Origin of the sequence: Sphingomonas sp. (assembly GCF_030145815.1) — a bacterium.
Classification (GTDB): Bacteria; Pseudomonadota; Alphaproteobacteria; order Sphingomonadales; family Sphingomonadaceae; genus Sphingomonas.
Genome location: NZ_JAIXHL010000010.1, coordinates 112,304 through 167,271, shown reverse-complemented (window position 1 = coordinate 167,271; position 54,968 = coordinate 112,304). Strand labels below are relative to the sequence as shown.

At 66.7% G+C, this 54,968-nt stretch carries 57 protein-coding genes and 1 tRNA gene (1 of these 58 cut by a window edge); 24 read left to right on the top strand and 34 right to left on the bottom strand.

Features of this window, described 5'->3' with window-relative positions; translation table 11 throughout:
* Positions 1 to 131: 131 nt before the first annotated feature.
* Positions 132 to 2,084, bottom strand: coding sequence for a S9 family peptidase (locus KYX69_RS11070; protein ID WP_300497138.1), 1,953 nt, complete (start codon positions 2,082 to 2,084; stop codon positions 132 to 134).
* A 133-nt stretch (positions 2,085 to 2,217) separates the two neighbouring features.
* On the opposite strand from KYX69_RS11070, the gene KYX69_RS11065 reads away from it, so the two are divergent.
* From KYX69_RS11065 to aguB, 4 genes are all read left to right on the top strand, one after another.
* Positions 2,218 to 3,876: a M28 family metallopeptidase gene (locus KYX69_RS11065; RefSeq protein ID WP_300497136.1), complete on the top strand. Its 1,659-nt coding sequence runs from the start codon at positions 2,218 to 2,220 to the stop codon at positions 3,874 to 3,876.
* A gap of 4 nt (positions 3,877 to 3,880) precedes the next feature.
* Positions 3,881 to 4,846 carry an agmatine deiminase family protein gene (locus KYX69_RS11060; protein ID WP_300497133.1) on the top strand — a complete coding sequence of 322 codons (966 nt, stop codon included), beginning with the start codon at positions 3,881 to 3,883 and terminating at the stop codon, positions 4,844 to 4,846.
* 78 nt (positions 4,847 to 4,924) lie between these two features.
* Positions 4,925 to 5,212, top strand: a complete 288-nt coding sequence (locus tag KYX69_RS11055; protein ID WP_300497131.1) for a GIY-YIG nuclease family protein — start codon at positions 4,925 to 4,927, stop codon at positions 5,210 to 5,212.
* 162 nt (positions 5,213 to 5,374) lie between these two features.
* On the top strand, positions 5,375 to 6,229 hold the full coding sequence (gene aguB, locus KYX69_RS11050) for an N-carbamoylputrescine amidase (RefSeq protein WP_300497129.1): 855 nt from the start codon (positions 5,375 to 5,377) through the stop codon (positions 6,227 to 6,229).
* A gap of 291 nt (positions 6,230 to 6,520) precedes the next feature.
* Here the strand turns inward: aguB and KYX69_RS11045 are convergent, their stop codons facing one another.
* Positions 6,521 to 7,180, bottom strand: a complete 660-nt coding sequence (locus KYX69_RS11045) for a uracil-DNA glycosylase (RefSeq protein ID WP_300497126.1) — start codon at positions 7,178 to 7,180, stop codon at positions 6,521 to 6,523.
* A gap of 22 nt (positions 7,181 to 7,202) precedes the next feature.
* Between KYX69_RS11045 and folK the strand changes: the two genes are divergently transcribed.
* The 3 genes from folK to KYX69_RS11030 all read left to right on the top strand — a co-directional run bounded on the left by folK (position 7,203) and on the right by KYX69_RS11030 (position 8,172).
* Positions 7,203 to 7,670, top strand: a complete 468-nt coding sequence (gene folK, locus KYX69_RS11040) for a 2-amino-4-hydroxy-6-hydroxymethyldihydropteridine diphosphokinase (RefSeq protein WP_300497124.1) — start codon at positions 7,203 to 7,205, stop codon at positions 7,668 to 7,670.
* Positions 7,671 to 7,715: 45 nt separating this feature from the next.
* Positions 7,716 to 7,791, top strand: a tRNA-Lys gene (locus KYX69_RS11035).
* 12 nt (positions 7,792 to 7,803) lie between these two features.
* Positions 7,804 to 8,172 carry a hypothetical protein gene (locus KYX69_RS11030; RefSeq protein ID WP_300497121.1) on the top strand — a complete coding sequence of 123 codons (369 nt, stop codon included), beginning with the start codon at positions 7,804 to 7,806 and terminating at the stop codon, positions 8,170 to 8,172.
* A 3-nt stretch (positions 8,173 to 8,175) separates the two neighbouring features.
* On the opposite strand, the gene KYX69_RS11025 is transcribed toward KYX69_RS11030, so the two are convergent.
* The 7 genes from KYX69_RS11025 to KYX69_RS10995 form a co-directional block, all read right to left on the bottom strand.
* Complete coding sequence (locus tag KYX69_RS11025) at positions 8,176 to 9,099, bottom strand: hypothetical protein (RefSeq protein ID WP_300497119.1); 924 nt, start codon at positions 9,097 to 9,099, stop codon at positions 8,176 to 8,178.
* A 132-nt stretch (positions 9,100 to 9,231) separates the two neighbouring features.
* Positions 9,232 to 10,128, bottom strand: coding sequence for a hypothetical protein (locus tag KYX69_RS11020; protein ID WP_300497118.1), 897 nt, complete (start codon positions 10,126 to 10,128; stop codon positions 9,232 to 9,234).
* 86 nt (positions 10,129 to 10,214) lie between these two features.
* Positions 10,215 to 11,651 (bottom strand): NAD(P)(+) transhydrogenase (Re/Si-specific) subunit beta, encoded by a 1,437-nt coding sequence (locus tag KYX69_RS11015; RefSeq protein ID WP_300497116.1) that lies wholly within the window; start codon positions 11,649 to 11,651, stop codon positions 10,215 to 10,217.
* 4 nt (positions 11,652 to 11,655) lie between these two features.
* A complete protein-coding gene (locus tag KYX69_RS11010) occupies positions 11,656 to 11,934 on the bottom strand; it encodes an NAD(P) transhydrogenase subunit alpha (RefSeq protein WP_300497114.1) in 279 nt (92 codons plus the stop codon).
* A complete protein-coding gene (locus KYX69_RS11005; RefSeq protein WP_300497112.1) occupies positions 11,935 to 12,324 on the bottom strand; it encodes an endonuclease domain-containing protein in 390 nt (129 codons plus the stop codon).
* Positions 12,325 to 12,382: 58 nt separating this feature from the next.
* A complete protein-coding gene (locus KYX69_RS11000; RefSeq protein WP_300497109.1) occupies positions 12,383 to 13,501 on the bottom strand; it encodes an NAD(P) transhydrogenase subunit alpha in 1,119 nt (372 codons plus the stop codon).
* A gap of 1 nt (position 13,502) precedes the next feature.
* A complete protein-coding gene (locus KYX69_RS10995; protein WP_300497106.1) occupies positions 13,503 to 13,628 on the bottom strand; it encodes an aa3-type cytochrome c oxidase subunit IV in 126 nt (41 codons plus the stop codon).
* Positions 13,629 to 13,803: 175 nt separating this feature from the next.
* Here KYX69_RS10995 and KYX69_RS10990 point away from each other — a divergent pair, with 175 nt between their 5' ends.
* A complete protein-coding gene (locus KYX69_RS10990) occupies positions 13,804 to 15,234 on the top strand; it encodes a sigma-54 dependent transcriptional regulator (protein WP_300497104.1) in 1,431 nt (476 codons plus the stop codon).
* Between the two features lie 3 nt (positions 15,235 to 15,237).
* Here the strand turns inward: KYX69_RS10990 and KYX69_RS10985 are convergent, their stop codons facing one another.
* Complete coding sequence (locus KYX69_RS10985; RefSeq protein ID WP_300497102.1) at positions 15,238 to 15,765, bottom strand: cytochrome b; 528 nt, start codon at positions 15,763 to 15,765, stop codon at positions 15,238 to 15,240.
* A 59-nt stretch (positions 15,766 to 15,824) separates the two neighbouring features.
* Here KYX69_RS10985 and KYX69_RS10980 point away from each other — a divergent pair, with 59 nt between their 5' ends.
* Both KYX69_RS10980 and KYX69_RS10975 read left to right on the top strand, forming a co-directional pair.
* On the top strand, positions 15,825 to 16,574 hold the full coding sequence (locus KYX69_RS10980) for an SDR family oxidoreductase (protein WP_300497100.1): 750 nt from the start codon (positions 15,825 to 15,827) through the stop codon (positions 16,572 to 16,574).
* A 38-nt stretch (positions 16,575 to 16,612) separates the two neighbouring features.
* On the top strand, positions 16,613 to 17,155 hold the full coding sequence (locus tag KYX69_RS10975; protein ID WP_300497097.1) for a hypothetical protein: 543 nt from the start codon (positions 16,613 to 16,615) through the stop codon (positions 17,153 to 17,155).
* On the opposite strand, the gene KYX69_RS10970 is transcribed toward KYX69_RS10975, so the two are convergent.
* On the bottom strand, positions 17,152 to 17,694 hold the full coding sequence (locus tag KYX69_RS10970; protein WP_300497095.1) for a DUF2306 domain-containing protein: 543 nt from the start codon (positions 17,692 to 17,694) through the stop codon (positions 17,152 to 17,154). The two genes, KYX69_RS10975 and KYX69_RS10970, sit on opposite strands and share 4 nt — an antisense overlap.
* A 146-nt stretch (positions 17,695 to 17,840) precedes the next feature.
* Between KYX69_RS10970 and KYX69_RS10965 the strand changes: the two genes are divergently transcribed.
* Positions 17,841 to 18,641 carry a LytTR family DNA-binding domain-containing protein gene (locus KYX69_RS10965; protein WP_300497092.1) on the top strand — a complete coding sequence of 267 codons (801 nt, stop codon included), beginning with the start codon at positions 17,841 to 17,843 and terminating at the stop codon, positions 18,639 to 18,641.
* Positions 18,642 to 18,647: 6 nt separating this feature from the next.
* On the opposite strand, the gene folP is transcribed toward KYX69_RS10965, so the two are convergent.
* Positions 18,648 to 19,763, bottom strand: a complete 1,116-nt coding sequence (folP, locus tag KYX69_RS10960) for a dihydropteroate synthase (RefSeq protein WP_300497089.1) — start codon at positions 19,761 to 19,763, stop codon at positions 18,648 to 18,650.
* Positions 19,764 to 19,782: 19 nt separating this feature from the next.
* Entirely contained in the window at positions 19,783 to 20,928 is a 1,146-nt protein-coding gene (locus KYX69_RS10955; protein WP_300497087.1) for a site-specific DNA-methyltransferase, read from the bottom strand.
* Positions 20,929 to 21,272: 344 nt separating this feature from the next.
* On the opposite strand from KYX69_RS10955, the gene KYX69_RS10950 reads away from it, so the two are divergent.
* The gene (locus tag KYX69_RS10950; protein WP_300497086.1) at positions 21,273 to 22,868 is read left to right on the top strand and encodes an isocitrate lyase; all 1,596 of its coding nucleotides are present in this window, start codon (positions 21,273 to 21,275) and stop codon (positions 22,866 to 22,868) included.
* Positions 22,869 to 22,945: 77 nt separating this feature from the next.
* Here the strand turns inward: KYX69_RS10950 and KYX69_RS10945 are convergent, their stop codons facing one another.
* From KYX69_RS10945 to glmM, 7 genes are all read right to left on the bottom strand, one after another.
* Entirely contained in the window at positions 22,946 to 23,569 is a 624-nt protein-coding gene (locus tag KYX69_RS10945) for a ribonuclease HII (protein ID WP_300497085.1), read from the bottom strand.
* Positions 23,562 to 24,353, bottom strand: coding sequence for a bifunctional hydroxymethylpyrimidine kinase/phosphomethylpyrimidine kinase (gene thiD / locus KYX69_RS10940; RefSeq protein ID WP_300497083.1), 792 nt, complete (start codon positions 24,351 to 24,353; stop codon positions 23,562 to 23,564). The genes KYX69_RS10945 and thiD overlap by 8 nt, the downstream gene beginning before the upstream one ends.
* A 561-nt stretch (positions 24,354 to 24,914) precedes the next feature.
* On the bottom strand, positions 24,915 to 25,790 hold the full coding sequence (locus KYX69_RS10935; protein ID WP_300497081.1) for a 2-dehydropantoate 2-reductase: 876 nt from the start codon (positions 25,788 to 25,790) through the stop codon (positions 24,915 to 24,917).
* A complete protein-coding gene (locus KYX69_RS10930; RefSeq protein ID WP_224921733.1) occupies positions 25,787 to 26,020 on the bottom strand; it encodes a DUF1272 domain-containing protein in 234 nt (77 codons plus the stop codon). Before KYX69_RS10930 ends, KYX69_RS10935 begins: the two co-directional genes overlap by 4 nt.
* Before the next feature lie 269 nt (positions 26,021 to 26,289).
* Positions 26,290 to 26,874 carry a hypothetical protein gene (locus KYX69_RS10925; protein WP_300497078.1) on the bottom strand — a complete coding sequence of 195 codons (585 nt, stop codon included), beginning with the start codon at positions 26,872 to 26,874 and terminating at the stop codon, positions 26,290 to 26,292.
* Between the two features lies 1 nt (position 26,875).
* On the bottom strand, positions 26,876 to 27,187 hold the full coding sequence (locus KYX69_RS10920) for a YdeI/OmpD-associated family protein (RefSeq protein WP_300497075.1): 312 nt from the start codon (positions 27,185 to 27,187) through the stop codon (positions 26,876 to 26,878).
* 5 nt (positions 27,188 to 27,192) lie between these two features.
* Positions 27,193 to 28,533, bottom strand: coding sequence for a phosphoglucosamine mutase (gene glmM, locus KYX69_RS10915; RefSeq protein WP_300497171.1), 1,341 nt, complete (start codon positions 28,531 to 28,533; stop codon positions 27,193 to 27,195).
* Between the two features lie 72 nt (positions 28,534 to 28,605).
* On the opposite strand from glmM, the gene KYX69_RS10910 reads away from it, so the two are divergent.
* Complete coding sequence (locus tag KYX69_RS10910) at positions 28,606 to 29,865, top strand: cation:dicarboxylase symporter family transporter (protein WP_300497072.1); 1,260 nt, start codon at positions 28,606 to 28,608, stop codon at positions 29,863 to 29,865.
* 82 nt (positions 29,866 to 29,947) lie between these two features.
* On the opposite strand, the gene gor is transcribed toward KYX69_RS10910, so the two are convergent.
* The 3 genes from gor to pgi form a co-directional block, all read right to left on the bottom strand.
* Positions 29,948 to 31,294, bottom strand: coding sequence for a glutathione-disulfide reductase (gene gor / locus KYX69_RS10905; protein WP_300497070.1), 1,347 nt, complete (start codon positions 31,292 to 31,294; stop codon positions 29,948 to 29,950).
* Positions 31,295 to 31,956: 662 nt separating this feature from the next.
* Positions 31,957 to 32,253: an alkylphosphonate utilization protein gene (locus KYX69_RS10900; RefSeq protein WP_300497067.1), complete on the bottom strand. Its 297-nt coding sequence runs from the start codon at positions 32,251 to 32,253 to the stop codon at positions 31,957 to 31,959.
* Positions 32,253 to 33,746, bottom strand: coding sequence for a glucose-6-phosphate isomerase (gene pgi, locus KYX69_RS10895; RefSeq protein WP_300497065.1), 1,494 nt, complete (start codon positions 33,744 to 33,746; stop codon positions 32,253 to 32,255). Before pgi ends, KYX69_RS10900 begins: the two co-directional genes overlap by 1 nt.
* 235 nt (positions 33,747 to 33,981) lie before the next feature.
* On the opposite strand from pgi, the gene lepB reads away from it, so the two are divergent.
* From lepB to era, 4 genes are read left to right on the top strand one after another with little or no spacing between them, the layout of a single operon-like run.
* Positions 33,982 to 34,830, top strand: coding sequence for a signal peptidase I (lepB, locus tag KYX69_RS10890; RefSeq protein ID WP_300497062.1), 849 nt, complete (start codon positions 33,982 to 33,984; stop codon positions 34,828 to 34,830).
* Positions 34,785 to 35,495 carry a ribonuclease III gene (gene rnc / locus KYX69_RS10885; RefSeq protein ID WP_300497168.1) on the top strand — a complete coding sequence of 237 codons (711 nt, stop codon included), beginning with the start codon at positions 34,785 to 34,787 and terminating at the stop codon, positions 35,493 to 35,495. The genes lepB and rnc overlap by 46 nt, the downstream gene beginning before the upstream one ends.
* Before the next feature lie 57 nt (positions 35,496 to 35,552).
* Positions 35,553 to 35,864, top strand: coding sequence for a GIY-YIG nuclease family protein (locus KYX69_RS10880; protein WP_300497059.1), 312 nt, complete (start codon positions 35,553 to 35,555; stop codon positions 35,862 to 35,864).
* Positions 35,865 to 35,866: 2 nt separating this feature from the next.
* On the top strand, positions 35,867 to 36,769 hold the full coding sequence (gene era, locus KYX69_RS10875) for a GTPase Era (protein WP_300497057.1): 903 nt from the start codon (positions 35,867 to 35,869) through the stop codon (positions 36,767 to 36,769).
* Here era and KYX69_RS10870 read toward each other — a convergent pair.
* The gene (locus KYX69_RS10870) at positions 36,766 to 37,464 is read right to left on the bottom strand and encodes an NAD-dependent deacylase (RefSeq protein WP_300497054.1); all 699 of its coding nucleotides are present in this window, start codon (positions 37,462 to 37,464) and stop codon (positions 36,766 to 36,768) included. The two genes, era and KYX69_RS10870, sit on opposite strands and share 4 nt — an antisense overlap.
* Positions 37,465 to 37,568: 104 nt before the next feature.
* The gene (locus KYX69_RS10865) at positions 37,569 to 38,564 is read right to left on the bottom strand and encodes a ligase-associated DNA damage response exonuclease (RefSeq protein ID WP_300497165.1); all 996 of its coding nucleotides are present in this window, start codon (positions 38,562 to 38,564) and stop codon (positions 37,569 to 37,571) included.
* Positions 38,565 to 38,653: 89 nt separating this feature from the next.
* Here KYX69_RS10865 and KYX69_RS10860 point away from each other — a divergent pair, with 89 nt between their 5' ends.
* The 4 genes from KYX69_RS10860 to pdeM all read left to right on the top strand — a co-directional run bounded on the left by KYX69_RS10860 (position 38,654) and on the right by pdeM (position 43,117).
* Positions 38,654 to 38,839: a hypothetical protein gene (locus KYX69_RS10860; protein ID WP_300497051.1), complete on the top strand. Its 186-nt coding sequence runs from the start codon at positions 38,654 to 38,656 to the stop codon at positions 38,837 to 38,839.
* A gap of 21 nt (positions 38,840 to 38,860) precedes the next feature.
* The gene (locus KYX69_RS10855) at positions 38,861 to 41,269 is read left to right on the top strand and encodes a ligase-associated DNA damage response DEXH box helicase (RefSeq protein WP_300497050.1); all 2,409 of its coding nucleotides are present in this window, start codon (positions 38,861 to 38,863) and stop codon (positions 41,267 to 41,269) included.
* Positions 41,270 to 41,460: 191 nt separating this feature from the next.
* Positions 41,461 to 42,408: a retroviral-like aspartic protease family protein gene (locus KYX69_RS10850; protein ID WP_300497048.1), complete on the top strand. Its 948-nt coding sequence runs from the start codon at positions 41,461 to 41,463 to the stop codon at positions 42,406 to 42,408.
* A 31-nt stretch (positions 42,409 to 42,439) separates the two neighbouring features.
* Positions 42,440 to 43,117, top strand: a complete 678-nt coding sequence (pdeM, locus tag KYX69_RS10845) for a ligase-associated DNA damage response endonuclease PdeM (RefSeq protein WP_300497046.1) — start codon at positions 42,440 to 42,442, stop codon at positions 43,115 to 43,117.
* Between the two features lie 164 nt (positions 43,118 to 43,281).
* Here pdeM and KYX69_RS10840 read toward each other — a convergent pair whose 3' ends face one another.
* The 3 genes from KYX69_RS10840 to KYX69_RS10830 form a co-directional block, all read right to left on the bottom strand.
* Complete coding sequence (locus tag KYX69_RS10840) at positions 43,282 to 43,995, bottom strand: DUF2807 domain-containing protein (protein WP_300497044.1); 714 nt, start codon at positions 43,993 to 43,995, stop codon at positions 43,282 to 43,284.
* A gap of 46 nt (positions 43,996 to 44,041) precedes the next feature.
* On the bottom strand, positions 44,042 to 44,770 hold the full coding sequence (locus KYX69_RS10835; RefSeq protein WP_300497042.1) for a head GIN domain-containing protein: 729 nt from the start codon (positions 44,768 to 44,770) through the stop codon (positions 44,042 to 44,044).
* Between the two features lie 113 nt (positions 44,771 to 44,883).
* On the bottom strand, positions 44,884 to 45,417 hold the full coding sequence (locus KYX69_RS10830) for a CarD family transcriptional regulator (protein WP_066661542.1): 534 nt from the start codon (positions 45,415 to 45,417) through the stop codon (positions 44,884 to 44,886).
* A gap of 266 nt (positions 45,418 to 45,683) precedes the next feature.
* Here KYX69_RS10830 and KYX69_RS10825 point away from each other — a divergent pair, with 266 nt between their 5' ends.
* Complete coding sequence (locus KYX69_RS10825) at positions 45,684 to 46,562, top strand: tetratricopeptide repeat protein (protein WP_300497039.1); 879 nt, start codon at positions 45,684 to 45,686, stop codon at positions 46,560 to 46,562.
* 3 nt (positions 46,563 to 46,565) lie between these two features.
* On the opposite strand, the gene fdxA is transcribed toward KYX69_RS10825, so the two are convergent.
* From fdxA to KYX69_RS10810, 3 genes are all read right to left on the bottom strand, one after another.
* Positions 46,566 to 46,907, bottom strand: coding sequence for a ferredoxin FdxA (gene fdxA, locus KYX69_RS10820; RefSeq protein WP_066661540.1), 342 nt, complete (start codon positions 46,905 to 46,907; stop codon positions 46,566 to 46,568).
* 106 nt (positions 46,908 to 47,013) lie between these two features.
* On the bottom strand, positions 47,014 to 47,301 hold the full coding sequence (locus tag KYX69_RS10815; RefSeq protein WP_300497036.1) for a S4 domain-containing protein: 288 nt from the start codon (positions 47,299 to 47,301) through the stop codon (positions 47,014 to 47,016).
* Positions 47,294 to 49,768, bottom strand: a complete 2,475-nt coding sequence (locus tag KYX69_RS10810; RefSeq protein WP_300497035.1) for a helicase-related protein — start codon at positions 49,766 to 49,768, stop codon at positions 47,294 to 47,296. Before KYX69_RS10810 ends, KYX69_RS10815 begins: the two co-directional genes overlap by 8 nt.
* Before the next feature lie 231 nt (positions 49,769 to 49,999).
* Between KYX69_RS10810 and KYX69_RS10805 the strand changes: the two genes are divergently transcribed.
* Together KYX69_RS10805 and KYX69_RS10800 are read left to right on the top strand one after the other, a co-directional pair.
* Complete coding sequence (locus tag KYX69_RS10805; RefSeq protein WP_300497033.1) at positions 50,000 to 51,505, top strand: M23 family metallopeptidase; 1,506 nt, start codon at positions 50,000 to 50,002, stop codon at positions 51,503 to 51,505.
* Complete coding sequence (locus tag KYX69_RS10800; RefSeq protein WP_300497032.1) at positions 51,502 to 52,188, top strand: LamG domain-containing protein; 687 nt, start codon at positions 51,502 to 51,504, stop codon at positions 52,186 to 52,188. Before KYX69_RS10805 ends, KYX69_RS10800 begins: the two co-directional genes overlap by 4 nt.
* A 125-nt stretch (positions 52,189 to 52,313) precedes the next feature.
* On the opposite strand, the gene KYX69_RS10795 is transcribed toward KYX69_RS10800, so the two are convergent.
* From KYX69_RS10795 to KYX69_RS10785, 3 genes are all read right to left on the bottom strand, one after another.
* Positions 52,314 to 53,987 (bottom strand): DUF87 domain-containing protein, encoded by a 1,674-nt coding sequence (locus tag KYX69_RS10795; protein ID WP_300497028.1) that lies wholly within the window; start codon positions 53,985 to 53,987, stop codon positions 52,314 to 52,316.
* Positions 53,988 to 54,086: 99 nt separating this feature from the next.
* Positions 54,087 to 54,854, bottom strand: coding sequence for a TIGR02186 family protein (locus KYX69_RS10790; protein ID WP_300497026.1), 768 nt, complete (start codon positions 54,852 to 54,854; stop codon positions 54,087 to 54,089).
* Positions 54,851 to 54,968, bottom strand: partial view of a sulfite exporter TauE/SafE family protein gene (locus tag KYX69_RS10785; RefSeq protein WP_300497024.1) — the 3' portion only. Its footprint extends 797 nt past the window's final position; 118 of the gene's 915 nt are visible here — the last part of the coding sequence; the start codon falls outside the window, past its right edge — the gene reads right to left on this strand; the stop codon is at positions 54,851 to 54,853. Before KYX69_RS10785 ends, KYX69_RS10790 begins: the two co-directional genes overlap by 4 nt.

The window sequence follows — 54,968 nt, the reverse complement described above, 5'->3', positions numbered from 1 at the left end:
CGGCGCTAGAGTCGTTTTCAGCAAAGCTGAATCGGCACCGGCCCGCTCCCGCACCCGGCCACCCAACGCCAGTGTATTCTATGGGTGGCCGGGTGGGGGAGCGGGCCGGTGCCGCCCAACTGAAAACGATTCTAGGGCGCCTTCAGGAATTCGGCGGTTTTGCGCAGCATCTGCGTGCGCGCGTCGCTGTCGTCGAGATAATGGTCGAGTCCCTCGAACACGACCAGCTCGCTCTGCGCACCTGCGGCCTTCAACCGGTTCTGCATCAGCTCGGCGTGAAAGACCGAGACATTGCGGTCCATCGTTCCGTGGAACATCAGCACCGGTGCCTTGATCTTCGCGGCGTGCCGCGCCGGCGATCCCTCCTCGATATGCGGCCCGCTGCCGACGAAGCGCACGACCTCCTGATAGTTGCTGTAATTCTGGTTCTCGCTCTTCAGCCGGTCGAGATCGGTGACCGGCGCGATCGCCACGACGCGCTTGAACAGTCCGGGTTCGGACACCGCCGATTGCAGCGCCGCATAGCCGCCATAGGACCAGCCCAGGATCGACAACTTGGCCGGGTCGGCGATGCCTTCCTTGATTAGCCAGCGCCCGGCATCGTTTACGTCCCCAATGGCGGTCCGCCAGCTCTGGAACCCGTTCTTCTCGAACCAGGCGTCGCCATAGCCCGCCGACCCGCGAAAGTTCGGCTGGAGCACCGCAAAGCCCTGATTGGCGTAGAATTGGGTGAGCCAGTCAAACCCCCAATCGTCGCGCGCGCCCGGGCCGCCATGGGGCAGGACGATGGCGCGGACATTCTTGGTGCTCCCATCGGCCGGGAGCGTCAGATAGGCTGGGATCATCGTGCCGTCGGCGGCGGGATAGGTGATGTGCCGCATCGGCGCGAGCTTGACCTTCTCCAGCTGCGGCCGCGCCAGCGCCAGCTCCTGAAGCGCCTTGGCCTTGCGATCGAACAGGAAGAACCGACCGGGATCGACATCGCTGCCGGCCCAAATCAGCAGGCGGTTCTCGTCCTCGCTCGAATCGATGACCCGCACCAGCGGCAGATGCGGCATTGCCTTCTGCAGCGACTGGATCAGGCGCGCGATACCGGCATCGATATATTCGACCGACGGCACATCGGTGGAGTAGGTGACGCCGACAATGCGCCGGTTGCGTCCGATCCGCGCAAATCCGCTGACATCGACCTCCGGATGCGCAAACACCAGCTTCTCGCCCAGCGTGCCGTCAAGCGCGATCGAAAAGGCGGCGATCTTCCCGTCGACCCGCTTGAGGCCATAGGCAATGTCGAGCGTCGGATCGACGCCATAGGGATCGAATCCGGCGCGATCGGGACCGACGCTGCTGAGCGCCTGCCATGCGGTGCTGCCCGCGCGGCGATAGGAATAGTGGCTGACCCCCGTGGTGTAATAGTCCTTGGACGCACGCCGCCCGATCAGGCGTACAATGCCCTTGCCGTCGGTGATATATTCGCCCGCATCGCGGCTCGGCGGCTCGACCGAACTCACCTTGAGCGTCGACACATCGACCAGATCGACGCCGATCCCCTGGGCGGTCTGGGCCAGCCGCGTCCCGGTGCTCGATTCAGGCACATATTGGCGCATCATCAGCACCTTGCCATCGACTCCGGGGTTCCAGTCGATCACCGATCCGCCGAACGTGTCATAGCCCAGCAGGTCGCCCGTCCCGCGCGTGTGGCTCAGCACCTTCATATTCGCGCCGTCATGATCCATCGCCGCGATCCGCGTCGAAATCGCCAGCGTCCCGTCGATGCTGATCACGCCGTACACGGTGCACAGCAGGCGCGTGTTGCTCGCCCAATTGCACCCGGCGATGCGTTCGGGCTTGCCGTCGGCGGCGGCGATCGCCTTCGGTGGCGCGGACCCGTCAACCGGCAGGACATAGACCGCCGACGCCTGCCCACGGGTCGGTGTGACATAGGCCAGGCGCAGGCCGTCGGGCGACAGGCTCGCCTGCTCGATATATTCGCGCGCGCCAAAGGCGGCGGCGGCATCCAGCTGTTGCGCCGACGCCTGCACACTGTAACAAGTCAGCGCGGTAACCAACGACAATCGCAGCATATCTTCGTCCCCCTGCGCCCGACCCTAACGCGTGTCCGGACCGCCGGGCAACCCCGCAGGACGCGGGCACCGCTTGCCCCCACCGCCACCCCCTGCCAATAGTCGCGGCATCACATCTTTGGAGAGATGCCCCATGCGCCTTGCGCTGCTCGCCCTGCTGGGCCTTGCCGCCTGTTCGACTGCGTCCGACACGACTGCGCTCCCCGATGTCGCGCTCCCCGCGATGCCGATGGACGTGATAAAGGAGGCGACGCAGACGCTGTCGTCCGACGCGTTCGAGGGCCGCGCCCCCGGCACGCCGGGTGAGGCCAAGACGCTCGCCTATCTCGTCGAGCAGTTCCAGAAAGCGGGACTTCAGCCCGGAAACAACGGCAGCTGGTTCCAGGACGTGCCGTTGGTGGCGATCACCGCGCAGAATGTCTCGCCGCTGACCTTTACCGGCGGCACCCAGCCGATGTCCCTGAAATACGGCCCCGAATTCGTCGCCGGCACCTATCGCGTGACCCCGAACATCGCGGTCAAGGACAGCCCGGTCGTGTTCGTCGGCTACGGCATCAACGCGCCTGAAAAGGGCTGGAACGACTATGCCGGGGTCGATGTGAAGGGGAAGACCGTCGTCATCCTGGTCAACGATCCCGACTGGCAAACGGAGGGGCAACAAGGCGAGTTCAACGGCAAGGCGATGACCTATTATGGCCGCTGGACCTACAAATATGAGGAGGCCGCGCGTCAGGGGGCCGCCGCCGCGCTGATTGTCCACGACACGCAACCCGCCGCCTATGGCTGGAACGTCGTCCAGTCGAGCTGGACCGGTGAGCAGCAGGTCGCCGACGCCGCCAACGGCCATGCCGACCAGACCGCCGCCAATGGCTGGATCCAGCTGGACAAGGCCAAGGCGCTGTTCGCCAGCGCGGGTCAGGATTTCGACAAGCTCTCCGCCGCCGCCAAGGTGAAGGGGTTCAAGGCCGTCCCGCTCGGCGACGTCAAGGCATCGGTCAGCTTCGACAATGTCATCCGCAAGCACGCGTCGAAGAATGTCATCGGCATCCTCCCCGGTGCCAAGCGGCCCGACGAGGTCGTCCTCTACACCGCGCATTGGGACCATCTCGGCCGCTGCGAAGCCGCGCCCGATGGCGATGACATCTGCAATGGCGCGATCGACAACGCCACCGGCACCGCCGCGCTGATCGCCATCGCCAAGGCGAACAAGGACGCCGGCGCCCCCGACCGCAGCCTCGTCTTCCTCGCCGTCACGGCCGAGGAATCGGGCCTGCTCGGCTCCAAATATTATGGCGACAACCCCGTCTATCCGCTGGCGAAGACCGTCGGCGGGGTGAACATCGACGCGATGAACCTGACGCCCCCGGCCAGGAATGTCGTCGTGGTCGGCATGGGCAAGTCGGAGCTCGACAGCTACCTCGCCACTGCACTCGCCAAGCAGAGCCGCGTCGCCAGTGCCGAACCGACGCCCGAGAAGGGCTTCTACTACCGCTCCGACCATTTCATGCTGGCGAAGCATGGCGTGCCGATGCTCTATTTCGACGCGGGCGACGATCTGATCGAGGGCGGCAAGGAAGCGGGCAAGGCCGCCGCGGCGGATTATGAGAAGAACCGCTACCACGGCCCGAAGGACGAATTCGACCCCAAGTGGAACTGGGCGGGCGCGGAAAAGGATCTTCAGGTCTATTACGCCGTCGGCCGCATGCTCGCCATGACCGCGCAGTGGCCGAATTGGGTCGAGGGCGACGAATTCCGCGCCGCCCGCGACAAATCCCGCGCAGGAGCCAAGTAATACCGTGACCACGCACCTTCCCCCCGAATGGGCGCAGCACAAGGCAGTCTGGATCGGTTTCCCCAGCCATCCCGATCTGTGGGACTCGCTCGGCGCCGCGCGCGCGGAGGTCGCTGCCTTCGCCCGCGCGGTCCATGCCGGCGGGGCGGGGGAACAGGTGCTGCTGGTCGCTGCGGATGACGAGGCGGCGGGGGCCGCGTCGCTGCTGGTCGGCGATACGGCCAAGGTGGTGGTCGCCCCGTTCGGCGACATCTGGCTCCGCGACACCGGGGTGATCCTCGATAGCGCCGGGGTCGGCCACGCCTTCGGCTTCAACGGCTGGGGCGGGAAATATGAATATGCCGGCGACGAGGATATCGGCCGCCGCCTTGCCGCGAAGAAGCGGATCGACACGGTCGAACATGACTGGATTCTGGAAGGCGGCTCGATCGACTGGGACGGCACCGGCCTGGTCGTCACCACCGAGCAATGTTTGCTCAACCGCAACCGCAATCCCGGCCTGTCGCAGGCTGAGGCCGAACGGCGGCTGCGCGAAGATCTGGGGTTCGACCGCGTGCTGTGGCTCGGCAACGGCCTCGCGCACGACCACACCGACGGCCATGTCGACAACCTCGCCCGCTTCGTTGGCGAAAACCGGCTGGCGATTCCCGTGCCGGAGGAAAACGACCCCAATTGGCTGGTCTATGCCGACGCCAAACGCCGTGCCGAGGCGTTCGGGGTCGAGGTGGTTCCCATCCCCTCACCCGGCCGCGTGATCCAGGGGGGCGAGGTCGTCCCGGCAAGTTACATGAACTTCTACATCGGCAACGCCGCAGTGGTGGTCCCGGTCTACGGCCAGCCCAATGACCGCAAGGCGGTTGAAACGATCGGCGCGCTGTTCCCGGGTCGTGAGGCGGTAGGCCTGCGCGCGGACCATATCCTGACGGGCGGCGGCAGCTTCCACTGCATCTCGCAGCAGATTCCGCGGTGAAAATCTGGGCGTCGCCTCGTTCTTCCCGTCACCCCAGCGGAAGCTGGGGTCTCCCTCGGCAAGTCCAACGCTGACGCCATGCCCGGCGGCTGGACCTACATCATGGCCAGCAAGCAGCGCGGGATGCTCTATGTCGGGGTCACTGCATATCTCGCCGAGCGCATCGACCAGCATCGCCGCGACAAGGGATCGGCCTATTGTAGAAAATACGGCATCAAGACACTGGTGCTGGTCGAATGGCATGACAGCATCGACGACGCGATTCGCCGGGAGAAGGCGCTCAAGGCATGGAAGCGCGGCTGGAAGATCGAATTGATCGAGCGGACCAACCCGGATTGGCAGGACCTGTTTGACCAGATCGCGTGATCCGCCACTCATATCCGTCGCCCCAGCGAAAGCTGGGGCCTCGTGAGGCAATTGCCCGCCTCCGCCACCAGAGACCCCAGCTTTCGCTGGGGTGACGGTTATGATGACGTTCGCCACCTGTCCGGGGTGACGAAGGGAGGCCCACCCCCTAAATACCCCCACATGACCCAGATCACCGTCGCCGCGCTCCAACTCGCCTTCACCACCGACACGGCGCAGAACATCGCCAACGTCACCGACCTCGTGCGTGAGGCGGCGGGGAAGGGTGCGCAGGTCGTCCTGCCCCCCGAACTCTTCGAAGGCGAATATTTCTGCCGGGTCGAAGATGAGGCGCTGTTCGCCACCGCGAAACCGCTCGCCAGCCACCCCGCCGTCACGGCGATGCAGAAGCTCGCGGCGGAGCTTCAGATCCACATCCCCACCAGCTTCTTCGAGGCGGACGGACCGCATTTCTACAACAGCCTCGCGATGATCGGCCCGGACGGCAAGGTCGCGGGCGTCTATCGCAAGAGCCACATCCCCGACGGCCCGGGCTATGAGGAGAAATATTATTTCCGCCCCGGCAACACGGGCTTCAAGGTATGGGACGGCCCGGCGGACGACGCGGCGCTCGGCGTCGGCATCTGCTGGGACCAATGGTATCCCGAAACCGCGCGCACGATGATGCTGATGGGGGCGCAACTGCTCTTCTACCCCACCGCGATCGGGTCGGAACCCTATGACGCCGATCTCGACACCAGCCGCATGTGGCGCCGCGCGATGATCGGCCATGCCGTGTCCAACGTCGTGCCCGTGATCGCGTCGAACCGCATCGGGACCGAGGGCGACCAGCGTTTCTACGGCCACAGCTTCATCTGCGACGAATGGGGCGACATCATCGCCGAATTCGGGGCGGAGGAAACCGGCGTCCTCACCGCGACGCTAGACCTCGACCGCGCGCGCAAGCACCGCGCCGGCATGGGCTTCTTCCGCGACCGAAGGCCAGAGCTGTACCGGCGCATGGTCGAGGACGTGTGATCCAATAATCCTCCCCCGCCAGGGGGAGGTGGCAGGCGCAGCCTGGCGGAGGGGGAGGACGGCGATGTCCTATAGGCTCAAGCCGATACCCATCCTCTCCCTTCGTCAGCGATGCTGACACCTCCCCTCGCGGGGGAGGGTCGATGATCCCGAAAACCGCTTTCCTACAAGCCCCGCTCCGGCATATCTGGATGGTCCCTCTGATTCGGGACGACCGCCATGCCAGTGAAGCGCCCCGCGACCCGCCGCCGACCTGCGCGACAGTGTAAAGTCAGTGTAAACTTCCGGCGCTCACACCGTCCCGCGCAGCTCCAATGCCCGGGCAAAAACCGCCTCGAACATCTCCGCCGTCAGCCGCCCGGTATTCTGGTTGTAGCGCGAGCAGTGATAGCTATCGATCAGCACCCGCCCGTCGGGCATGCGGTGCTCCGCCAGATGCCCGAACCGGCATTTGGGCAGCTTGCCGCCAAGGATCTTGACCGCGCTCTGATGCGCGATCTGGCCCAAGGCGATGAAGATGCGCGCATACGGCAGCGCATCGACCTGCGCCTCCGCAAACGGCCGACAGGTCCGCGCCTCCTCCGGCGTCGGCTTGTTCTCGGGCGGCAGGCACTTGACCGAATTGACGATGATCGCGCCGTTCAGCTGCAACCCGTCATCCGCGCGGCTCTCATAGTTGCCGTCCGTGAACCCGAACTTGGCGAGCGTTGCGAACATGAGGTCGCCCGCGAAATCGCCGGTAAAGGGCCGCCCGGTCCGGTTCGCCCCATGTTTGCCCGGTGCCAGCCCGATAATGCCCAGCCATGCATCGGGGTCCCCGAATGCCGGCACCGGCGCGTTCCACCAGTCGGGATACTCAACCCGCAACTCCTGTCGCAACGCCACCAGCCGGGGACAGCGCGGGCAGTCGTGCGGCGGCTCGGTCTCGGGCAACGGACTTGGCGGGATCATCGCTCCGGGATAGGCGGGGCGGGTGAGCGCCTCAACCCACCATTATGTCATCGCGCTGGGGTCGAACCGGCGCGGCTGCCATGGCTCCCCGCGTCAGGAGCTGGCGGCGGCGATCGCGGCGATCGGCGGGGTGGTCGCGCAGTCGCGGGTTATCGAAACCGCCCCCCTCGGCCCCTCACGCCGCCGTTTCGCCAACGCCGCGATCCTGATCGAGAGCGCCGAAACCCCCGCCGAACTGCTGGCGCGGCTCAAGCAGATCGAGCGCAGCTTCGGTCGCCGCCGCGGTCGCCGCTGGGACGCGCGGGTGATCGATCTCGACCTGATCCTCTGGTCCGGCGGCGCATGGAGCAGCCCCGGCCTCACCGTGCCCCACCCGCTGTTCCGCCAGCGCGACTTCGTCTTGCGCCCATTGGCCAGCATCGTCCCGGACTGGCGCGATCCGCTGACCGGACGCACCATCCGCCAGCTCGCAGCCCGCCTCCCCGGTTGACCCGCCGCCTCTGCGCCCCTAGGTGCAGCGCCTGACCCAGCATGGGGGCCCTTAGCTCAGTCGGTAGAGCAACTGACTTTTAATCAGTAGGTCGATGGTTCGAATCCATCAGGGCTCACCACCGGAGACCATCATGTCCGACCAGCCGTTCGTCCAGCCCAGCGCACCCTCGTCGTTCGGCTACGAACTCTATCCGCGCGAATCGGCGCTGGAAGTTGAGGTGTGGCCGGTGTCCGGCACCTGGTCGCCCTTCGTCGTCGTCGTCCCGGTGGCCGAACGCGGGCTGCTCAATTCGGTCGCGGTGGCGCGGCGCGACGAGCGCTATCTGGATGCGGCGATCGTCCGAAAGGTCGATGTCGATGCCGGCAGCCACGCCGGGTTCGGCCTGCATCAGGACGTGACACCCACCGTCTCGGCGCGGATCTTTCTCAGCAAGACGCCGAGCGAGGTGCAGTTTGGCGAGGTCGGCAAGCCGCTGCACGTGCTGCGCTTCGACCCCTGATCGTCAGATCGGTAGCAGTCCCAGCCGCGCGACGGCGGTGAAATAGCCGCGCATGGCCTCCGCTGCGCGCGTCGACAGCATGATATGCGCCCGCCGCCGGTCGCCGGGATCGGCCTCGCGCTCGAACAGCCCGGCATCGTGCATCGTCCCGATCCAGCGCAGCGCCGTCGTCGGCGGCACCGACGCCGCGATGCACAGGCTCGACACCGACACCCGACTTCCCTCCAGCCGCGCGGCATAGAGGTCGAGCAGCATGTCCCAGGCCGGATCGGCGAAGAGCTCGGGGGTGAAATGCTGGTCGCGCAGCCGCCGGGCGCGGATGGTGGCCCGGACGGTGCGCGGCGTCGGATCGGGCGCGCCGCCGGGTTCGGGGCGATAGCCGCGGCCAGGCTCGCGCAGCTCGCGCCGCATCGGATCGGCGGCAAAGTCGGACAGCACGGCGGCGAGCCGCGCCACTTCTTCGTTGAGCAGACGCAGCCGTTCGGCCTCGCGCTCCTGCGTCGCGTCGTGCAGCCGCGCCCCCGGAGGAGCGCTCGCTCGGACCAGTGCGGCGGCATAGTCGGACGCTGACGGATCGCAGAGCAGGACCGCCCCGGCGTCCATCAGTACCGGCGCGGCAAGGTCCAGTGCGTCGGTGTCGAGCAAAGCCACGATCCGGCAGTCGCCGTCGCGGGTCCAGGCGGCAATCCGCCCGGCGCTCGCCGCCATCCGTTCAGGATCGACGCCGGTGCCGTCGAGCACGATCATCTCGGCGGCGATCAGGCTGGCGAGCGCCGCATCGATTGCGTCCGGAGGAACCGCGCCCAGCACGCGCGCGCCGTTCGCCATAACGGCCGCGCGATGCCGCTCCTGCGCCGCCGCCGGTGCCACGATCAGGACGCGCGCAGCATCGGCGGCAAGCTCGGTACCCGTCATGGCGTCACTCATCGCAATCCCTCCGCTTTGCGCTGCAATGCGGATGTAATCGCGGGGCGGGGCGGCGCGTCAGCACAAGGCGTCTCCGATTTCAACCGGTCTGCCGCCCGTTATCTCCATTATGGATGCACTATGGCAAGCGGCTTAGCCGAATACGTCCTCGGCATCCTCATCCTCGTCCGCGAGCAACAGCTTGGCTGCAGTCGCGACGCTTCCGCCGGTGAGTGCGACACCCAGCCCCGCGACGATTGCCGTGCCCAGCGAGGACAGGATCATGACCGGGCTGAACTGCGCATAGGATTGCGCTTGCGCTTCCGCCGCGAGCGCCACGGCCTCAGGATCGCCGGCCGCGCTCATCAGGTCGTAGAAATAGCTGCCCATCGTGAACATCGAGACCGCGATGTTGAGGATCATCATGATCAACGTAATGCCGAGCGCCGCGCCGAACAGGCTCCAGAACCGACCGCTGCTCAGCGTCCACGCTTCGCCGATCACGATCTTGCCCCGATACAGGGTGAGCGGGAAGGCAAGCGAGAAGCGGACGACGAAAAAGATCATGACCGCGAAGATGCCGATCATGAACAGGAAGCTGAACAGCACCGATCCGACGCCGGGTTCGCCACTGGCGGCGATCCCAACGCCGACCAGGCCAAGCGCCAGCGATATGACGAACATCAGGATCGTGCCGGCAATCGCGAAGATAATGCTCAACCCGATCAGCCGCAGCTCATCCATTCCGAGCCGCAGATAAGCGATTCCACCCGCATCGGGGCGCAGCACGGCGCGCATCGCGGCAGCATAGAGGACGACCGCGACCACAAAGAAAACCGGGATCAGCGCGAACATCGGCAGCATCGCTCCCAACATCGCGCCGGGGTCGGTCGCGGCGGCCGGGTTCATCGTCGCGCCCATCATCGGCATTATCGTGAGCATGAATGCGATGTTGACGGCCAAGTAGAGACCAATCCACACCGCGACCGCCACATACCGTTCGCGGACCAGCCCGAACGCGCCCTCCAGAATCCGCCCGACACTCAGCATTGCCCATCCCCCAAATGTTGCAGGGGGATGCTGTCCCGGTCGTGCCTGGATATCAAGCGATTAAGCGCGACCGGGACCGGACATGTTCAGTCGAGCGACTTAACGATTTCCTCCACCATCTTCTTGGCGTCGGCGAGTAGCATCATGGTGTTGTCCTGGTAGAACACGTCATTGTCGACGCCGGCATAGCCGACACCGCCCATGCTGCGCTTGATGAACAACACCGTCTTGGCCTTGTTCACGTCGAACACTGGCATGCCATAGATTGGCGAGCTCTTGTCGGTTTTTGCCGCCGGATTCACCACGTCGTTCGCGCCGATGATGAAGGCGACGTCGGTCTGGGCGAACTCGCTGTTGATGTCCTCCAGCTCGAACACCTCGTCATAGGGGACGTTCGCTTCGGCGAGCAGCACGTTCATATGGCCGGGCATGCGCCCCGCGACCGGGTGGATCGCATATTTCACGCGGACGCCATGCTCCTTCAGCTTGTCGCCCATCTCGCGCAGCACATGCTGTGCCTGCGCCACTGCCATGCCGTATCCGGGCACGATGATGACCTGCTCGGCCTGGCTCATCAGGAAGGCTGCGTCTTCGGCGCTGCCGCGCTTCCACGGGCGGTCGGTCTTGGCCGCGCCCGCACCTGCGCCGCCGCTGTCGCCGCCGAAGCCGCCCGCGATCACGCTGATGAAGCTGCGGTTCATCGCCTTGCACATGATGTAGGACAGGATCGCGCCCGAGCTGCCGACCAGTGCGCCGGTGATGATCATTGCGGTATTGCCGAGCGTGAAGCCCATCGCGGCGGCTGCCCAGCCCGAATAGCTGTTGAGCATCGACACCACCACCGGCATGTCCGCGCCGCCGATCGGAATGATCAGCAGGAAGCCGATGACGAAGGACAGGACCAGTACGGTCCAGAACACCCATTCGGGCGCGCGCAGCTCAACCGTCATGAACGCGATCAGGCCGAGGATCGCGGCGAGCGTGCCGAGGTTGATGACGTGCCGTCCGGGCAGCATGATCGGCGCGCCGCCCATATTGCCGTTGAGCTTCAGGAACGCGATGACCGATCCGGAGAAGGTGATCGCACCGATCGCGACGCCCAGCCCCAGCTCGATCCGGCTGACCGGCAGGATCAGGCCGGCATTGGACGATCCTTCGGGGAAGACGATGCCGAATGCTTCCGGGTTGAGATAGGCGGCGACGCCGACCAGCACCGCGGCAAGGCCGACGAGCGAGTGGAAGCCCGCCACCAGCTGCGGCATGTCGGTCATCTTGATCTTGCGCGCGACGATCCAGCCGAACCCGCCGCCGATTGCGATCGCGCCGAGGATCTCGGGCAAGGATGCGATCTCGTGGGTGACGAGCGTCGTCACCACCGCGATCAGCATGCCCGCCATGCCGAAACGGTTGCCGCGACGGCTGGTCGCGGGGGAGGACAGGCCGCGCAGCGCGACGATGAAACACACGCCTGCGATCAGATAGGCAAGCGCGACCCAGGGGTTCAGCGGAGCAGCTTCATGCATCGGCTCAGCCCTTCTTCTTGTACATGGCGAGCATCCGCTCGGTCACGGCGAACCCGCCGAAGATGTTGACGCTGGCCAGCGCCACCGCGATCAGGCCGAGCCATTTCGCGGTCTCGCTGCCCGCCGCCGCCGACGCGATCAGCGCGCCGACGATGATGACGCTGGAAATCGCATTGGTGACCGCCATCAGCGGCGTGTGCAGCGCCGGGGTCACCGACCACACGACATAATAGCCGACGAAACACGCCAGCACGAAGATCGACAGGATCGAGATGAAGTCCATTTATTCCTCCCCGGAACGGGGAGGGGGACCATGCGAAGCATGGTGGAGGGGGAGCGCGGCACGGGAAGCGATCGCGGCGATTACAGCCTCGATACTTCCCAAAACATCCACCGCGCGCACCCGCATGACCCCGTACCCGTTATCGTTCAAAAACTTGTCGCGTCGTCGATCGCGTTCCTGGCCCGTTTCCCCACCGTGCGCCTCGCCATCGATCTCAACGATGAGCTTGGCGCTGAGGCAACAGAAATCGGCGACATATGGGCCGATGGGATGCTGCCTGCGGAACTTGAACCCGGTGCGATTTCCTCTCAGTTCCTGCCAAAGGAGGACCTCTGGCAACGTCATGGTCCTTCTCAGCTTTCGTGCGGTGGAAACCTCGGGCCGTTGCATTTGCCTCGCTCCCCCTCCACCGCCTTCGGCGGTCCCCCTCCCCGTTCCGGGGAGGATTTTACAGCAACCTCGCGTTCACCACCTTGCCGCCCTGCGTCAGGCGGATCGCGCCGCCAATCTCGTCGTCCAGCACCGGCTTACCCGCTTCCTTGTCCCAGAAGGCCGAGAGGAAGTTGTAGAGGTTGCGCGCGAACAGCGCCGAGGCGTCGCTCGACAGGCGGGAGGTGGTGTTGCGGTGGCCGACGATCTTGACGCCGTGCTTCTCCACGACCTCACCCGCGACCGCGCCCTCGACATTTCCGCCGGCTTCGACCGCGAGGTCGACGATGACGCTGCCCGGCCGCATCGACGCGATCTGTGCGTCGCTGATCAGGCGGGGCGCGGGGCGGCCCGGGATCAGTGCGGTGGTGATGACGATGTCCTGCTTGGCGATGTGCGACGAGACGAGCTCGGCCTGGGCGGCCTTGTACTCGTCGCTCATCTCGGTGGCGTAGCCGCCCGAGCCTTCACCTTCGATCCCGGCGACATTTTCGACGAAGATCGGCTTGGCGCCGAGCGACTGGATCTGCTCCTTGGTCGCGCTGCGCACGTCGGTCGCCGACACCTGCGCGCCGAGGCGGCGGGCGGTGGCGATCGCCTGAAGCCCGGCGACGCCGACACCCATGACGAAGACCTTGGCAGCGGACACGGTGCCCGCTGCGGTCATCATCATCGGGAAGACGCGGCCATATTCGCTCGCGGCATCGAGCACCGCCTTGTACCCCGCCAGGTTCGACTGGGACGACAGGATGTCCATCGACTGCGCACGCGTGATGCGCGGCATGAACTCCATCGCCAGCGCCTCGATGCCGAGCGCCGCATAGGCATCGACGCGTGCACGCTCCCCGAACGGGTTGAGGCCCGCCGCCAGCCACGCACCCGGCTTGATTCCCGCCAGCGTCGCCGGGTCGGGACCCTGCACGCCCAGCACGATATCGGCATCGGCCAGCACCTCGGCTCGCGAACCCACGGTGGCCCCGGCAGCTTCGAAGGTTGCATCGGACAGGAAACCGGTGTCACCCGCACCGCGTTCGACTGCGACAGCAGCACCCAGCGATACGAATTTCTTGACGGTTTCCGGCGTCGCGGAGACCCGCCGCTCTCCAGCGGCGGTCTCCTTGAGGACCGCGATCTTCACCTCAGGCTGCGATCAGCCAGATGACGAACGCGGTGACGATCACACTGACGACCGTCCCGACCTTCAACAGGCGCATGAACCCGCCATAGGTCGCTTCATGTGCCTTCATGTCGCCGCTTTGGGCCATGCGTCTTCCCCTCGTAACGCTGTTATGGTTCCTGTCTTAGACAGCGGTCGCGCGCCCCTCAACCCCTGTGCGCTTTAGTCAGGCTTAAGCCCGTCTTTACCCGACCGTCTTATGCAGGGTGACCGAATTAGGGACACCAGAGACAAATTTGGCGAGACAGGTTGGGGGTTTTGAGATGACGCGCAACGGACAGCGCCAGCTGATGCTGATCGACGAGGAACCGGCCCAGCGTCGGCTGATCGCCGCCATTGCGGCGCGGCGCGGATGGCGCACGATCTTTGCCAGCGACCATGACACTGCGGTCGCGACGCTCGGCACGCCCGACGGGATGGCGCTCGACGCGATCATCCTTGATCACTGGGCACCCGATTTCGATGCGGCGTCGCTGATCGCCGAGTTGCGCCTCAATCGCCCGATGCTCCCGATCCTGTTGCTGACTGCCAATGGCTCGGTTGCCGCAGCGGTCAGTGCGATGCGCGCGGGGGCGACCGATTTCCTGGTCAAACCGCTCGCCGCCGAACGCCTGCTCGCCGCGCTGGACTGTGCGGTGGGCGCCAAGGTCGCGGGCGAGCTGCGCCCGTTGACCGAGAAGATGTCGGCGCATCTCGCGTTCGACGAGATCGTTGGCTCTGCGCCGCAATTCCGCGCCGCGCTGGCGATCGCGGCCAAAGCGGCGCGGGCGCGTGTCCCGGTGCTGATCGAGGGTGAAAGCGGCGTCGGCAAGGAAGTGGTGGCCGAGGCGATCCACGCCGCGTCCCCGCGCCACACCAAGCCGATCGTGCGCGTCAATTGCGGCGCGATTCCCGCCAATCTCGTCGAATCCGAATTGTTCGGGCATGAAAAAGGCGCGTTCACTGGCGCGTTCGAACGCAAGATCGGCCGGTTCCAGGAGGCCGATGGCGGCACCATCTTCCTGGACGAAATCGGCGAGATGCCGCTGGAGGCGCAGGTCAAATTGCTCCGCGTGGTCCAGTCGGGCGAGGTGCAGCCGATCGGCGCCCGCCACGCGTCGCAGGTCGATGTGCGCGTGATCGCCGCAACCAACAAGACGCTGTTGACTGAGGTTGAGGAGGGCCGGTTCCGTGAGGATCTCTATTACCGGCTCAACGTCGTCCAGGTGACGATCCCGCCGCTGCGCGACCGGGCCGGCGACATCGCGCCGCTCGCCCGCCATCTGCTCGCCAGGATCGCGGAACAGCCGGGGTTGCGGCCGCTCGGTATTACCGACGACGCGCTGGCGCTGCTCGGCGGCTATGACTGGCCGGGCAATGTCCGCCAGCTCCAGAACGCGCTGTTCCGCGCGGCGGTGCTGTGCGACGGCGACGCGCTGACTCGCGCCGACTTCCCGCAAATCGCCCAGCTCGCGGGCGGTCGCCCGGCAGGTGGCGCTCAATCGCATGGCGGCGCGGCGCAGGGGGCGGGGGTGACCCTGTTCAAGCCCGACGGAAACTTGCGCGCGCTCGAAGAGATCGAGGCAGACGTGATCCGCCTCGCCATCGGCCATTATCGTGGGCGCATGACCGAGGTTGCCCGCCGCCTCGGCATCGGGCGCTCGACGCTCTACCGCAAGCTGGGCGAACTCGGGATCGACCAGAACGCGGCCTGAGTTTCAGCGGCCGGGCAGCATCCTGGACAGCATGGCGTTGCGATCGATCAGCTGGTGCTTGAGCGCGCCCGCGACGTGCAGCGCAATCAGCGCGATCGTCAGATAGGCGGCGAGTTCATGCGCTTCGCCCATCGCCTCATGCAGGTCGTGCGACTTGCCGATCGGCAGGTCGAACCATGGGATTACTCCGAACAGCGCGCCGGTGCCCCATTTGCCGGATGATGCCGACGCCCAGCCCAGCAGCGGCATGACCAGCAACAACAGGTAAAAGGCGCCATGCGTGACGCGCGCAACAAGCCGCTCCCATGACGGCAGCGTCGCGGGCAGCGGCGGGGCGGCATGGGTCAGCCGCCATCCGATCCGCACCAGCGTCAGCAACAGCACAGTGATGCCGATCGATTTGTGCAGCGGCATCAGGCCCCGCGCATCCTCCATCGTGAAGGCGATGACGACATTGGCGAGCAGCAACGCGGCGATCAGCCAGTGGAGCAGGATCGCTCCGCCCGAATAGCGTGTTGCAGAGGGGTTCATGCTGGTCTCCACGGGCAAGGGCGCTTCGTCAAACCGCCGGTTGCCGCTATGCTAGCGCGATGACGACACGATTTGAAGGACGTTGCGCCCTCGTAACGGGTGCCGCTTCGGGGATTGGGCTGGCCGTGGCGAAATTGTTGGCCGCGGAGGGTGCGGCGCGGCTCATCCTGGTGGACCGCGACGCCACCGCGCTGGCGGCGGTGCAGGTGGATGCGATCTGTGACCGCGTCGTCGGCGATGTCGCGGATGCGGCGTTTTGGGACGGCCTTGACCTCACCGGGGTCGATCACGCCGTGGTCAATGCCGGAGTGGCGGGAGCGGGTGCGATCACCGCGCTCGACTTTGCCGAGTGGCGGCGCATCCTGTCAGTCAATCTCGACGGCGCGTTCCTGACGCTGCGCGCGGCGATGCGCGCCATGGGCGGGCGCGGGGGCAGCATCGTGCTGACCGCGTCGGCAGCGGGGATCAAGGCCGAACCGGGGGTCGCCGCCTATGGCTGCTCCAAGGCGGCGCTGCTTCACCTCGCCAAGGTCGCGGCAAAGGAGGGCGCGGCGGATGGCATCCGCGTCAACGCCATCGCGCCCGCCGGGGTCGAAACGCCCGTGTGGGACGCAGTGCCGATGTTCGCGGATCGGGTGGCGGAGATCGGTCGCGATGCCGCCTTCGCAGAGCTGGCGGCGATGGGCACGCCGCTAGGCCGCTATGCCAAGGCGGAGGAGGTGGCGGAGCAGATCGCATTTCTGCTGAACGATCAAGCTGCCTTGATCACCGGCACGACGTTGCTGGCGGACGGCGGCTATACGCTGTGACACTGGCGAAGCGCGCGGGCGATCCCATATAATCGGGTATGCTGCGTTTCCTTGTCTTCGTCGCCGCCTTTCTCGCGCTTGCGGCGATCGCCGTAGTGCTGGTGACTGCGGGTGCCGCGGCATTCGGGGCGTGGTTCGGCATCCGGCGGTTGCGCGCAAAGCTCGATCGCTATCGGCTGCGCCGTGGGCAGGCCGAAGATCCGGACGATCCGCTGGAGGCGGCGTGGACGTTGACGGCGACCGAAGCCGATTGGGCGGTCAGCCGTGTTGCAGCGGCACGGACCAGTTGCGCGCGCTTGCTCGCCATCGCCGATAGCGATCCGCTTGCGACGGACGCGGTCGATTGGGCGAATGTGATTCGCCGCCGCGTGCCTGATCTGGTCGCTGCCTGCATGGACGAGTGCCGCGACGCCACCGCGAGCGAGAAGCGGCGCAACCTCGACGATCTGGTCGAAAGCCTCGAAAAGATCGCCGCCGAGGCCGAACGTCGCCGCGACCGGTTTCGTGACGCGCGGTCCAGCGCCTTCAACGTCCAGCGCACCTACGTCGATCAGCGCACCCGCCCCGGTCCCCTCAACTAACCGAACAGCCACGCGCCCATCAGGCGGTTGCCGGCGAAGGCAAAGGTGCCGGGGATGATCAGCGCGCCCAGATAGAGGCCGAGCAGGTGGTTGCGGTGTTTGCGCAGCTGGCCTCGGCGCGCGCTGGCTACAGTCTGCCATGCCCCGATCAGCGTCAGCGGCACGAACAGGTGAATGAAGCTGAACTGCCCGTCATTGATGTGGCGAATGAAGATCGCGGCGAGCGCGGTCGTTACCATCAGGGCGATCCAGATGCGCCCGAGCAGCTTGTGCCGCGCGCCGCCCTTGCGGGTCAGCATCAGATACAGGCCCAGCGGAACCGCCGGGATCACCGTCGCGACATGGATGATCACCGCAAGGTGGTGGGTCGAGCCATGGTCGATCGTCAGGCCCAGCGCCCATTTTGCCAGGGCAATCGCAATCGCCAGCGTCATCGCGCCGCCGCTGACCGCGATCAGCGCGCGCCAGGTCGGCGACAGGTCGAACCCGCCAACATGCGGGGGGCGGCGATGGAGGGGGGCGGTGGTTGCGGCGTGCATGAAAGGCTCCATCTGGGTTGTCGGGACAGGGCCTCGCTCGACCACGCCGACGTCGCAATCGCGGTTGCGTGAGCGGCGCGCGCCATTCGTGGACGGTGACGTAAATGCCTGTTCACGCATCGCGAACGGGCGATAAGAGGCGTGGGGTGAACCAAGGGGAAGAAATGTCGGCGGTGCGCCAGATCCTGATCGAACTTGCGGTGATGGTCGCGATCGGCGTCGTGCTGGCGCTGATCGGACCGTTCGGCAGCTTCGCGGCGAGTTTCGGGTGGCGGCTGCTCTATTGGGTCCCGCTGATCGTCGCCGGCTATCTGATCTATCGCCCGATCGGCGCAGCGGCGGGCTGGCTCGGACACCGGCTACAGCTTCCGATCGGGCCGATGTGGGTGGTGGCGACGCTGGTCGCGACGGTGCCGATGACGGTGCTGGTCTGGTCCGCCAGTTGCTCCGGCGCATGCCGGGTCCCCGATAGTATCGACCGCGCGCTGATCTGGTACGGTCAGGTGCTGGTGATCGGCGGAGCGGTCACGTTGCTCCTCTACCTGCGCAGCCCGCGCGGTGTGGTCGCGCCGTCGCCGGGGCAGGGGGGCGCATCGGACCCTGCTGGCGAGCCAGCGGCAGATATCGTGGTGCCACGTTCGCCGTTCCTGGATCGGCTGCCGGCCCATCTCGGAACGACGCTGGTCGCGTTGGAGATGGAGGATCATTATGTTCGCGCGCATACCGCTTTGGGCAGCGACCTGATCCTGATGCGGATGCGCGATGCGATTGCAGAGCTTGCCGGGGTGCCGGGGATGCAGGTGCATCGCAGCTGGTGGGTCGCGCAGTCGGCGGTCGCCGCGGTCGAGCGCGACGGGCGCAATGTCAGGCTGGAGCTGACCAACGGCCTGCGCGCGCCGGTCTCGCGTGAGCGGGTGGCAGCACTGCGGGAGGCAGGTTGGATCTAATCCCGTTCAGCGCGGCTGGCCGACCAGCCCGTGATCCTTCATCCCCCGCCAGACCCGCACCGCCTGCACCGTCTCGGACACATCATGCACGCGCAGCAGCTGACACCCCGCTTCGGCGCCCTTGATTGCGAGAGCGACCGAGCCACCGAGCCGGCGTTCGACCGGCGCCTCATGATCCAGCGCGCCGATCATGCGCTTGCGGCTCGCGCCCAGCATGATCGGCAGGCCCAGGCCGTGGAACAGCGTCAGCCCGTTCATCAGCGCGAGATTGTCGGCGAGCGACTTGCCAAAGCCGATGCCCGGATCGACAAGCAAGTTGCTGCGCTGGACGCCGCCTGCGACCACCGCATCGACCCGCACCTCCAGCCAGTCGAAGACTTCGATCAGTGGATCGCGATAGCCGGCGCCGCCATGCGGTGACTGAGCCGGGTCGGGCGAGTGCATCAGGATCACCGGGCATCCAGCACTCGCCACGACTTCGACTGCGCGCGGATCATAGGCAAGCGCGGCGACGTCGTTGACGATGTGCGCGCCCGCCGCGAGTGCCGCTTCCATCACCGCTGCCTTGCGCGTGTCGATCGACACGGGGACGCCGGATTTTGCCAGCCGTTCGATCACGGGGACGACGCGCTGAATCTCGTCGCCTTCCCACACGGCTTCGGCGCCCGGTCGGGTCGATTCGCCGCCGACATCGATCAGCGACGCACCCGCGACGCCCATGTCGAACCCGGCCTGCGCCACTGCCTCTGCGTCGCCGCCATGTTTGCCGCCGTCGGAGAAACTGTCCGGGGTGACGTTAAGGATGCCCGCAACCAGCGGCTGATCGAGCCGCAGCGTCCGCTCACCCGCGCGGATGACCGGGCGCGGGGCAGAGATGGCAGCGGCGAGGGTGCGGAGGCGCTCGGCCTGCGCGTCGGGCAGCTGGGTGAGCAGCCCGGGCAGGCGTTCGACCGGGACCAGCTGCTGCGCGACGCGACGGCCGTCCTCGACTGCGATCAGCTCATAGGCCGCGAACCAGCTCAGTCCCCCGGCAAGCCGCGCGACCTGACCGTCATAGCCGATCGGGCTGTCGACCGGCGCGACGGGGCGGAGATAGAGGCGGGCTGAGGGGGAGAAGGTCATACACCCCCTCTAGCGCGGATCAGGGCTGTGTCGCGAGCAGATAGGTCTGGCGCAGCGTGTCGATCGGCTCCAGCCGTTCGGCGCCCTGATGGTGCCAGAAGGTCCAGCCATTGCACGACGGCGCGCCCTGCAGCGTCGCACCGACCTTGTGGATCGATCCCGCCACGCCGCAATCGGTAAGCAGCGATCCATCGGCCTTCACCACCGCACGCCAGCGGCGCTTGGCATCGCTCAGCACGGTGCCGGGCTTGAGATAGCCGGTTTCGATCAGCGTGCCGAAGGCGACGCGCGGTGCCTGGCGCGGGGCCATCATCGTGGTGACGGCGCTCTCGTCGAGCGGCAGCGCGGCTGCGATACGCTCCTGCGCCGCCTCGACATAATTGCCTTCGCGCTCGATCCCGATCCAGTGACGGCGCAGGCGCTTGGCCACCGCGCCGGTGGTGCCGGTGCCGAAAAACGGGTCGAGGATGATGTCGCCCGGTTTGGTGCAGGCGAGCATGACGCGGTAGAGCAACGCTTCGGGCTTCTGGGTCGGGTGGACCTTGGTGCCGTTCTTCTTCAGCCGCTCCTGCCCGCCGCAAATCGGGAATTCCCAGTCGCTGCGCATCTGAAGCTCGTCGTTGAGCGTCTTCATGCTGCGATAATTGAAGGTGTATTTCGACTTCTCGCCCATCGACGCCCAGATCAGCGTTTCATGCGCGTTGGTGAAGCGCGTGCCCTTGAAATTGGGCATCGGGTTTGCCTTGCGCCAGATGATGTCGTTGAGGATCCAGAAGCCCAGATCCTGGATCGCCGAGCCGACCTTGAAGATATTATGATAGCTGCCGATCACCCAGATCGTGCCGTTCGGCTTGAGCACGCGGCGCGCCTCGGCCAGCCAGGCGCGGGTGAACGCGTCATAGGCAGACAGCGAATCGAACTTATCCCATTCGTCGGTGACGGCGTCGACATGGCTGCCGTCGGGGCGGTTGAGGTCGCCACCGAGCTGAAGGTTGTAGGGCGGATCGGCGAAGATCATGTCGACCGACGCGGCGGGCAGGGCGCGCATCGCTTCGATACAATCCTGCTGGATGATCGAATCGAGCGGGAGCACGTCGACCCAGCTGCGGGTACGCACCTCGACCGCTGCCTGCGTCGCCTTAGCGACCTTTTCGATGACCCCCATTAACCACTCCAAACCCCGTTGAACCGGTGAAACGCCACGAACGCTGGACTCCGTCAAGCGAACATTGGTTAACGAAAAGGCTTGGGATTCCGTTAACTTGCCGGAACATTTCGGGACTTATCCACATGTTGAGTCCGAAAGTTATCCACAGGCACTAGGTTTGGGGTGTGGCGAAAAAGACTCGCCGAGGACGATTCTGGCCGGGCTCCAAATGTCATAAATTTACAAAACAACGCACATTGCCGCGCGGTGGCACGACTTGGCGACCAGTTCGGCGCGCGAATTCGTCGGTAATCCACCGAACAAGTGAATAGTCACACTCGCAATTCAAGCGAGGTGCCGCAATGACCTATCAAGACGAGATCGCCCGGGCCGCCAAGCCCATCGACGCCCAGCAGGGCCGCTGGGACGGCATCGATGCCGAATCGGTGGCGCGGATGCGGTTGCAGAACCGGTTCCGCACGGGGCTCGACATTGCGAAGTACACCGCCGGGATCATGCGCCGCGACATGGCGGCCTATGACGCCGATCCGGCGGCTTACACCCAGTCGCTCGGCTGCTGGCACGGCTTCATCGCGCAGCAGAAGATGATCGCGATCAAGAAGCATTTCGGCAGCACCAAGCGGCGCTACCTCTATCTCTCCGGCTGGATGGTCGCGGCGCTGCGCAGCGATTTCGGCCCGCTTCCCGATCAATCGATGCATGAAAAGACCAGCGTTCCGGCGCTGATCGAGGAACTCTACACCTTCCTGAAGCAGGCCGATGCCCGGGAGCTGGGGATGATGTTCCGCGATCTCGATGCGGCGCGGGATGCCGGCAACGCGGTGGAAGCGGCGCGGATCCAGAATGCGATCGACAATTACGAGACGCATGTCGTGCCGATCATCGCCGATATCGATGCGGGCTTCGGCAATGCCGAGGCGACGTATCTGCTCGCCAAGAAGATGATCGAGGCCGGGGCCTGTGCGCTCCAGATCGAGAATCAGGTGAGCGACGAGAAGCAGTGCGGGCATCAGGACGGCAAGGTCACGGTGCCGCATGAGGACTTCCTCGCGAAGGTCCGTGCCTGTCGCTACGCCTTCATGGAGCTGGGGGTCGATGACGGGATCATCGTCACGCGGACCGATTCGCTCGGCGCCGGGCTGACCAAGCAGATCGCTTACTCGAAGGAGCCGGGCGATCTCGGCGACCAGTATAACGCCTTTCTCGATTGCGAGGAGGTCACCGACCTGTCGGGCGTCAATGGCGATGTCGTCATCAACCGCGGCGGCAAGCTGATGAAGCCCAAGCGGCTGCCATCGAACCTGTTCCAGTTCCGTGAGGGGACCGGGGCCGATCGCTGCGTGCTCGATTGCATCACCAGCCTGCAGCACGGCGCCGACCTGCTGTGGATTGAGACCGAAAAGCCCCATATCGAGCAGATCGCGTCGATGGTGGACCGGATCCGCGAAGTCGTTCCCAACGCCAAGCTGGTCTACAACAATTCGCCGAGCTTCAACTGGACGCTCAATTTCCGGCAGCAGGTGTTCGATGCCTGGAGCGAAGCGGGGCGGGATGTCTCGGCCTATGACCGGGCGAAGCTGATGAGCGTCGACTATGACGGCACGCCGCTGGCGGAAGAGGCCGATGAGAAGATCCGCACCTTCCAGAAGGATGCGGCGGCGCGGGCTGGCATCTTCCACCACCTGATCACCCTGCCGACTTACCACACTGCGGCGCTGTCCACCGACAATCTTGCCCGGGAATATTTCGGCGAGATGGGGATGCTCGGCTACGTCAAGGGCGTGCAGCGGCAGGAGATCCGGCAGGGCATTGCCTGTGTGAAGCACCAGAACATGTCCGGGTCGGACATTGGCGATGATCACAAGGAGTATTTCGCAGGTGAGGCCGCGCTGAAGGCCGGCGGCGTTCACAACACGATGAACCAGTTCGCGGCGTAAACGCCGTCACCATTTCCTGGGGAGGAAAGGAGGCCCGTCGTTGCACTCAGGTGCGGCGGCGGGCCTTTTCCTTCATGTCAAAGAGCGGGGACCATTGGTCCGAAATTGAGCTCCGCCTGTGCCACCGGGGCGAAGCTGCGGCGGTGGTGGGGGGTGGGGCCTAGGGTACGCAGCGCTTCCTGATGGGTGCGCGCGGCGTAGCCCTTGTTGCTGGCCCAGCCATAGCCGGGGTGGAGTGCATCCAGTTCGGCCATGATGCAGTCGCGGCGGTGCTTCGCGACGATCGATGCGGCGGCGATCGACAGGCAGAGCGCGTCGCCGCCGATCACCGGCTCGCTGGCGTGGGGCCAGTCGGGGCAGCGATTGCCGTCGACCAGCACATAGGCGGGGGACAGGTCGAGCGCGGCAACGGCGCGGGTCATTGCGAGCATCGTTGCCCACAGGATGTTGAGCCGGTCGATCTCCTCGACGCTGGCGATGCCGATGCCGACGCGGGCACAGCCGAGGATCGCCTCGCACAAAGCGGCGCGCTTGGCTGCGGTCAGTGCTTTCGAGTCGTCGATACCGTCGGGGATGCAGGCGGGGTCGAGGATCACGGCGGCGGCGACCACCGGGCCGGCGAGCGGGCCGCGGCCGGCTTCGTCCACGCCCGCCACCGGGCCGCGGACGGCGTGGCGCAGCTCGAAGGTCAGGTCAGGCATCGTCTTCGTCCGCGCCATCGACCACGTCGAACGGTACCATGCCGAGCGCATGACCGACCGGGCCATGGCCTTCGCCCAATCCCGGCGCGTTGAGGATGGCGAGGCGAACGAAGCGTACCGCCTGAATGAACGCGTCGCCGATCGACAGGCCCGAGCCGAGGCCGGTGGCGAGCGCGGCGGCGAAGGTGCAGCCGGTGCCATGCGTGTCGGGGGTGTCGATCCGCTCCGCCTCGATCTCCATCACCAGCCGGTCTTTCGGCGCATAGAGCTGGTCGAGGATCGTCGGCCCCTCCTTGTGTCCACCCTTTTCGGCGAGGTGACAGCCATAGGCCAGCACTGCCTGACGTCCGCCGAGTGCGGTGAGTTCGGGGAGATTCGGGGTCATGACGGACGCGATCGTCATCAGCCGTTCGAATGCGGCGATCGTCTCCGGGTCGGCGAGCACCGATCCGCTGGTGGCGATCATCACCGGATCGAACACGATCGGGCAGTCGAGTGCCTCCAGCCGGTCGGCGACGGCATGGGCGATCTCGGCCGAGCCGATCATGCCGATCTTCACCGCGTCGCAACCGATGTCGGAGGTGACGGCGTCGATCTGTGCCAGCACGATCTCGACCGGCACCGGGTGGATGGCGGTGACGCCGAGCGTGTTCTGCGCGGTGATCGCGGTGATTGCGGTCGTCGCATGGCCGCCGAGCATGGTGACGGTGCGGATATCGGCCTGAATTCCGGCCCCGCCGCCGGAGTCGGAACCGGCGATGATGAGGATGCGGGGGATGCTCATGGCGCGACTGTCCGGACGATGCTGACAAAAATGGGGGTGTGTCGGTGTGAGGCGACCGTGAGCGGGCGGGTTTGCGCCTGCGACGCGACACCGACGCGACAGGGGCGCGACATCCGGGCGACGGGTGCGCGACGGCGACGCGACAGGCGGACACCGGGTAGGCGACCGGTTCGCGCCGGGGAAGCGACAGGTGCTGGGCAGTCGCGCGACCGGAGCGCGACGCGGGCGTCAAGCCGATGGGAGCGAGGGTGGGTGGTCGCGGACATGGTGGTCAAGCCATGACACAGGCCGGGGGCTGTAGGAAAGGGTGGGGTGGCTATATCCTCCCCCGCAAGGGGGAGGTGGCGCCGAAGGCGACGGAGGGGGAGGAAGCACGCCGGTCGGAGGATTGGGGCAAGAGGCTCAAGGGCATCGCCGTCCTCCCCCTCCGTCAGGCTGCGCCTGCCACCTCCCCCTTGCGGGCGAGGATTGGACCGCGCGATCGGCGCTGCGCGCCGATCTAACCCTCTCCCAACCTTCGCTAGGCAGCGAGCTGCCAAGCTGCGGTATCCCTCTCCCCTATCAAGGGGAGAGGGCAGATAGACGCAGCACCACATCGGCCATGCGGTTGAGTGGGGCGGCGATGCCGTGTGTCTCCCCCAGCCGCGCGATCACGCCGTTGCGGGCGTCGGCCTCGGTCGGGCGACCTGCGAGGCGGTCGGCGTGGATCGAGTTGATCGAATCCGCCGGGCCATTGCGATAGCCGTTCACCACCTGGTCGGGCAGGTCGTCGGGGAGGTTCGCGCCCTCGGCCCGCCCGACGGCGACACATTCGCGGATCAGCGCGCGCATCAGATCGGCGGCTTCGTCGTCCTGCGCGATGCTGGCGGGCTGGAGCGTGAGGGCGTTGACCGCGCCGGCACAATTGACCGCGAGCTTGCGCCAGGCCGCGGTCAGCCAGTCGTCGGTCAGGATCGTGTCGATCGGGCTGTGCGCGAACAGCGCGGCGAAGCCGCGGCCGGCGGCGTCGTCGGGGACGGTGAGGCTGCCGTTGCGGCGCTGCACGACATCGCCCGGCGCACGGCGTTCGGCGGGGATGTCGACGATGACGGGTGCGATGCGCGCCGGGTCGAGCGTGGGGAAGCGGCTGTAATGTTCGACCCCGTTTTGCAGGATCGCGATTCGGGTGTCGGGGCCGACCAGCCGGTCGAGCCAGAGCTGTGCGCCGGGGGCGTCATAGGTCTTGGTCACCACCAGCACCCAGTCGACGGGTTGGGCGGTCGTTGGGGCGGTCAACAGGCGCGGGGTGCTTTCGAGCACGCCATCGGGCGTTTCGACCCGCAGCCGTTCGAACGGGGTTCGTGCGCACAGGGTGACGTCATGGCCCGGCGCGGCGATCAGCCAGGCGGCGATGCTCGCACCGACCGCGCCGGTGCCGATGACCGCGATGCGGGTCAATTGTCGTTCCCGCTGAAGCGCCGCGCGGTGCTGGCCGGGTATTTCTTGAGCGCGTCGCCGACGCGGGCCGGGCGGTCGAGCAGTTCGCCGCCGCAATTGGGGCAGGTTTCGTCCAGCTGATCGGCGCAGTCTGCGCAGAAGCTGCATTCGAACGAACAGATGAACGCTCCGCCCTGATCGGCGGGAAGATCGGTGCCGCAGCGTTCGCAGTCGGGGCGCATTTCGAGCATTTGACGTCCTTGGGTTGTATCGAAACTCCACGATCCTCCCCCGCAAGGGGGAGGTGGCGCCGAAGGCGACGGAAGGGGGAGGACGGCTGTGTCCTGTCACCTCTTGCCTCTGTGCTTCTCCCCCTCCGTCACGCTGCGCGTGCCACCTCCCCTTGGCGGGGGAGGATTGTGCCGGTCAGGTGCGCCGTGGACAACGACATGCCCTCCCCCAGTCCCTCCCGCAAGCGGGAGGGGAGTTATTGGCGGTCCTCCCGCAAGCGGCAGGGCGACTAAAGCGTGTAAACGTCCCGTCCGAACGCGGGCGGCTGGTCGGTGGGGCTGGCGTGGTAGACCATCGCGATGGCGAGGCGCTCGCCGCCTTCGGGCAGGGGATCGACGCGATGCTCGATCGCGCCGGGGAAACAGGTGAACAGGCCGGGGCGGGGGGCGAGGGTGGCGGTGCGCTCGTCGCCGTCGCGGAAGGACAGCGTGCCTGCGCCCTCCGGCACGACCGCGTAGAACACCCCGGTGACGATATTGGCGTCGCGATGCCAGTCATTGGTCGCGCCGCCGCCGCGCAGGATGTTGAGCGTGGTCGCCGAGCTCAGCCGGTTGCTGGCGAACACCGGCTGACCAAGGCTGGCGCTGGCGAAATCGCGCAGCACGCCGTGATACAGGTGCCAGAACCATGGGAGGCGCGCGCGGATCACATCGCCCTCGACAATCGCGAAGCTCCAGCCGGGCGCATCGATGATCGCGATCCGTTCGGGTGCATCGGCGAGCGCCGCGACCTGCGCTGCCCAGCCATCGGGCAAATGGCCCTGTGCGGCGAGGTCGAGCGTGTGGAAGGGCTGCCAGTCCGAGTCCACGATCATGCTACCGCTTTGCCGCCGTGCCGTCGATCAGGACGGCCTGTTGCCACGGGCCCGGTGCCTTGTCGGTGCGATGGATGCAGCCGGCCCAGCAGCAGGGGCGGCGCTTGCCCGCGCGCAGCTCGTCGCCCATCCGTTCGATCCGGCGGGTGCGGGTCGCGGCCTGCTTCGCATCCTCGATCCAGCAGAGAAATTCGTTGCGCCCGAGCGGGGTCAGGCTTTCCCAGCGCACCAGCAGATCGGCATCCGCGCGCAGTGCCGCCGCGACATCGTCCGAGACCGGATGCACCGTGCCGGGGGCGATGGCGGCGGCCATCGCGCTCAGGCCGCCGCCGCGCGCACCGCGTCGCAGATGCGGTCCACCACCGCCTCGACCTGTGCCATATCCTCACCCTCGGCCATCACGCGGATCACCGGTTCGGTGCCCGAGGGGCGGATGACGAGGCGGCCGGTGCCTTCCAGTTCAGCCTCCGCTGCGGCGATCGCCTCCTGCACCGCGCCATGTTCGAGCGGCTTGCCGCCGGAGAAGCGGACATTCTTCAACAGCTGGGGCAGCGGGTCGAAGCGGTGGAGCACTTCGCTCGCCGGGGCGCCGGCACGGACGATCTCGGCAAGGATCTGCAGCGCGGCGATCAGGCCGTCGCCGGTGGTGGCATAGTCGGACAGGATGATGTGCCCGGACTGTTCGCCGCCGACATTATAGCCCGAGGCGCGCATCTTTTCGAGGACGTGGCGGTCGCCGACCTTGGTGCGGACGAGGCCGAGGCCCTGCGCGGCGAGATGGCGTTCGAGGCCGAGGTTGGACATGACCGTGGCGACCAGCCCGCCGCCCGCGAGCCGACCCTGGCGCGCCCAGCCACCGGCGATCGCCGCCATCAGCTGATCGCCATCGACGACCTGGCCATGCTCATCCGCGACGATCAGCCGATCGGCGTCGCCGTCGAGCGCGATGCCGATATGCGCGCCCGATGCGACGACCGTCTCGCACAGGGTGAGCGGCGCGGTGGAGCCGACCTGGTCGTTGATATTCTTGCCATTGGGCGAGACGCCGATCGCGACGACTTCGGCGCCCAGCTCCCACAGCGCGGAGGGTGCGACCTGATAGGCGGCGCCATTGGCGCAATCGACCACGACCTTGAGCCCGTCGAGGCTGAGGTCGGCGGGGAAGGTCGCCTTGGCGAAGTGGATGTAGCGGCCCTTCACGTCATCGACCCGGCGGACGCGGCCGATCTCGGACGAGGGGGCGAGCTCGACCTCGGCGTCGATCAGCGCCTCGATCGCCGCTTCATCCTCGTCCGACAATTTATAGCCATCGGGGCCGAACAGCTTGATGCCGTTGTCGGCATAGGGGTTATGGCTGGCCGAGATCATCACGCCGAGGTCGGCGCGCATCGAATGGGTGAGCATCGCCACCGCGGGCGTCGGCATCGGGCCGACCAAGGTCACGTCCATGCCGACGCTGGTGAAGCCCGCGACGAGTGCGTTTTCGATCATGTAGCCGGACAGACGAGTGTCCTTGCCGATCACCACACGATGGCGGTGATCGCCGCGCACGAAATGCTTGCCGGCCGCCATGCCGACCTTCATCGCCATCGCCGCCGTCATGTGGCCCGCATTGGTCGCGCCGCGGATTCCGTCCGTTCCGAAATATTTTCTTGCCATATCCGCCTGCTTTGCGACGTTGCCCAACTTCACGTGGCGCGGTCATAGCGCCGCTTTTTCGCAAGGGCGAGCATGTCGCAAGCAACCCGTATCTTCGTTGCACTGATTCTGGCGCTGGCCATCGGGGTGATCGCCGCCGCGCTGGCGCCGGAGCGCGCGCTGGTCGCCGCCGATTGGGTCCAGCCGATCGGCACGATGTGGCTGCACGCGCTGCAGATGACGATCGTGCCGTTGGTCGTGTCGCTGCTGATCACCGGCATTGCGGCGACGGCGGAGGCGGCGCGGGCGAGCACGCTGGCGACGCGGGCGTTCATTACCTTCATCATATTGTTGTGGATTTCCTCGGCGCTGGGTGGAGCGATTGCGCTGGGGCTGTTGTCGGCGTTTCCGCTGGGCGCGGATCTTGGCACGGCGTTGAGCGAGGCACTGGGCACGGCGCCGCCGACCGGCGAGATTCCACCCTTCTCCGCCTTCCTCGTCGCCTTGGTGCCGTCGAACCCGATCGCGTCGGCGGTCAATGATGCGTTTCTGCCGATGATCCTGTTCACCACCGTGTTCGCCTTTGCGATCACGCGGTTGCCGGTCGAGGAGCGCGAGCGGCTGACCGGGTTTTTCCAGGCGATCGGCAATGCGATGCTGGTCGTGATCAACTGGGTGCTGTGGCTGGGCCCGATCGGGGTCGGGGCGCTCGCCTATGTCGTCGGCGCGCGGGCGGGGACGTCGGCGTTCGGGGCGCTGCTGCATTATGTCGCGATCCTGTGCACGGTCGGCGTGGTGCTGTGGCTGCTCGCGGTGCCGTTCGCCTGGGGCGTGGCGAAGGTGGCGCCGGGGCGGTTCATCCGCGCGATCGTGCCGAGTCAGGTGGTGGCGGCATCGACGCAAAGCTCGCTCGCCAGCCTGCCCGCGATGCTGCGCTCGACCGAATCGCTGGGCGTACCGGTGGCGCGCGCGGGCGTGGTGCTGCCGCTGGCGGTGGCGCTGTTCCGCTGGACCGGGCCGGCGATGAACTTTGCCGTCGCGATCTATGTCGCGCACTGGTTCGGGATCGAGCTGACCGCGGGACAGATCGCCGCGGGCTGGGCAGCGGCGGCGATCACGACGATGGGCGCGGTGGGGCTGCCGGGGACGATCAGCTTCGTCTCGTCGATCGCGCCGATCGCCATCGCGATGGGCGTGCCGATCGCGCCACTGGGGCTGCTGGTTGCGGTCGAGACGATTCCGGACATCTTCCGCACGCTTGGCAATGTCGCGATGGATGTGGGCGCGACGCGGGCGATTGCCGGTGAGGGCGAGGCGGACAGCGAGGCGGATGCGTTGTTGCGCGCCGAGTAATAACCGTCACCCCAGCGCAAGCTGGGGTCTCGCGAGGGATTCGCCTGCCGCCTGAGACCCCAGCTTGCGCTGGGGTGACGGGCTATTTCATCAGCACAAGTTCTTCGGCCATCGACGGGTGCAGCGCGACGGTCTGGTCGAAATCGTCCTTGGTCAGGCCCGCCTTGACCGCGACTGCAGCTGCCTGAAGGATTTCGGGCGCGTCGGGGCCGATCATGTGGAGGCCCAATACCTTGCCCGAATTGGGCTCGCAGATCATCTTGTACAGCGCGCGTTCGTTGCGGTTCGCCAGGACATTCTTCATTGCGCGGAAGTCCGACGTGTAGACCTTTACCGCGCCGAATTTCTGCTTCGCCTCGCTCTCGGTCATGCCCACGCCGGCGATCGGCGGGTGGCTGAACACGGCGGAGGGGATGCAGCCATAGTCGACGGTGGTCGGCTTGTTGCCGAACACGGTGTCGGCGAACGCCTGCCCCTCACGGATTGCGACGGGGGTGAGCTGGACGCGGTTGGTGACGTCGCCGACGGCATAGATCGATTCGACGCTCGACTTGTTGTCCGCGCCGACCACGATCGCGCCCTTCGCATCCAGCTCGACCCCGGCCTCGGCGAGGCCCAGGCCATCGGTATTGGGGACACGCCCGGTGGCGAAGAGGACGCAGTCGACCTCCATATCGTCATGGTTGGTCATGCTGACCTTGAGGCTGCCGTCGGCGTTCTTCTCGATCCCGCGGAATTCGGCGTGGAAGCGGAAATCGATGCCCTTGGTCATCGAAATCTGCAGCAGCCGGTCGCGGATCTGCTCGTCATAGCCGCGCAGGATGACATCCGAGCGGTTGATCAGCGTCACCTTGCTGCCGAATTCGTTGAAGATGCCGGCGAATTCGTTGGCGATATAGCCCGCGCCCGCGATCAGCACCCGCTTGGGCAGCGCGTCGAGGTGGAACACCTCGTTCGAGGTGATGCCATGTTCGTGGCCGGGGCAGGCAGGGACCAGCGGACGCGCGCCGACCGCGATCAGGATCTTGCCTGCGGTGATCGTGCGGCCGCTCGCCAGCGTGACTTGGTTCGGGCCGGAGACGGTGGCGCGTTCGTGGACGATCTCGACCCCGTGGCTGTCGAGCGTGTTGGTGTAAGCCCCGTTGAGCCGGTCGACCTCCGACAGGACATTGTCGCGCAGGACGGTCCAGTCGAAGTCGCATTCGGGCACGTTCCAGCCAAAGCGGCGCGCGTCGTGCAGATCCTCGGCGAAATGCGCGCCATAGACGAGCAGCTTCTTGGGCACGCAGCCGCGGATGACACAGGTGCCGCCGACACGATATTCCTCGGCAATCGCGACCTTCGCGCCGTGGGCGGCGGCAACGCGGCTCGCGCGGACGCCGCCGGAGCCTGCACCGATGACGAAGAGGTCGTAGTCGTAATCGGGCATTGGGGGCTCCTGTTGGGTCGTCGGAGCGGGAGATAGGGGGCTGGGGTGGGATTGCCAACGGAGGGGGTGGGTCCCCTTGCTTATCGCCTCAGCCTGTGCCGGGGTCGCCGTGCGGTAGACAACACACTTTCCAAGTGCGAAAAATAATGAATGCAGTTGCGAATTCTCGTGGGTGTCGTGCTGACCTTGGCGGTTAATGGCGTGCCGCGCGCCGCCGAAGCACAGACGCAGTGTCGCGCTTCGATGAAGAACGAGTGGCTGCGAAAGCCTGCGGCGTGGCAGGATGGGGCCGAAGTTAACGGCTCTCTCGTGCAGCCTGTGAGTCGGAGCGTCTCCACGGCAGAGGCTATGCTCGAAAAGCGCGATGCTGTGGCTCTAAGTCCAAGTAGCGTCGTCAAATTTTTAGGGCGTGCGAATGTACCGCCGTCAACCGGTCGCCGCCTTCGCCCCTACTTAGTGCGAGCCGTGTTTCCGACACCTGCCCCGACATTGAAGGTGAGGTGGAGCGGGAACGATCTCCACGTTTTTGCAGGGGGACTCGGCTGCTTCGCATTTACGAAGCAGCCTATCGTGCTCTTCTTGGATCGGGAGCCGACAAGCATTTATGTGATGGCTTCTGCCGCGCTCTAATTGCGCGTTTACGTCTGCTATCGCTGCTTATCTCACCGCTTCCGCACAAACTCCGCCCTCAGCACCAGTCCCTTGATGCCGTCGAACTTGCAGTCGATCTCCTGCGGGTCGCCGGTCAGGCGGATCGATTTGATCAGGGTGCCGCGCTTGAGGGTTTGCCCTGCGCCTTTGACGGTCAGGTCCTTGATCAGCGTCACCTGATCGCCGTCGGCGAGGAGGTTGCCGACCGAGTCGCGGACTTCGACCACTTCCTCAGCAGACGCTGCGAGTTGCGACGCGGGGACCCATTCGCCGCTCGCCTCGTCATAGACATAGTCTTCGTCGGACATCAGCCGAACGCCCGCCGGATGAGGTCGTCGGTGGAGGGGTCGAACTCCTGTCCGCCGCGCTCCGCCGCCTTGGCCATTTCCTTGCCGAGCTCGACGCCGAACTGGTCGAACGGGTTGATCCCGAGCAGCGCCGCGCTGACGAAGGTGCGGTGTTCGTAGAAGGCGATCAGCGCGCCAAGCGTGCGGGGATCGAGTTCGTCGAGCAGGAGCGTCATCGACGGGCGGTCGCCGGCATAGGCGCGGGCGGGATCGGCATTGGCGCGACCGGCCATCAGTGCCGCACCCTGCGCGAAGCAGTTGAGCAGCAGCGCACGGTGATGATCCTCGGCCAGCGTGTCGCCGCCCTCGATGACGGCGAGGAATTCGAGCGGGATCAGGTGGGTGCCCTGGTGCAGCAGTTGGAACACCGCGTGCTGCGCATCGGTGCCGACGCCGCCCCAGGTGATTGGTGCCGTAGCGCGGCCGACCGGCTGGCCGTCGGCGGTGACCGACTTGCCGTTCGATTCCATCTCGAGCTGCTGGAGATAGCTGGGGAGGAGGCGCAGGCGCTCGTCATAGGCGAACACGCCGCGCGTCTGGGCGCCGCGATTCTGGGTGTAATAAAGGTCGGCGAAGGCGGCGAGCACGGGGGCGTTGCTGCGCAGATCGGTCAGGCGGAAATGGCGGTCCATTTCGGCCGCGCCATCGAGCATCGCTTCGAACGCGTCCCAGCCAAGCGCGATCGCGGCGGGGAAGCCGATCGACGACCACAAGGAATAGCGCCCGCCGACCGATTCGGCGAACGGCAGGATGCGGGTTTCGTCGACGCCCCATTCGACCGCCTTGTCCGGCGCAGCGGTGAGCGCGATCACGCGGCCATAGGGATCCTCGACCCCATGTTCGCGCATCCAGTCGAGCGCGCTGGTGGCGTTGAGCAGGGTTTCGGTGGTGGTGAAGGTTTTCGACGCGATCGCGATCAGCGTGGCGTGAGGATCGAACGCGTCGATCGCCTCTTCCAGCGCGCAGCCGTCGATGTTGGAAACGATGGCGACGTCATAGCGGTCCATGTCGCGGCCGAGCGCGTCGATCAGCAGCTCCGGCCCGAGCGCGGAGCCGCCGATGCCGATGTGCAGGATGTGGCGGACCGGACCGAGCGCCTCCGCCTCGATTGCGTCGATCAGGCCGCGCATGCGGGCGTGATAGGCGGCGGCGCGGGCGACGCTGTCCTCGGCGCCCTCCCCGCGTTCGGCGGTGTGTTCGGCGGCGCGGCCCTCGGTGACGTTGACCGCTTCGCCCGCGAACAGCGCGTCGCGCTTGGCGGTGAGGTCGGTCGCCTTGGCCAGCGCGGTAAAGGCGTCGAGCGCGGCGGCGTCGAGATGCGTCTTGGAAAAGTCGAAATGGATGCCCGCGACATCGGCGCTGAGCGATGCCAGCCGATTGGGATCGGCGGCGAACAGGTCCTTGAGCGGGGTGCGCGGCAGCGATTCGATCGCGCTCCAGTCGGGGGTCGCCATGTGCCTGTCTCCTTTTGGGTCGCGGCGCGTGTAGCGTGATGGGTGGGGGAGTGAAAGCGGGGGGCGTTTGTTTTGGGCTTCGGCGTTGCCGAAGCGCGGCACCGGCCCGCTCCCCCACCCGGCCACCCATTTCAGAATATCCTGCCGATGGGTGGCCGGGTGGGGGAGCGGGCTGGTGCCGCAAACCAAACAAAGGTGCCTTGACGATGCCACACACCCAAAGCACAGCAGAACCATGGACGATTCCGCCACGGCGCAGCCCGCCGCCCCCGCCGAGACCCTGAAGCCGCGCTCCGAGCTGCGGGATACGATCAGCTTCCTGGTGAAGCTGGTGATCCTGGTGTTCATCGTGCGCAGTTTCGTGTTCGCGCCGTTCAGCATCCCGTCGGGGTCGATGCTGCCGCGCCTGCTGGTCGGCGACTATCTGTTCATCACCAAGTGGAATTACGGCTATTCGAAGCATTCGCTGCCGTGGAGCCTGCCGCTGATCCCGGGGCGCATCTTTGCCAAGGATCCGGCGCGCGGCGATGTGGTGGTGTTCAAGGCGCCGCCGGATGCGAAGACCGACTGGATCAAGCGCGTGATCGGCGTGCCGGGGGACACGGTCCAGATGCGCGGCGGTCAGCTGATCCTGAACGGGCAGGCGATTCCCAAGCAGCGCGTGGCGGATTTTGTGCTGCCGATGACGCCGAACGCCGAGTGCGATGCGGACACGCTTGAGACGGCGGCGGATGGCACGGCGGTGTGCCGCATCCCGCGCTATCGCGAGACGCTGCCGGGCGGGAAGAGCTATGACGTGCTCGATTCCGGGCCGACCACCGGCGACGATACCCAGGTCTTCACCGTGCCGGCGGGCCATGTCTTCCTGATGGGCGACAATCGCGACAACAGCGCCGACAGCCGGTTCGAGCCGGTGATGGATTCGACCGGCACCAATCGCGGCGGCATCCGCTTTGTCCCGATGGAGAATATTCAGGGCAAGGCGGTGGTCAATTTCTGGTCGACCGATGGCAGCGCGCAATGGGTGCTGCCCTGGACCTGGTTCAGCGCGGCGCGGTTCGAGCGGATCGGGGAAGGCTTTTGAGTGACGACCTGCCCGGCTGGCTGGCCGGGGTGCTGGGCCATGCGCCGGAGGACTTGGCGGTCTATCGTCGTGCGCTGACGCATGGCAGCCAGGGCGCGGACAATTACGAGCGGCTGGAGTTTCTGGGCGACCGCGTGCTCGGGCTGACGCTGGCCGAATGGCTGTATGCGCGGTTTCCGGGCGAGCCGGAGGGGAAATTGTCGCGGCGCTTCAACGCGCTGGTCACCGGACAGATGTGCGCCGAGGTGGCGCGCGAGATCGGCGTGCCGGCGCATTTGCGGCTGGGCAAGCAGGCGCGCGACGATGGCGCGTCGGACAGCGACAATGTGCTAGGCGATGTGATGGAGGCGCTGATCGGCGCGACCTTCCTCGATCAGGGGTTCGACGCGGCGCGTGCGCTGGTGCGGCGGCTGTGGGACAGCCGGATCGATAGCCAGTCGGCGGCGCCCAAGCATCCCAAGTCCGCGCTGCAGGAATGGGCGGCGGCGAACAACCGCCGCGCGCCGGACTATGTGCTGGTCGAGCGTTCGGGACCGGGCCACGCGCCGCGCTTTCGGGTAAAGGCGGAGATCGCCAAGCTGGCCGAAGCCGAGGGCCAGGGGTCGAGCAAGCAGGAAGCCGAGACCGCGGCGGCGGCGGCGTTGCTCGATAGGCTGACCCGCTGACATCTTCCCGCTCGCCCTGAGCTTGTCGAAGGGCCGTTCTTCGTTCTTACTGTGCAGATGCCATTCTGGACCTATATGCTGCATTGTCGTGGCGGTGCCTTCTATACCGGGCATACCGACAATCTGGAGGTCCGCCTGGCGCAGCATGAGCGCGGATGGTTCGAAGGTTTCACCTCGAAGCTGTTGCCGGTGAAGCTGGTATGGTGCGAGGAGTTTCCCACCCGGCATGAGGCGTTCGTGATGGAACGTCGCATCAAGGGATGGAGCCGGGCCAAGAAGATGGCGCTGATCCGCGGCGATTGGAATTTGATTTCGGCGTTGGCGAAGGGGAAGAACGGCCCTTCGACAAGCTCAGGGCGAACGGAGTAAATTTGACTGTAGATAATCAACGCTGCGGCCTGATCGCCGTGGTTGGCGCGCCCAATGCGGGCAAGTCGACTTTGGTGAACGCATTGGTCGGGCAGAAGGTGGCGATCGTCAGCCCCAAGGCGCAGACAACGCGCGCGCGGCTGATGGGGATTGCGATTCAAGACGATACGCAGCTGTTGCTGGTCGACACGCCGGGGATTTTCGATCCGGCGCGGCGGCTGGACCGTGCGATGGTCGCCGCCGCGTGGGAAGGGTCGCAGGGCGCGGACCTGATCGCGCTGGTGGTCGATGGCAAGGGCGGGATCGGGCCAAAGGTGCGCAGCGTCGTCGCAGGGCTGAAGGACCGGCGCGAACGCAAGATCCTGATCCTCAACAAGGTCGATATCGCCGACAAGCCGCGCCTGCTGGGCCATGCAGCGAGCCTGAATGAGCTGGCCGAGTTCGAGGATACGTTCTTCGTGTCGGCGACGACCGGGGACGGCGTGGCGGAGCTGAAGGCGGAGCTCGCCAAGCGCATGCCGGAGGGGCCGTGGCATTTCCCGGCGGATCAGGTGTCGGACGCGACCGACCGGATGCTGGCGTCGGAAATCACGCGCGAGCAGCTCTATCACCTGCTCCACGCCGAGCTGCCCTATGCGACGGCGATCGAGACCGAACGCTACACCGAAAAGCCCGATGGGTCGGTCGAAATCTACCAGCAGATCCTGGTCGAACGGCCGACGCAGCGCGCGATCGTGCTGGGGCAGGGGGGATCGAAGATCAAGGAAATCGGGTCGCGCGCGCGGGCCGAACTGGCGAACCTGCTGGGGGTCAAGGTCCAGCTGTTCCTGCACGTGAAGGTGCGGCCGGGCTGGGAAGAGGACCGCAGCCTGTATCGCGAGATCGGGCTGGATTGGGTCGACTAGACGAGCAGCGAGTTCACCCATTCAGGCACTAGCGTCCCGGCGGGGCCGAGGCGGCTTTCCGCGAACCACGCGCTGCCTTCCGACCGGTCGAGGTTGAGTTCCAGCGTGTCGGCGCCGTGGTAGCGCGCGGTGCGCACGAAGCCGGCGGCGGGATAGACCGCGCCCGACGTGCCGATCGACACGAACAGGTCGGCGCGGGCCAGCGCGGCGTCGATCACCTCCATGTGATAGGGCATCTCGCCGAAAAACACGATGTCGGGGCGCAGCGCGGGGGCGTCGCAGGATGGACATGGCGTGCCGGGCGGGAGCGGGTCGGGCCATTCGCTCTGCACGCCGCACAGCGCGCACAGGGCGGACTTCAGCTCGCCATGCATGTGGAGCATGCGTTTCGATCCGGCGCGATCGTGCAGGTCATCGACATTCTGCGTGACCAGCAGCAGCTCGCCTTGCCACTCCGCGTCGAGCCGGGCGAGCGCGTGGTGCGCGGCGTTGGGTTCGACCGTGGCCAGATTGGCGCGGCGCTCGTCGTAGAAGCGGTGGACCAGCTCGGGGTCGTGCGCGAGTGCCTGGGGGGTGCAGACATCCTCGACGCGATGCCCCTCCCACAGCCCGCCGGGGCCGCGAAAGGTGGCGACGCCGGATTCGGCGGAGATGCCTGCGCCGGTGAGGATGACGATGTTGCGGGGGTGGGTCATGCGAATCGCTCTACATCATTCGTCGCCCCGGCGCAGGCCGGGGCCGCCATGTGGTGAGGGAATAGCGCAAAACCTGGCGGCCCCGGCCTGCGCCGGGGCGACGGTTAGTCATCCTCGTCCTCATAGCCCGCCAGCTCCAGCGCGCGCGCCTTGATCTGGTGGTTGCGGCACCAGTGGACCAGCGCGTCTTCGCGGCCGTGGGTGACCCAGACTTCCTTTGGCGCGATTTCGCGCAGCGTCGTGGTCAGTTCGTCCCAATCGGCATGGTCGGACAGGATCAGCGGGAGTTCGACGTTGCGCTGGCGCGCGCGCTGGCGGACGGTCATCCAGCCGCTCGCCATCGCGGTGACGGGATCGGGCAGGCGGCGCGACCAGCGGTCGTTGAGCGCGCCGGGCGGGGCGAGGATGATGCGGCCCTGAAGCTCTTTTTTGGCGACGCCGGTGGCGGGGCGCAGTTCGCCGAGCGCGACGCCATGGTCGATGTACAGGTCGCATAGCCGCTGAAGCGCGCCGTGGATGTAGATCGGGTCGTCGAAGCCCATGCCGCGCAGCTCGGCGATCACCCGCTGCGCCTTGCCCAGCGCATAGGCGCCGACGAGCACGCAGCGTTCGGGTTCGGCGCGCAGTGCGGCGAGCAATTTGTCGATCTCGTCGGTGGTTTCGGGATGGCGGAAGACGGGAAGGCCGAAGGTCGCTTCGGTCACAAACACGTCGCATTTGACCGGGCGAAAGGGTTCGCAGGTGGGATCGGGGCGGCGCTTATAGTCGCCCGAGACGACGATGCGCTCGCCGCGATGATCCAGCACGATCTGGGCGCTGCCCAGCACATGGCCCGCGGGGACGAAGCCGATCTCGACGTCACCCATGCGAACGGTCTCGCCATAGGCGACCGGGTGCGCGGTCTGGGGGCCGTAGCGTGCGTCCATGATCGCCAGCGTTTCGGGGGTCGCCCAGACTTCGCCATGGCCGCCGCGCGCATGGTCGGCATGGCCATGGGTGACAAAGGCGCGCGGCTTGGGCTGCGACGGGTCGATCCAGATGTCCGCGGCGGGGACATGGATGCCTTCCGGATGGGGGGTGATCCAGTCGCCCAATGCCATGGATGCGATATGCGCGAGCGCCCCGCTCGGTTCCAGTCGGATCAATCGCGGATCGCTTTCGTTGGAGCGGAAGCGAAGGAGATGATGACATGGTGGACAGCGGCGGCGGCCTTTGGGGCGTGATCACGATCCTGGGTCCGATCATCCTGGCAGCGGTGATCCTGTGGGCGATCCTGCACAATCGGACGAGCGCGCGCGAGAAGCAGCGCACCGAGGAAGCGACGCGCCAGATGTACGACGCGCAGAATGAAGAGGATACGCGACGCGAGCCGTAGGCCTGCGCTAAGACCCGCGATGTGAGCGACCTTCCCGCGCCTTTGACCGACTGGTTCGCCGCGCGCGGATGGGCGCCGCGGCGGCATCAGTTGGACATGCTGGCGGCCGGTCGGGCGGGGAAGCACGCGCTGCTGGTTGCAGCGACGGGGGCGGGGAAGACGCTGGCGGGTTTCCTGCCCACCCTTACCGAACTCATCGAAGCGCCCACTGAAGGTCTGCACACGCTGTATATCTCGCCGCTGAAAGCGCTGGCGGTCGATGTGCAGCGCAATCTGTTGACCCCGATCGCGGAGATGGGGCTGGATACCCGGGTCGAGACGCGCACCGGCGATACGTCGCATGAGAAGAAAATGCGCCAACGCGCGCGGCCGCCGCAGATCCTGCTGACTACCCCCGAATCGCTGAGCCTGTTGCTGTCGTACGAGGACAGCTTCCTGATGTTCGGGGGGCTGAAGACGGTCGTGGTGGACGAGGTGCATGCCTTTGCCACGGGCAAGCGCGGCGACCTGCTGGCGCTGGCGCTGGCGCGGTTGCAGGTGATTGCGCCGGGCATGCGGCGGGTGGCGCTGTCAGCGACGGTGGCGGACCCCGATGGCTATCGCGCCTGGCTCGCGCCGCATGGCGACATCGACAGTGTCGAGCTGGTGGTGGGGGAGAAGGGGGCGGACCCCGATATCGCGATCCTGCTGCCCGAAGGGCGCGTGCCATGGTCCGGGCATAGCGGCGTCTATGCGATCCCGCAGGTGATGGCGGAGATCGAAACGCACAACACGACGATCGTGTTCTGCAATACGCGCGGGCTGTGCGAGCTGGTGTTCCAGAATCTGTGGAAGGCCAACGACCTGCAGCTGCCGATCGGAGTGCATCATGGCAGTTTGAGCCTGGAGGCGCGGCGCAAGGCCGAACAGGCGATGGCCGACGGCAAGCTGCGCGCGCTGGTCGCGACTGCCAGCCTCGATCTCGGCGTCGATTGGGGCGATGTCGATTGCGTGATCCAGATGGGGGCGCCCAAGGGCAGCTCGCGGCTGTTGCAGCGGATCGGGCGCGCCAATCACCGGCTGGACGAATCGAGCGAGGCGGTGCTCGTGCCGGGCAATCGCTTCGAATATCTCGAGGCGCGTGCGGCGCTCGACGCGGTCGAGGCGGGCGAGCTGGATCCGGATATCTTCCGCCCCGGCGCGCTCGACGTGCTGGCGCAGCATGTGATGGGGGTCGCGTGCGCCGCGCCGTTCGAGGCCGGGGCGTTGCTGCGCGAGGTGCAGGGCGCGCTGCCCTATTCGGCGCTGGATGCCGAGACGTTCGACCGCGTGCTGAACTTCATCGCCGATGGCGGTTATGCGCTGCGGGCGTATGATAAGTTCAAGCGGCTGACGCGCACGCCGGACGGGCTGTGGCGGGTGACCAAGCCGGCCTTTGTTGCGCAGCATCGCTTGAACGCCGGGATCATCGTCGAATCGCCGATGCTCGACGTGCGGTTCAAGAATGGGCGGCGGCTGGGCAAGGTCGAGGAGAATTTCGGGTCGCAGCTGTCGCCCGGCGACAGCTTCTTCTTTGCCGGAATGGTGGTGGAGGTCGAGCGGGTCGAGCTGACCGATGTGATCGTGCGCGCGACCGCGAAACCGGCGCGGATCGTGTCGTACACGGGCCTGCGGCTGTCGATCAGCTCGACACTGGCGGAGCGGGTGCGGCGATTCCTGGCCGATCCGGCCGAGTGGGCGCGCTTTCCCGACGATGTGCGCGAATGGCTGGAGGTGCAGCAATATCGCTCGCAATTGCCCGCGCCGGGGCGGCTGCTGGTCGAAACCTTCCCGCACGAGGGGCGGCACCATATGGTGGTGTACAGTTTCGAAGGGTGGAACGCGCATCAGTCGCTCGGCATGCTGGTGACGCGGCGGATGGAGGCGCTGGGGCTGAAACCGATCGGGTTCGTTGCGAACGATTATGCGCTGGCGGTGTATGGCTTGGAGCCGATCACCGATCCGGTGGCGCTGTTTTCGCCCGATATCCTGGAGGATGAGTTCGTCGACTGGGTGCAGGGGTCGGCGCTGCTCAAGCGGGCGTTCCGCGAGGTCGCGATCATCGGCGGGCTGGTGGAGCGGCAGCAGCCGGGGAAGAAAAAGACCGGGCGGCAGGTCACGTTTTCGACCGACCTGATCTATGACGTGCTGCGCAAATATGAGCCCGATCACCTGCTGCTCAAGGCGGCCTGGGCCGATGCGCGGGCGCGGATGACCGATGTCGGGCGGCTCGCGCATCTGCTCGACACCGCGGCGGAGCAGATGGTGCATGTCGACCTTGATCGCGTCAGCCCGATGGCGGTGCCGGTGCTGATCATGATCGGGCGCGAGACGGTGGCGCAGGGCGCAGCGGAGGACGCGATGCTGATCGAGGCCGAGGCGCTGGCGGTCGAGGCGATGCGGGTGGATTGAGTTTGCTGCGCCTTTCGGCGCAGTTCGGCGCCGGCCCGCTCCCCCACCCGGCTACCCATAGAATACACTGTCGTTGGGTGGCCGGGTGGGGGAGCGGGCCGGTGCCGCAACCGTTTGAGCATCGCTCAACCGCAAAATCCCTTCGACCAACGGCAATTGCTGCGCAGCATGGCGCGGTGTAGGATCGTGCGATGCGGTCGTTCTTCATCCTGCCGCTCGTTGCAGCGTTCGGCGCGCAACCCGCGCCGGAAGAATCGTCGCCGCCGTCCCCGGTCGCAGAGGCAGAAGGCAAGACCGTCGCGCTGGGGTCGATCGCGACGCGGATGACCGTTCCGGTGTCGATCGGTGGCGCCCCGCCGCGACCCTTCATCATCGATACCGGTGCCGAACGCTCGGTCGTGTCGCGCCAGCTGGCGGGGCAGCTCGGCCTTGCCGCCGGGCCGCAGGTGCGGCTGACGACGATGACCGGCACCGCCCGGGTCGAGACGGTGGTCGTCCCCTCGCTCAGCGTCGGGCCGGTGCGCGACCGGCGCGCGTTCAACGCGCCGGCGCTGGAAGAGGTGCATCTCGGCGGGCACGGGCTGCTGGGTATCGAGCAATTGCGCGATCACATGGTCTCGATCGACTTTGCCAAGCGCGAGATGGCGGTGCGGCCGTCGCGCAAATTGCAGTATGGCGCGGCACGCGACCGTGATCCCGACGAGATCGTGATCGTCGCGCGCAGCCGGCTCGGCCAGCTGATCGTGACCGAGGCGGAGTTCGAGGGGCATCGGGTGACGGTGGTGCTCGATACCGGATCGCAGATCAGCATGGGCAATCTGGCGCTGCAGCGGCGGTTGCGGCGTATTCCCCTGAAAGGTCCGATCGAGCTGACCAGCGTGACCGGTCAGAAGTTGTCGCTGAACTACCATGTCGCGGGTCGGGTGCGGATGGGCGGGGTGGTGATGAGCGGGCTGCCGGTCGCCTTTGCCGATATCCCGCCCTTTGCGCATTTCGGACTGGAGGATCGCCCCGCGCTGATGCTGGGGATGGACGCGTTGCGTGCGTTCCGCCGGGTCGAGATCGACTTTCCCGCGCGCCGGGTGCGGTTCGTGATGGATCGCAATCCCACACCGGCCACCGGATCGCGCATCGGTTGACGGCGCGCGTCGGCGCGGCGATAGCGGGACCATGGTTCCCTTTTCGTTCGCCGGTCATGATCTGTGCGCGTTGCCGGAGGCGGCGCTATACTGGCCGGCGCGGCGCGCGCTGATCGTCGCCGACCTGCATTTCGAGAAGGCGAGCTGGTTCGCGCGCTGGGGGCAGCTGCTGCCGCCTTATGACAGCCTGGCGACGTTGGATGCGCTCGCGGCGCTGGTCGCACGCACCGACGCGCGCGAGCTGTGGTGCCTGGGCGACAGCTTCCACGATTCGGCCGGGTGCGAGCGGTTGCCGGAGGCGGCGCGGGTGAAGTTGCGTGCGCTGACCGGGGCGCTGGAGTGGACCTGGATCACCGGCAATCACGATGCGGCGCTGGCCGAGCAGGCGGCGATCGACCATTGCGGCGGGCGCGTGCTGATCGAGGCGGAGGTCGACGGCCTGTTGCTGCGGCACGAGGCCGAGCCGGGCGAGCTGCGGCCCGAATTGTCCGGGCATTTCCATCCCAAATTGCGCATCCGGGCGCGCGGACGGGCGGTGGCGCGGCGGTGCTTCGTGGCGAGCGGGACCAAGCTGATCTTGCCTGCGTTCGGCGCGCTGACCGGGGGACTCGACGTCGATCATCCGGAGATCGTCCGTGCAGTCGGGCGCGGCGCGCAGGCGCTGGTCGCGCTCGAGGACCGGTTGCTGCGCTTTCCGATTGCGGCGTGAACCCCGGCGGTTCCCCTCCCTGAAAGGGAGGGGCTAGGGGTGGGTTTAGCGGCAAGCGAGGCTCGATGCCTCGATTGCCGCTGTTTTGCCGCACGGTCTGTTTGAGCCTACTCGGCGCGCAGACGCGCGCACCCACCCCCGACCCCTCCCTTTCAGGGAGGGGTTTACTTCCGCCGCTCAGTTTTGCCGGTGCAGCTCGCCGGGCCGGGGCCACTGATCAGGCAGGCGGCGTTGCCGGTAACGCGGACCGCGCCGGTGCCCAGCGTCGCGATCTGCGCGGTGTAGCGGGCGGTGAAGTGGCTGTCCCCGGCGCTTTGCGATTGGACGATGAGGTCGTTGACGGTCATCCCTGTCGCGTCGATCGATCCCGCGCCATAGCTGCCGAACCGGGCAGAGCGGGTCAGGCCGCCCTTGATCCGCACCGCGCCGGTGCCGGTCAGCGTGACCGCAAGCTGATCCGCGTCGAGCTGTGCGATATTGAGCGAGCCCGCGCCATTGACGCCCAGATCGACGCGCTGGCCGCCGATCCGGTCGACCTCGACCGATCCGCCGCCATTGATGTTGATCCCGCGCAGCCCGCGCGCGCCGACGGTGATGGTCAGCGGTCCGCTCGCCTCGCTCCACCCCTCGAACGTCTGGTTGCGTGGGCCGATCACCAACTGGCCACCCATGTTGCGGACGCTGACCCGGTCGAGCGCGCGGCGGTCGCCGGTGATCACGGCCTTGGGCGGCTGGCCATCGATCAGCTTGACCAGAAACGGCCCATCGACGCGCAGCCGTCCGAAGCCGGTGAGCATGACGGTGTTGCTCTCCGACGCCTGCGGAACGGGTGCCGCCGCCGAGGCGAGCAACAGGATGGGGAGAGCAAGCAAGCGCATCAGGCGGGCATCGCACCGATTGCCCGCCCCGCGCAAGTGACGTGACTCAGCTACAGCGCGCGTCGCCCGAGCCCATCTTGCTGACCGAGCACTTTGCGCCGCCGGTCAGTTCGACATCGCCCGATCCGATCAGCGAGATATCCGCCGGCCCGCTCACCTGCGCGCGGACATTGCCCGAGCCGGCGATCGAGATATCGGCCTTGGCCGATTTGAGGCCGGTCGCGGTGACGTTGCCCGACCCGGCGATCGAGATGTCGAGCGCGGAGCTGGTCCCGCCGGAGATCGTCACGTCACCCGATCCGGCAATCGCCAGATCGGCCTTGCCCCCCGCCAGCGCGGCGATGGTCATGTTGCCGGAGCCGGCAATGGCGCCATCGAAATCGCGCTTGGCCTGGTCGATCGTCATGTCGCCCGACCCGGCAATGTCAGCGCTGGCGAGCGCGGGGAGGGTGACGATGATCTTTGCGCCCTTGTCGCCGCCCCAGTTCCACTCGCCATCCTTGCGCCCGATGCGCAGCGTGTCGCCATCTTTGCGGATTTCGAGCCGGTCGAGCAGTGCGCTGTCGCCCTCGGCGGTGACAGCGAAGGCGCCGGTGCGTACTTCGACATCGTCGGCGCCGCGCAGCGACACGCCGGTGAAGTCGGCGACCTGGAAAGTGCGCGTCGCGCCCTGGCCGCTCGGCTGGACGACGTCGCCGCTCATGCCGTTGGCGAAGTTGCACGCCGACAGCGACAATGCGGCGGTGGCGACAAGTGCGATGCGGAAGCGGTTCATCGGCTCTCTCCAATGTGTGTTGTTTCAATAATACACGCTGCGCACAGACGGTGCAAACAAAAAGGGCGGCCCCGCAGGACCGCCCTTGTCGTCAACGGATCGGCATCACCCAATCAGGCGGTCGCCTTGTCCTTGTTGTAGATCGCGGCCGAGGCGCGGAGGATGTCGAGCAGCTTTTCGAGCGCGGCCTTTTCGTCGATCTGCTCCATCGCGGCGAGCTCACGCGCGAGGCGCGAGGCGGCGGCTTCGAAGATCTGGCGTTCGGAATAGCTCTGCTCGGGCTGGTCGTCGGCGCGGAACAGGTCGCGGACCACTTCGGCGATCGACACCAGGTCGCCCGAGTTGATCTTCGCTTCATATTCCTGCGCGCGGCGCGACCACATGGTGCGCTTGACCTTGGGCTTGCCCTTGAGCGTGTCGAGCGCCTCACGCAGCGTCTTGTCGCTCGACAGCTTGCGCATGCCGACGCTTTCCGCCTTGTTGGTCGGAACGCGGAGGGTCATCTTCTCTTTTTCGAAGCGGAGCACGTACAGCTCAAGCTGCATGCCCGCGATTTCCTGCTTCTGGAGTTCGATCACACGGCCAACGCCGTGCTTGGGGTATACGACATAATCGCCGACATCGAAGGACAGCGCCTTGGCAGCCATGTGCGGGAAGCCTTTCTTTTGAACTCACGCCCCTGAAGGGATTGCGCCACAGGCCCGGTGCGGTTACCGGGCGGGTGAAGCCGGTTCGGGGCAAATCAACAACGGTCTCCAGTACCGAAACGCGATTCCTCACGTTCGGCGCGCTGTTTAACACAGATGCAATAAAATTACCACACCGGAATTGGTGGGGATTGGACTCCATTGTCTGCGCTCAGTCCGGGGTGAGGCTGATTGCGCGCCATGTTCGATCCGACCATAGTTCGTGCATGTTGTCACTGCTCCTCCTCCTTGCGATCCCGTCGCCCGATGCTTCCGCCGAGGCCACGATGACGCCTGCGGTTCGCGCGTTGGTCGATCGACGCGGATCGATGTCGGCGAGCGCGTTTGCCCGGGAGCTTGAGGCGCTCGCCGCCACCGATGCCGTCGCTGCGGAGTTGCTAGGCGAAGCGCTGATGTTCGGCCTACTTGGGCTTCCCGTCGATGTGCCGCGAGCCTGTGGTTGGTTCGAGCGCGGCGCGGGCAAGCGCGGCGACGCAACCCACAATCTGGCGCTGTGTCATGAGCGCGGCGAGGGGCGCCCCAAGGATCTGGCGCGCAGTCGGGTGCTGTACGCACAGGCGGCGGAGCTTGGCTGGGTTCAGGCCAAGTGCGCGCTCGGCAATTTGCTGATTGCCGGGCAAGGCGGCCCCGTCGATGCGCCGCGCGGCGTGGCGCTGTGTCGCGAAGCGGCGGAGGCGGGAAACGCGCATGCTCAGGCGGATTATGGCATCTTCCTGCTTGAAGGTAAGATCGTGCCCAAGGATGTGGTCGCGGCGCGACGCTGGCTGACCGCTGCGGCTGAACAGAAACAGGCGAATGCGGCGTTTCTGGTGGCGCAAATTCACTGGTATGGCGACGGGACGCCGTTCGACCGGGCTGCGGCAGAACGCTGGTGGCGCGTTGCCTATGACGGCGGGCGCAAAGACGCGGCGATCCACGTCGCCCAGGCGATCTACAAGGAGATTTCGCCGGACGGCAAAGTCGTGAACCGCGCACGCGTGCCGGAATGGGTTGGATGGCTCAGGATCGCTGCCGCCGAGGACCCCGATCCCGCGCGGCGCGCGAAATGGCAGGAAATCGTGAAGTCGCTCGAAAAGGGCGATTGAAGATCAGTCGCCCGCGCCGGGTTCGGGCGAGAAATACTTCTCGTACTTCCCCTCTTCACCCTTGTGCTCGTCGGCGTCGGCCGGGGTCTGGTCGGCCTTGCGCGTGACGTTGGGCCATTGCGCGGAGAAGGTGTTGTTGAGTTCCAGCCACTGTTCCAGACCGCTCTCGGTGTCGGGCAGGATCGCTTCGGCGGGGCATTCGGGCTCGCACACGCCGCAATCGATGCACTCGCTCGGGTTGATGACGAGCATATTCTCGCCCTCATAGAAGCAGTCGACCGGGCACACCTCGACGCAGTCCATATATTTGCAGCGGATGCAGGCGTCGGTGACGACATAGGTCATGGCAGGTTCGGCCCCTCAAACGCCCCGTCCGGGCGGTGTTCTATCGCCTTTTGCTATGCAAGCCGCTGCGTCAGGTCAATCAAGACACGCTTTCTGCGATACGTTCTCAATCTTGTGCGACGGGCGCGCCCGCGGTGAGTTCGGTGTAGCAGTCGCGCGCTTCGGCGGGTGGACCGCGCCGGTGCGGCAGTGTTTCGATCCGCACCACGCGCACCTTTCCGCCATGCGTGACGAAGGCGAGGATGTTGCCGGGCCGCACGGGAAGGTGGCCCCGCTCGACCCGCCGTCCGTCGATGCGCAAATGGCCGGATTCGGCGAGCGCGCGGGCAAAATTGCGCGAGGCGGAAATGCGCGACCACCACAAGAAGCGGTCGAGCCGCATCGCGTCAGCCATCGATCAGGTCCGCAAGCGCAGCAAAGGCGTTGTCGCGCGGGGCCGGTTTGGGCTTGGCGAGCGGGGTCAGCCCCTTCCACACCCAGCGCTGCGGCTGGCCTTCGCGTCCGCGTAGCGCCTGAAAGCCGAGCTGCGCCATCAGCCGCGCCAGCGTGTCGGAGGTCAGGCCCATCGATGTGGCCAGCGCAGGGTCTGGCGCGAAGGGCGCGCGGCCCTTTCTGGAGTCATGCGCCGCGCGGGCGATCCGTTCGGCCAGGTCGATGCGCACCGCCTGTTGCCCCAGCGGGCGATAGCCATGGTCGAGCGCTGCGCCGGGTGCGGTGCGGGCGAGGACGCTGGCGCCATCTGTCGGTCCATCGCCAAGGTTCAGCAGCGCACGGCGCGCGGCTGCGGCGCGGGGTTTGAGCAGGCCGGGCATGAACAGGTCGAGCGTACCGATCACCAGCCCCGCCTTGCGCAGCCGCTTGCGATCATCGGCATCGAGCGCCTCGACCAATGCCCCGGCAGCACGGCGCGGCATCAGCCCGCCGGCCTGGACGAGCAATCCGGCGAGCGCGCGCACCCGGCTGCCCGCAGCAGCATCGCGGCTGAGCGCGTCGAGCTTGGCGAGATCAGGCAGGTCGGCGGCGATCCGCGCGTCGAGCCAGGCGGCAGCCCGTGCCTGCGCGGCAGCCTTTTCACGCACATCCAGCACGTCGAGCGTGCGGCACAGCCGGATCGCGGGACGCAGCGGATTGGCGGTGGAGTCGAGATGGGCGACGCGGACGCCCTGCCAGTGGAGTTCGTCGCCGACCCGCGAGAGTGCGTCGTCCGGCGCATCGGCGAGCGCGGCGGCGCGGCGGCGCAGTTCGGGGGCGAGGCCCTTTTCGGCGGCGGCGAGCAGCATCCGCTTGTCCGCGGCGCGCGCATCGGGCGATACCGCGAAGTGAAAACCGTTGAGCTGGCCAAGCACATGATCCTCGACCGTCACCTCGCCTTCGGCCCCGATCACCACGGGAAGGTGCGAGGCGTCCGCACCGATCTGGCGCAGCAGCACCGTGGTGCGCTTGTCGACGAAGCGCTGGGTGAGGCTGGCGTGGAGCGCGTCGGACAATTTCTCCTCCAGCGCGCGGGTGCGGTCGGCCCAATGCGCCGGGTCCTCCAGCCAGTCGGCGCGGTGCGCGATATAGGCCCAGCTGCGCGCGGCGGCGATGCGCCCGGCGATGCTTTCGACATCACCATCGACGCGGTCGAGCCGGGCGATTTCGTCCGCGAACCAGATATGCGGGATATGGCCGCGCCCCTCGCTCAGATGGCGGAACACGCGCGACGCGAAGCGTGCATGCGGGTCGAGGCCCAGCTTGCGGAAATCGGGCAGGCCGCACGCTGCCCACAGCCGCGCAACGGCACGCGGCGTGCGGACGCGGTCGCGCACCCAATCCTCGTCGGCGAGGCGCTTGAGCACCATCAGGTCGGTTGCCTCGGGCGCGGCGCGCAGCATGGGCAGGTCGGGCTTGGCCTCCAGGCTCGCGATCAGCGCGGCGATGCTGCTGAGGTCCGGCTCGCCCTCGCGCCAGTAGAGATGGTCGAGCGGGGGGACGCGATGCCCCTCGATCGCGGCGATTTCCTCGGGCGTGAACGCGCCGGGGCCTTCTTCGACCAGCGCGCCGAAGGTGCCGTCACGCTGGTGGCGGCCCGCGCGCCCGGCGATCTGCGCCATTTCGGCAATGGTCAGGCGGCGCTGACGGCGGCCGTCGAACTTGTTGAGGCTGGCAAAGGCGACGTGATGGACGTCGAGGTTGAGGCCCATGCCGATCGCGTCGGTGGCGACGAGATAATCGACCTCACCCGCCTGGAACATCGCGACCTGCGCGTTGCGGGTGCGGGGGCTGAGCGCGCCCATCACCACCGCCGCGCCCCCGCGCAACCGCCGCAGCGTTTCGGCGACGGCATAGACTTCCTCCGCGCTGAACGCGACGATGGCGGAGCGTTTGGGCAGGCGCGAGAGCTTCTTGGCGCCGGCATAGGACAGCGTCGAGAAGCGCGGGCGGGTGATGATCTCCGCGTCCGGAACCAGCTTGCGCAGCACCGGGCGCAGGCTGTCCGACCCCAGGATCATCGTTTCGTCGCGACCGCGCGCGCGCAGGATGCGGTCGGTGAAGACATGGCCGCGCTCCGGGTCCGCGCCCAATTGCCCCTCGTCGAGCGCGACGAAGGAGACTTCGCGGTCGAGCGGCATCGATTCGGCGGTGCACAGGAACCAGCGCGCGCCGGGCGGGACGATGCGTTCCTCACCGGTGACCAGCGCCACTTCCTTCGGCCCCTTGAGCGCGACCATGCGGTCATAGACTTCGCGCGCCAGCAGGCGCAGCGGGAAGCCGATGATGCCGCTGGAATGCGCCGCCATCCGCTCGATCGCGAGATGCGTCTTGCCGGTATTGGTCGGGCCGAGCACCGCAGTGACCGGGCTGTTCGGGGAACGCGCCATCACCGGACAAGATTGCCCCGAGTCGAGCGCGGCGCAAGGCACCGCGCGGGGGTTTCCCTAGCAATTTCGGTTAACAACACGCCCCATCCCCGCACCGGCACGACTCGCCGCAAGAAGCGGGCGACCCGCGCCTGCTTAATTTGACATTAGCATATACTATCCACAACCGTTCGGGCCGACGCCGGGGGAACGGCACTTCGTTCAAACGATTGTGAGTGGGGGCAGCGCGCCTTGTTTCTGCGCAGCGATCAGGGTTCGGATCAATCGGGTGGTGCTGCTGCGCTGTCGTTCGGGCGCGGCGTCGATGTGCGCAAGCCCGGCATGATCGAGCGGTTTCGCGAACGCTATCCCGATTTCGAACTGGTCCCCGACCTCGGCTCCCGTATCGGCAGCCCGGAATGGTTTCGCGGCGCCGCGACCTGCGCCGGGCTGTGCGCCTTCGTCTATCTGCTGTCGCCCGGCTTCGAACGTCCGATCTTTGGCAGCGTCCCTTCGGCCCATGCCGCCAGCGCCGATCTGATGCGCGCGCAGTCGATCGCGCCGCTGGACAAGGGTGGCGTGACCGGGACGAAGCTGGCCGCCAACCGGCTGGTCACGCCGCTGACCGATACGCCGGAGCGGCCGATCATCCAGCATAGCGTGACATTGGGATCGGGCGGCGGATTGCAGGCAGCACTGGCGCGGGCCGGAGTCGCCACGAGCGAAGCCGCCACTGCCGCCAATCTGGTCGGCGGCGCGATGGCGCTGGGCGACCTCAAATCGGGGACGCAGCTCGACCTGACGCTCGGCCGCCGGGTCGACAAGTCCGCGCCGCGCCCGCTGGAGAAGTTGGCGTTCCGGGCGCGCTTCGACCTCAGCCTCGAACTGGTGCGCACGCCCACCGGCCTGGCGCTCAACGAAATTCCGATCGCGGTCGATCACACCCCGCTGCGCATCCGTGGCCGGGTGGGGGAGAGCCTGTACCGCTCGGCGCGCGCCGCCGGTGCGCCGTCGCGCGCGGTGGAAGCCTATATCCGGTCGATCGCCACCCGCACGCCGATTGGCCGGGTCGGGGCCGACGCGGAATTCGACATCATCGTCGAACAGGCGCGCGCCGCGACTGGCGAGGTGCAGCTCGGCAACCTGCTCTACGCAGGGCTGAACGGCGGCGGCGCGGGCAAGGTCCAGCTGGTCCGCTGGGAAGACGGCGGCAAGGTCAGCTGGTTCGACGGGCGCGGCACGGGCGAACGCAAGGGCACAATGGCGATGCCCACGTCGGGGCGGATCAGCTCGGGCTTTGGCTTGCGGCGTCACCCGGTGCTGGGCTTCAGCCGGATGCACAAGGGCATGGACATCGCTGCCCCCTATGGCGCGCCGATCCGCGCGGCCAATGACGGCGTGGTCGCCTTTGCCGGGCGCAATGGTGGCTATGGCAATTTCGTGCGACTCAATCACAGCGGCGGCATGGGCACCGGCTATGGCCATATGAGCCGGATCGCGGTGCGCGGTGGACAGCGGGTCAGCCGGGGTCAGGTGATCGGCTATGTTGGTTCGACCGGCATCTCGACCGGGCCGCATCTGCACTACGAACTCTATCGCAACGGCGTGGCGATCAACCCGCGCTCGGTCAGCTTCTCGGTGGTCCAGCAGCTGGGCGGGAACGATCTGCGCGCGTTCAAGTCGAAGCTGGCGCAGCTGCTCGCGGTGCCGGTCGGCGGCACGCGGAACAAGCCTGCCCAGACCGACGCCGCCGAGTGATCGGTCGTCGCACGCTGATCGCCGGAGCGGCGTTTGCGTGTGCTGCGCCTGCAGTCGCCAAGCGTCGCGCGGAACTCTGGAAATTCGATTCGCTCAAGCGCATCGGCGGGCTGACCCCGCGGGTGATCGGCGCGCCGCAGCTGATCGACAGTCCGCTGGGCAAGGCCATGCTGTTCGACGGGGTGCGCGATCAGCTGCTGATCCCGCGCCATCCGCTCGCCGGCACGCCGCGTTTCACGTTCGAGGCACTGTTCCGTCCCGATGGCGGCACGTTCGAGCAGCGCTGGTTCCATCTGGAGAGCGGCGATGGGTCGGCCGCGACCGCGAAGGATGGGCAGCGGATGCTGTTCGAAATCCGGACCGAGGGCAGCGAATGGTGGCTCGACACCTTCCTGCTCGGCCCCGGCTATCGCGCGCCGCTGATCGATGCGGCCAAGCGCTGGCCGGTCGGGCGCTGGCACCATGTCGCGCAAAGCTATGACGGGCGGGTCTATCGCGCCTTCGTCAACGGAGTGGAGCAGGCGCGGGCCGAGCTGGCCTTTGTGCCGCAGGCGCCGGGTGTGGCGTCGGTGGGGATGCGGATGAACGCGGTAAGCCCGTTCAAGGGTGCGGTGCGCGCAGCGGCGTTTACGCGCGGTGAGGCGCTGGCGCCGGAGCGTTATGTGCTGAAAATTCCGCGCTGATCCCAGACTGTCACCCCCGCGAAAGCGGGGGCCCATCTCCTGCACGATCGGCAAACGCGCCGGCGCAAATCCTGGACAGTCCGGGAGATGGGCCCCCGCTTTCGCGGGGGTGACGATGGGGGCTTTTACCGCCCCTGCGCGCGCCAGCGGCGGATCGTGCGGTCGAGGATCTGGTCTTCCCCACCCATATGCCGCCACAGTTCGGAGAAGAGCGGGTCGCCCGATGCCGGGCGCTTGTTTTCCTCCAGCGCGTCGAACGCGACGCGGACCGGGGTGGCGACGCCTTCGCCGACCATGATGCACTCGCGGTTGCGCAGCGCGGGGATGGCGTCGAGGAAGCCGCGCGCGCCTTCGGGCATCGCGGCGCGCACGAACGCCTGGTCGCGGTCGTTGTTGAGGCGCATCGAGATGATCGTGCCGCACTGCGACAGCACGCCTTCGGCCAGATCCGAGGGGCGCTGGGTGATCAGGCCGAGCGAGACGCCGTACTTACGCCCTTCCTTGGCGATGCGGCTGAGGATGCGGCCGACCGATGATCCGTCGGCGTTGCGCTCGTTCGGCACGTAGCGGTGCGCCTCTTCGCACACGAGCAGGATCGGGCGCTGTGCCTCGCCGCGCGACCAGATGGCATAGTCGAACACCATCCGGCTGAGCACTGCGACGACGACGCTGGTGATCTCGCTCGGCACGCCCGACACGTCGATGATCGAGATCGGCTTGCCGTCGCCGGGCAGGCGGAAGATGCGGGCAATGAAGCTCGCCATCGTGTCCGACACGAGCATGCCGCTGAACATGAAGGTATAGCGCGGGTCGGCCTTGATCTCGTCGATCTTGCCCTTGAGCCGCAGATAGGGGGCGGTGTCGGTCGCCTTGTCCATCTTGCCCATTTCGAGCTGGATGATCTGGGTGAGGTCCGACAGCAGATACGGGATCGGCGCGTCGACGGTCAGCTTGCCGAACTCGGCGGCGAGCCGGTTCTTCTGCTTGGCCATCAGGATGCAGCGCGCGAGGATGTCGGCGTCGACCTGACGGTCCGACCCGTCGGTGGTCAGGAACACTTCGCAATGTTCCTCGAAGTTCATCAGCCAGTACGGCATGGCGAGGTTCGACACATCGAACAGCGCGCCGTTGGTCTTGAACGCCGCTGAATATTCGCCGTGGGGATCGATCATCACGACATGGCCCTGCGGCGCGAGCTCGCAGATGCGGTGGAGGATCAGCGCGGCGGCGGTCGATTTGCCGGTACCGGTCGAACCCAGCAGCGCGAAATGCTTGCCCAGCATCGAATCGATATAGAGCGCGGCACGGATATCCTTGGTCGGATAGACATTGCCGACCTCGATATGCGCGCGGTCGTCGGCGGCGTAGATCTGCTTCAAGTCGGCGGTCGAGACCGGGAAGACCGGCGTGCCGGGAACCGGGTAGCGGGTGACGCCGCGCCGGAAGCTGTAGAGCTTGCCGGTCAGCTTTTCCTCGTCGCCCTCGCCCAGGAAATCGACCTGCGCAACGACTGCGCCGCTGCGTTCGTCGAGTCGCAGTGCGCGGATATTGGCGATCAGCCAGCTGCTGCCCGCGCGCAATTTGATCTGGCTGCCGACGGTACCGGCCCCGGCGACCGCCGGATCGGCGCTGGTGGCAAGCGGTTCGAGTGCGGCGCGGTCGAACACCACTTCGCTCGATGCGCCGCCGATTGCCGAGACGACGCCGATGCCATGGGCCGCTGCGGGACTCGCCGCGTCGCTGACCTCAGAGGCCGGACGGATGCGGTCGAATCGATGGCCGCCCATGTCTTCAGTCATCACGCGCTACTGCTCCCCCTGCAAAACACCGTGGTTCTACGAGACGGGAGTAAAGAAGTGGTTCGCGTGGGGAGTAGGCCGGCGCGGCCCACCAACGGCTCAGAATCGGCGGAAAATGGCGCCCGCAGCCCAGCCGAAGCCGATCGACAGCAGCACTGCGGCGATGCCGTAGAGCATTGCGTGCTGTTCGGCCGCGCCCGCCACCCAACGCTCAAACCCCGATTTGCGGATGTCGATCTCGCGCACCGCTGCGGCGAGCACGCGACCGTCGCGGATCAGGAAGGTTTCGGCGGTAAAGCGCCCGACCGGCACGCGCGCCGGAATCTGGATGCGGCCGCGATAGAGGACATTGTCGGTGATTTCGACGGTGCCCGGGGCCTCGTAATAAAGGCCCGCGCGGCGCTTGAGGTCGACCAGCCCCGCGTCGAAGCGCGACTGGACCGCAGGCGCCGCGCCCGATGCCGGGGAGAGCTGGAGGCTATCGAGCCCGAGCTCGTAGATGGCGCGGGTGCGCGCATCGACGATCCGGTCGATCGGGCGCGACGAGGCAATGGCGTAGAAGGACGGGGCCGAGCGATAGCGGGTGCGGTCGGCATTGACCCAGATGCCCGCCACGCGCTGCTTCTCGCGCACCAGCACCGATTCGGTCGGCCCCTTGACCACCACCACGATGTCGGTGGGCGGATCGCCGGGGCGCGGGGCCGTGTTGCCCGGTTGAACGATCGCGCCGAACAACAGCAGTTCCGCACCGGTGAAGGAGTAGATGATCTCGATCTCGCGCTGCGACACATCGGGGACGAGCGTCGGCTTGGCCTGTCCCAGCAGCAGCGGCGCGGTGAGTGCGAGGAGGAGCGGCGGGAGCTTCATCCTAGCTCTACCGAGTAGATTTCGTCCGGCTGCCAGGCGAGGCCGGCGACCATGCGCAGCGCGACGAGCAGAACCATGATCGCCAGCGCAAGGCGCAGATATTCCGGCTTTGTC

Excerpts from the sequence above, each read along its gene's own strand:
- KYX69_RS11070 (WP_300497138.1), bottom strand. The coding sequence starts at position 2,084 with ATGCTGCGATTGTCGTTGGTTACCGCGCTGACTTGTTACAGTGTGCAG.
- KYX69_RS11065 (WP_300497136.1), top strand. The coding sequence starts at position 2,218 with ATGCGCCTTGCGCTGCTCGCCCTGCTGGGCCTTGCCGCCTGTTCGACT.
- KYX69_RS11055 (WP_300497131.1), top strand. The coding sequence starts at position 4,925 with ATGCCCGGCGGCTGGACCTACATCATGGCCAGCAAGCAGCGCGGGATG.
- aguB (WP_300497129.1), top strand. The coding sequence starts at position 5,375 with ATGACCCAGATCACCGTCGCCGCGCTCCAACTCGCCTTCACCACCGAC.
- KYX69_RS11045 (WP_300497126.1), bottom strand. The coding sequence starts at position 7,180 with ATGATCCCGCCAAGTCCGTTGCCCGAGACCGAGCCGCCGCACGACTGC.
- KYX69_RS11030 (WP_300497121.1), top strand. The coding sequence starts at position 7,804 with ATGTCCGACCAGCCGTTCGTCCAGCCCAGCGCACCCTCGTCGTTCGGC.
- KYX69_RS11025 (WP_300497119.1), bottom strand. The coding sequence starts at position 9,099 with ATGAGTGACGCCATGACGGGTACCGAGCTTGCCGCCGATGCTGCGCGC.
- KYX69_RS11020 (WP_300497118.1), bottom strand. The coding sequence starts at position 10,128 with ATGCTGAGTGTCGGGCGGATTCTGGAGGGCGCGTTCGGGCTGGTCCGC.
- KYX69_RS11015 (WP_300497116.1), bottom strand. The coding sequence starts at position 11,651 with ATGCATGAAGCTGCTCCGCTGAACCCCTGGGTCGCGCTTGCCTATCTG.
- KYX69_RS11010 (WP_300497114.1), bottom strand. The coding sequence starts at position 11,934 with ATGGACTTCATCTCGATCCTGTCGATCTTCGTGCTGGCGTGTTTCGTC.
- KYX69_RS11005 (WP_300497112.1), bottom strand. The coding sequence starts at position 12,324 with ATGCAACGGCCCGAGGTTTCCACCGCACGAAAGCTGAGAAGGACCATG.
- KYX69_RS10995 (WP_300497106.1), bottom strand. The coding sequence starts at position 13,628 with ATGGCCCAAAGCGGCGACATGAAGGCACATGAAGCGACCTATGGCGGG.
- KYX69_RS10990 (WP_300497104.1), top strand. The coding sequence starts at position 13,804 with ATGACGCGCAACGGACAGCGCCAGCTGATGCTGATCGACGAGGAACCG.
- KYX69_RS10985 (WP_300497102.1), bottom strand. The coding sequence starts at position 15,765 with ATGAACCCCTCTGCAACACGCTATTCGGGCGGAGCGATCCTGCTCCAC.
- KYX69_RS10980 (WP_300497100.1), top strand. The coding sequence starts at position 15,825 with ATGACGACACGATTTGAAGGACGTTGCGCCCTCGTAACGGGTGCCGCT.
- KYX69_RS10975 (WP_300497097.1), top strand. The coding sequence starts at position 16,613 with ATGCTGCGTTTCCTTGTCTTCGTCGCCGCCTTTCTCGCGCTTGCGGCG.
- KYX69_RS10970 (WP_300497095.1), bottom strand. The coding sequence starts at position 17,694 with ATGCACGCCGCAACCACCGCCCCCCTCCATCGCCGCCCCCCGCATGTT.
- folP (WP_300497089.1), bottom strand. The coding sequence starts at position 19,763 with ATGACCTTCTCCCCCTCAGCCCGCCTCTATCTCCGCCCCGTCGCGCCG.
- KYX69_RS10955 (WP_300497087.1), bottom strand. The coding sequence starts at position 20,928 with ATGGGGGTCATCGAAAAGGTCGCTAAGGCGACGCAGGCAGCGGTCGAG.
- KYX69_RS10950 (WP_300497086.1), top strand. The coding sequence starts at position 21,273 with ATGACCTATCAAGACGAGATCGCCCGGGCCGCCAAGCCCATCGACGCC.
- KYX69_RS10945 (WP_300497085.1), bottom strand. The coding sequence starts at position 23,569 with ATGCCTGACCTGACCTTCGAGCTGCGCCACGCCGTCCGCGGCCCGGTG.
- thiD (WP_300497083.1), bottom strand. The coding sequence starts at position 24,353 with ATGAGCATCCCCCGCATCCTCATCATCGCCGGTTCCGACTCCGGCGGC.
- KYX69_RS10930 (WP_224921733.1), bottom strand. The coding sequence starts at position 26,020 with ATGCTCGAAATGCGCCCCGACTGCGAACGCTGCGGCACCGATCTTCCC.
- KYX69_RS10925 (WP_300497078.1), bottom strand. The coding sequence starts at position 26,874 with ATGATCGTGGACTCGGACTGGCAGCCCTTCCACACGCTCGACCTCGCC.
- KYX69_RS10920 (WP_300497075.1), bottom strand. The coding sequence starts at position 27,187 with ATGGCCGCCGCCATCGCCCCCGGCACGGTGCATCCGGTCTCGGACGAT.
- glmM (WP_300497171.1), bottom strand. The coding sequence starts at position 28,533 with ATGGCAAGAAAATATTTCGGAACGGACGGAATCCGCGGCGCGACCAAT.
- KYX69_RS10910 (WP_300497072.1), top strand. The coding sequence starts at position 28,606 with ATGTCGCAAGCAACCCGTATCTTCGTTGCACTGATTCTGGCGCTGGCC.
- gor (WP_300497070.1), bottom strand. The coding sequence starts at position 31,294 with ATGCCCGATTACGACTACGACCTCTTCGTCATCGGTGCAGGCTCCGGC.
- KYX69_RS10900 (WP_300497067.1), bottom strand. The coding sequence starts at position 32,253 with ATGTCCGACGAAGACTATGTCTATGACGAGGCGAGCGGCGAATGGGTC.
- pgi (WP_300497065.1), bottom strand. The coding sequence starts at position 33,746 with ATGGCGACCCCCGACTGGAGCGCGATCGAATCGCTGCCGCGCACCCCG.
- lepB (WP_300497062.1), top strand. The coding sequence starts at position 33,982 with ATGGACGATTCCGCCACGGCGCAGCCCGCCGCCCCCGCCGAGACCCTG.
- KYX69_RS10880 (WP_300497059.1), top strand. The coding sequence starts at position 35,553 with ATGCCATTCTGGACCTATATGCTGCATTGTCGTGGCGGTGCCTTCTAT.
- KYX69_RS10870 (WP_300497054.1), bottom strand. The coding sequence starts at position 37,464 with ATGACCCACCCCCGCAACATCGTCATCCTCACCGGCGCAGGCATCTCC.
- KYX69_RS10865 (WP_300497165.1), bottom strand. The coding sequence starts at position 38,564 with ATGGCATTGGGCGACTGGATCACCCCCCATCCGGAAGGCATCCATGTC.
- KYX69_RS10860 (WP_300497051.1), top strand. The coding sequence starts at position 38,654 with ATGGTGGACAGCGGCGGCGGCCTTTGGGGCGTGATCACGATCCTGGGT.
- KYX69_RS10850 (WP_300497048.1), top strand. The coding sequence starts at position 41,461 with ATGCGGTCGTTCTTCATCCTGCCGCTCGTTGCAGCGTTCGGCGCGCAA.
- pdeM (WP_300497046.1), top strand. The coding sequence starts at position 42,440 with ATGGTTCCCTTTTCGTTCGCCGGTCATGATCTGTGCGCGTTGCCGGAG.
- KYX69_RS10840 (WP_300497044.1), bottom strand. The coding sequence starts at position 43,995 with ATGCGCTTGCTTGCTCTCCCCATCCTGTTGCTCGCCTCGGCGGCGGCA.
- KYX69_RS10835 (WP_300497042.1), bottom strand. The coding sequence starts at position 44,770 with ATGAACCGCTTCCGCATCGCACTTGTCGCCACCGCCGCATTGTCGCTG.
- KYX69_RS10830 (WP_066661542.1), bottom strand. The coding sequence starts at position 45,417 with ATGGCTGCCAAGGCGCTGTCCTTCGATGTCGGCGATTATGTCGTATAC.
- KYX69_RS10825 (WP_300497039.1), top strand. The coding sequence starts at position 45,684 with ATGTTGTCACTGCTCCTCCTCCTTGCGATCCCGTCGCCCGATGCTTCC.
- fdxA (WP_066661540.1), bottom strand. The coding sequence starts at position 46,907 with ATGACCTATGTCGTCACCGACGCCTGCATCCGCTGCAAATATATGGAC.
- KYX69_RS10815 (WP_300497036.1), bottom strand. The coding sequence starts at position 47,301 with ATGGCTGACGCGATGCGGCTCGACCGCTTCTTGTGGTGGTCGCGCATT.
- KYX69_RS10810 (WP_300497035.1), bottom strand. The coding sequence starts at position 49,768 with ATGGCGCGTTCCCCGAACAGCCCGGTCACTGCGGTGCTCGGCCCGACC.
- KYX69_RS10795 (WP_300497028.1), bottom strand. The coding sequence starts at position 53,987 with ATGACTGAAGACATGGGCGGCCATCGATTCGACCGCATCCGTCCGGCC.
- KYX69_RS10790 (WP_300497026.1), bottom strand. The coding sequence starts at position 54,854 with ATGAAGCTCCCGCCGCTCCTCCTCGCACTCACCGCGCCGCTGCTGCTG.